This is a genomic window from Streptomyces sp. NPDC020192, assembly GCF_044388685.1.
In the GTDB taxonomy this organism is placed as follows: domain Bacteria; phylum Actinomycetota; class Actinomycetes; order Streptomycetales; family Streptomycetaceae; genus Streptomyces.
The window spans coordinates 284,212-325,605 of sequence record NZ_JBIRXG010000009.1 but is presented as its reverse complement, the minus strand read 5'-3'; the positions used below and the strand labels follow the sequence as shown (position 1 = coordinate 325,605).

Here is a 41,394-nt window from a genome sequence, read left to right as displayed (position 1 = left end):
GGGGTATCAACATATCTGGCGTTGATTTTTGGCACGCTGTTGAGTTCTCAAGGAACGGTCGCTTCCTTTGTACTCACCCTCTCGGGCTTTCCTCCAGGCTTCCCTTCGGTGTTTCCGACTCTATCAGATCCTTTCGGCGTCTGACTCCCAGTCAGGGGGCTTGTCTTCCGGGCTGTTCGGCCCTTCCGACGAGTGAGACTTTAGCGGATTCCTTGCTCCCGAGCTAATCGGGGGCGGCGTCCTTTCGAGCGCGGATTCCTCATTTCGCAAATACACACGCCGAAGCACACGACGACGGATCGCCGATTGCTGGCTGGGACTTGCGGAATGGCTGTCCGGGGACCGACCGGAGTCGGCGCTCACGTCGGACAACTCGGAGAACACTACGTATCGAGGTGAGGTGTGTCAACTCGCCTCCCTGAGGTTCAGTCCTTGTTGCCGGAGGCGAGTTCACGGCTGCGGTCGCGGGCGGCCTCGAGGGCGGCGATGAGGGCGGCGCGGACGCCGTGCTTCTCCAGTTCGCGGATGGCGTTGATCGTCGTACCGGCCGGGGAGGTGACGTTCTCGCGGAGCTTGACGGGGTGTTCGCCGCTGTCGCGGAGCATCACGGCGGCGCCGATCGCGGACTGGACGATGAGGTCGTGGGCCTTGTCGCGGGGCAGCCCGAGCAGGATGCCGGCGTCGGTCATGGCCTCGACCAGGTAGAAGAAGTACGCCGGGCCGGAGCCGGACAGGGCGGTGCAGGCGTCCTGCTGGGACTCGGGGACGCGGAGGGTCTTGCCCACGGCGCCGAAGATCTCCTCGGCGTGCGCGACATGCGCCTCGGTGGCGTGGCTGCCGGCGGAGATGACCGACATGGCCTCGTCGACGAGGGCGGGGGTGTTGGTCATGACGCGGACCACCGGGGTGCCCGCGGGCAGGCGCGCCTCGAAGAACGAGGTGGGGATGCCGGCGGCGCCGCTGATGATCAGGCGGTCGGCGGGGACGTGGGGGGCCAGCTCGTCGAGGAGGGTGCCCATGTCCTGCGGCTTGACCGTGAGGATCAGGGTGTCGGCGGTCTTGGCGGCCTCGGTGTTGGTGACCGGGCTGACTCCGTAGCGGGTGCGGAGTTCTTCGGCGCGTTCGGGGCGGCGGGCCGTGACCAGGAGGTCGGCGGGGGCCCAGCCGGCGCGGATCATTCCGCTGAGCAGGGCTTCGCCGATCTTGCCGGTGCCGAGGACTGCGACTTTCTGGCTCATGAAGGTCAGTTTGGCACCGGGGCTGAGATGTGCGGGTTGTTTGTCCGGTGGTCGGACTCACCCTGCCCTCGGGCTCATACCGTCCGGCGTCGTAGCGTCGCCGCGCCCAGGGCCAGCACCAACACCGCGCAGCCCGCCACGATCAGGACGTCCCTCACGAAGGTTGCCGTCATGTCGGTGTGGTGGAGGACCTGGTTCATGCCGTCGACGGCGTACGACATCGGGAGGACGTCGGAGAGGGCCGTCAGGGCGGGGTACATGTCGGAGCGGGGGGTGAACAGGCCGCAGAGGAGGAGCTGGGGGAAGATCACCGCCGGCATGAACTGGACCGCCTGGAATTCCGAGGCCGCGAAGGCCGAGACGAAGAGGCCGAGGGCTGTGCCGAGCAGGGCGTCGAGGAGGGCCACCAGGAGGAGCAGCCAGGGGGAGCCGGTGACGTCCAGGCCGAGGAGCCAGAGGGCCAGGCCGGTGGCCAGGGCCGACTGGATGATCGCGAGGGCGCCGAAGGCGAGGGCGTAGCCGGCGATGAGGTCGGCCTTGCCGAGGGGCATGGCGAGGAGGCGTTCGAGGGTGCCCGAGGTGCGTTCGCGCAGGGTGGCGATGGACGTGACCAGGAACATCGTGATCAGCGGAAAGATGCCGAGCAGGGACGCGCCGATGTTGTCGAAGGTGCGCGGGCTCGCGTCGAAGACGTAGCGCAGCAGGATCAGCATCAGGCAGGGGACGAGGATCATCAGCGCGATCGTGCGCGGGTCGTGGCGGAGCTGGCGCAGGACCCGGGCCGCGGTGGCGGTGGTGCGGGAGGCGTTGAGCGCGCCGGTGGGGGCGGTGGGGGTCGTCGTAGTCATCGGGTCGGCTCCTGGGTGCGGTGTGCGGCGGCTTCGTCCACCAGGCGGAGGAAGGCGGCTTCGACGGTGTCCGTGCCGGTGCGGGTGCGCAGGGCGTCGGGGGTGTCGTCGGCAAGGATCTCGCCCTCGCGCATGAGGAGGAGGCGGTCGCAGCGCTCGGCCTCGTCCATGACGTGGGAGGAGACGAGGAGGGTGGTGCCGCGGCCGGCGGCGAGGTCGTGGAAGAGGTTCCAGAGGTCGCGGCGCAGGACGGGGTCGAGGCCGACGGTGGGTTCGTCCAGGACGAGGAGTTCGGGGGTGCCGAGCAGGGCGACGGCGAGGGAGACCCGGCCGCGCTGGCCGCCGGAGAGGGCGCCTGCCAGGGCGTCGGCGTGGCTGGTGAGGTCGACGTCGGCGATGGCCCGGGTGACGTGGTCGTGGCGGCGTTCGGCGGCGGCCCGTCCCGGTTCGAGGATCGCGGCGAAGTACTCCAGGTTCTGTCGGACGGTCAGGTCGTCGTAGACGGAGGGGGCCTGGGTGACGTAGCCGACGCGGCTGCGCAGGGTGGGGTGGCCGGCGGGGTGGCCGAGGACGTCCAGGGTGCCGGTGACCTTGGCCTGGGTGCCTACGACGGCCCGCATGAGGGTCGACTTGCCGCAGCCGGAGGGGCCGAGGAGGCCGGTGATCTGGCCGCGCGGGACGGTGAAGCCGAGGTGGTGCAGGACTGTTCGCCGGCCGCGGACGACGGTGAGGTCTTCGGCCCGGACCGCATAATTCATCATGCGATGAATAATCTGGCTCGGGAGCCGTGCCGTCAAGGGGTGGGAGTGTCCGGGCATGAAGAACGGCAGCCCGGGGTGCCGGACTGCCGTGGGGATGGGGCTGAAGATGTCAGGGTTTGCGGGCGACCAGGAGGAGCACGTCGTACGTCTCCTCGACCATCCCGTCCGGGAAGACCTTCAGCAGATGGCCGCGCTCCTCCTCCAGGAAGGCGGTCCTGCGCTCCTCCGGCATCACGAGGAAGTCCGAGTGGCTGCCGATGTTGGCGACGTGGGTGTCGATCGGGACGCGGCGGCTCCAGCGGACCTCTCCGCGGACGAAGTCGAGGCGCCCGCTGGGGTCGGCCAGGTCGGTGCTCCCCTGGGCGCGGCGTTTCTTGGCGGCGTAGTCCACGCCCAGCAGGCGGCCGGTGCGGTCGGCGGCCTCGGCGATCCAGTCGACGTCGAGTGCGTTGGTGTTCCACCACAGTGCCAGCGCGCCGCCCGGCCGCAGCACGCGCAGGGCCTCCGGCACCGAACGGCCGGTGTCGGTCCAGTGCCAGGCCTGGGCGTAGGTGACGAAGTCGGCGTGGGCGTCGGCGACGGGGAGGGCGTTGCCGTCGCCGCGGACGATGGGGAGGTGCGGCAGCCCACGGCGGAACTCGGCGGTCATGCCCTCGCCGGGCTCGACGGCGAGGACGTCGGCGCCGCGGGCGTGCAGGAGAGAGGTGGAGATACCGGTACCGGCGCCGACGTCCACGACCTTGGCGCCGGTGAGCGAACGGCCGGCCAGTTCCTCGATGGTGTCGAAGAGGGCGGGCGGGTAGGAGGGGCGGTTCGCGGCGTACTGGGTGGCGGCGGCGTTGAAGGAGTGGGCGTTGGCGGTGGGTGAAGGGGTGGACGGTGGCGGGGGCGTCGTGGTCATACGGCCATGGTGGTCGACGGGGGAGAGGCGCCACAGGGGGTTTTGGGGCGCGTAGTCGCGCCGGCCGCCGGTGGCCTTACGTGCGCCGCTTCTTCTTCGACGGATTGCCCGTACGGCGGGAGGTGCGGCGTTCGTATGCCTCGCGGGCGGCGTCGTACTCCTCGCGGTGCAGCTTCTCGCCCGGGGCCTCGGTGAGGGAGCGGAAGAAGTAGGCGAGGAGGGAGCCGACGAAGCCGATGGCGAGCAGGCCGCGCAGGGAGGTCTGGCGCTGCGGGTCCTGGCGGCGGCCGAAGCCTTCCCAGGTGTTGCGGAAGGCGAGCGCGCTGCAGATCGCGAACATGGCGATGACCAGCACGGTCACGAAGGAGCCGGTGTCGGCGATCTGGATGCCCTCGTAGGCGAAGCGGAGGATCAGGCAGGCGGCGACGGCCGCGGCGAGGGAGCCGACGGCGACGCCGGCGCGGCGGGCCGCGTAGCCGTTGTCGTGGTTCACCCAGGAGGTGCCGAAGAAGCGCAGGGGCTCGGGTCGGGGGCCGCCGCCCTGGGCCGCGCCGCCCGGGGAGCCCGCCGGGGTGTCCGGGGTGCCGTTTTCGTCGCTCACGGAAACGATTATGGCGCCGGGCGGGGGCGGGCTCCGGGTGGGGTCAGCCGCAGCGGGAGGCGATGGAGCCGTCGCTGCCGGTCTGGACGTAGGCGTCGGAGACGTACTCGCCGTTGGCGATGTTGTCCCAGGGGGAGCAGGTCAGCCGCAGCGCGGGGCGATGTAGCCGTCGCTGCCGGTCTGGACGTAGGCGTCGGAGACGTACTCGCCGTTGTTGATGTTGTCCCAGATGTTCGTCGTGCCGTACGGGCCCGAGACCGTCGTGCCCGGGGCCTGGCAGAAGATCGGGACCTGTGCGCCCTCGGGCAGGACGCGGACCAGGTTGTAGCCGGTGCCGGGGCCGCTGCGGACGTTCAGACGGACGCCCGGAGCGACCGAGTAGTAGTGCAGTGACTGCGTGGCGGCCTCTTCGGCGCGGTCAACGGACATGAAAGCCCCCCGTGTTCACCCCATGACAGTCATGGGGTGTGTCGATTCCCATGGAACGAGCCGCGGAACGTCTGTGCGCGACTCGCGCGCGCAGGCTAGCAAGCCGCCTCCGTCTCGCACGAGTCATCGACTAGGCTCCGTGCGTCGCGCGCGCGGACGAACAGCACGGGGGTGGTCCCATGGCGCCACGGAGGAACACGGGGGCGGGCGCGGAAGCGGAACTTCCCGAGTACGCCGGTCACTATCGCCTGGAGTCCTCTCTGGGGTCCGGTGGCATGGGTGTCGTCCATCTGGCGCGCAGTACTTCCGGGATGAAGCTCGCGGTGAAGGTCGTACACGCCGAGTTCGCGAGGGATCCCGAGTTCAGGGGCCGCTTCCGGCAGGAGGTGGCCGCCGCCCGGCGGGTGAGCGGTGCCTTCACCGCGCCCGTCGTGGACGCCGATCCGGAGGCCGAACGGCCCTGGATGGCCACGCTGTACATTCCCGGGCCCACTCTCTCCGAGCACGTCAAGCGGAACGGGCCGATGCCGGCGGCGCAGTTGCGGCGGCTCATGGCGGGTCTCGCCGAGGCGTTGCGCGACATCCACCGGGTCGGGGTCGTGCACCGGGATCTCAAGCCGAGCAATGTGCTGCTGGCGGAGGACGGGCCGAAGGTCATCGACTTCGGTATCTCCCGGCCGAAGGACAGTGAACTGCGCACCGAGACCGGGAAGTTGATCGGTACGCCGCCCTTCATGGCGCCCGAGCAGTTCCGGCGGCCGAGGGAGGTCGGGCCCGCCGCCGACATCTTCGCGCTCGGATCGGTGATGGTGCACGCGGCGACCGGGCGCGGGCCGTTCGACTCCGACAGTCCGTACGTCGTCGCCTATCAGGTGGTGCACGACGAGCCCGATCTGACCGGGGTGCCGGAGAACCTGGCGCCGCTGGTGCTGCGCTGTCTGGCGAAGGAGCCCGAGGACCGGCCGACGCCCGACGAGTTGATGCGGGAACTGCGGTCGGTGGCGGCGTCGTACGACACGCAGGCGTTCATACCGGCGCAGCGTTCGGGTGACGACGGGCCGACGGCTCCGCGGTCCCCCGCCGAGAAGCGGCCCGAGCCGGCGGGCAGAAGGCGCGTCGGCAGGACGGTGGCCGTGGGTGCCGGGGTGCTCGGGCTCGTCGTGGCTGCCGCGTTGGCCTCGGTCCAGCTGATCGGGGGCGGTGGCCCTACGCCGGCCGGTACGAGTCCGCACACCAAGGCGGCCGCGTTCAGCTCGTGGCGGACCAAGCTGACGCCCAGGGCCTCGGGGATGCCGCAATGTTCATACGGAGCGGGGAAGTTGCTGTGTGCACAGCCCGGGGTGGTCTTCGCCCTCTCCCCTGCCAACGGCAGGCTGCTGTGGCGCCATTCGATCGCCGCCGCGTACTCGGGTGGGCCGCCGGTCGTCTCGGGTGGACTGGTCCAGCCCTACACGGAGGGCGGCTCGCGGCTCACGGCGCTCGACCCGGGGTCGGGTAAGGAGGTGTGGCAGCGGCGGTCGGCCCAGGATGCGACAGTCCGGTACACGGCCGCCGCGGCCCTGCTCACCGACGCCGACGGAAAGGTGACCGGCGTCGACAGTGCGTCGGGCGAGATCCGGTGGAGCCGCAGGATCGCCGGGCCGAGCAGCCCGGCGTTCGTCTCGTTTCCCGGTGAGTCACTGACGTACGCGACGAGCACGTCCCGCGACGGATCGAGCACCCAGGTGTCCGCCGTGGACCCGCGCAGCGGTGACGTGCGGTGGGAGGCCCGGCTGAACGGGGCGCTGGTGCCTGTCGGGGCCGGGGACGGCTCCGCGTTCTTCCTCTCCGTCGACAGCGTCCACGGGGAGACGAAGGCCGTCGTCCGCTACACCCCCGGGACCCGGTCGGCGCGCCGCGTGGCACTGCCGCTGGCGAGCCAGGCCGCCCAGGCCACCGTGCACGGGGACGTCGTGTACCTCCTCAGTGCCAGTGGCTCCCTCGAAGCCGTGGACATGGCTGCGCGGAAGCATCTGTGGCGCGTGGAGACCTCTGTGAGCCGTGGTTCGGCGCCGGTCGCGGACGGTCGCTCCGTGTACTTCTCGGCGGGCGACGGACGACTCCTCGCCGTCGACGCCCGCCGCGGGACTCTCGTCGGACAGACGCCCGCGCGCCTCGGCGCGGACTCGGCGACGGTCTTGGGAGCGCCCGCCGCCCCCGTGCTCGAGGGCGGCCACGTCTACGCCACCGCCCCCGACGGCACCGTCTTCGGCGTGCCCGCAGGGAATCCGGCCGACTGGTGACACGCGAAGGGGCCGCCCCCACCGGGAGCGGCCCCTCACCTGCGCGCGCGGGCTCAGCCCAGCTTCGTCACATCACGCACCGCGCCCTTGTCCGCGCTGGTCGCCATCGCCGCATAGGCGCGGAGGGCGGCCGAGACCTTGCGGTCGCGGTTCTTGGGGGCGTACACGCCGCCCAGTGCCTGCTCGCGGCGGGCGAGTTCCGCGTCGTCGACGAGCAGCTCGATCGTGCGGTTCGGGATGTCGATGCGGATGCGGTCGCCGTCCTGGACCAGGGCGATCGTGCCGCCGGAGGCCGCCTCGGGGGAGGCGTGGCCGATGGACAGGCCGGAGGTGCCGCCGGAGAAGCGGCCGTCGGTGATCAGGGCGCAGGTCTTGCCGAGGCCGCGGCCCTTCAGGTACGAGGTCGGGTAGAGCATCTCCTGCATGCCGGGGCCGCCCTTGGGGCCCTCGTAGCGGATGACGACGACGTCGCCGTCCTTGACCTCGTGGGTGAGGATCCGCTGGACGGCCTCCTCCTGGGACTCGCAGACGACCGCCGGGCCCTCGAAGGTCCAGATCGACTCGTCCACGCCGGCCGTCTTCACCACGCAGCCGTCGACCGCCAGGTTGCCCCTGAGGACCGCGAGGCCGCCGTCCTTGGAGTAGGCGTGCTCGGCGGAGCGGATGCAGCCGCCCTCGGCGTCGTCGTCCAGGGACTCCCAGCGCTCGGACTGGGAGAAGGCCTCGGCGGACCGCCGGCACCCCGGGGCCGCGTGCCACAGCTCCACCGCCTCCGGGGAGGGCGAGCCGGCGCGGACGTCCCAGGTCTTCAGCCAGTCGGCGAGGGAGGGGCTGTGGACCGCGTGCACGTCCTCGTTCAGCAGGCCCGCGCGGTGCAGTTCGCCGAGGAGGGCGGGGATGCCGCCGGCACGGTGCACGTCCTCCATGTAGTACGTGCGGTTCTTCGCGACGTTCGGCGCGACCTTGGCCAGGCAGGGCACGCGGCGCGAGACGGCGTCGATCTGCTCCAGGCCGAAGGGGACGCCCGCCTCCTGGGCGGCGGCCAGCAGGTGCAGGATCGTGTTGGTGGAGCCGCCCATCGCGATGTCCAGGGCCATGGCGTTCTCGAAGGCCGCGAACGTCGCGATGTTGAGCGGGAGGACGGACTCGTCGTCCTGCTCGTAGTAGCGGCGGGTGAGGTCCATGACCGTGCGGGCCGCGTCCTCGTAGAGCCGGCGGCGGGCCGTGTGGGTGGCGAGCACCGAGCCGTTGCCGGGCAGGGACAGGCCGATCGCCTCGGTCAGGCAGTTCATCGAGTTGGCGGTGAACATGCCGGAACAGCTGCCGCAGGTCGGGCAGGCGTTCTCCTCGATCCGGAGGATGTCCGCGTCGGAGATCTTGTCGTTGACGGCGTCGGAGATCGCGTCGACCAGGTCGAGCGTGCGGACCGTGCCGTCGACCAGCGTGGCCCGGCCGGACTCCATCGGGCCGCCGGAGACGAAGACGGTCGGGATGTTGAGGCGCAGGGCCGCCATCAGCATGCCCGGGGTGATCTTGTCGCAGTTGGAGATGCAGACCAGGGCGTCGGCGCAGTGGGCCTCCACCATGTACTCGACCGAGTCCGCGATCAGGTCGCGGGAGGGGAGGGAGTACAGCATGCCGCCGTGGCCCATCGCGATGCCGTCGTCGACCGCGATGGTGTTGAACTCGCGCGGGATGCCTCCGGCCTCCTTGATCGCCTCGCTGACGATCCGGCCGACCGGCTGGAGATGGGTGTGGCCCGGCACGAACTCGGTGAAGGAGTTCGCGACCGCGATGATCGGCTTCCGGCCGATGTCCGCACCGGGTACACCGGAGGCGCGCATCAGGGCGCGGGCGCCCGCCATGTTGCGGCCGTGGGTGACTGTGCGGGACCTCAGCTCGGGCATCGTCGCTCGCTCCTTCGAAGACCTACGAAGACCTAGTCAGAGTTCTGACTGTACGGTCGAGCGTACGCCGGTGCTCCACGTGGTGGACACGGTTGTCCGGAATGCGGGACGCGTGTTTCATCCGGCCGTCGGGTCTCACCTGTCCGTGAGGTGGTGCTGTACGACCGGGGCCACGCGCGCGATGATCTGCTCCAGGTCCGCCGACGCCAGTGGCTGCAGCTTGATCACGTAGCGCATCATCGCCGTACCCACGATCTGCGCGGCCGCCAGCTCGGCGCGCAGTTCCGGGTCCGGCAGGTCCACCTGGGCGGCGACCCGGCGCAGCAGCTGGGAGACGATCAGCCGGCGGAAGACGGCGGCCGCGGTGTCGTTGTTGACCGCCGAGCGGAGGATGGCCAGCAGCGGGGTGCGGGTCGTGGGGTTCTCCCAGATGCCGAAGATGAAGCGGGTCAGCCGCTCCCCCACCCCGTCCAGGGGGCCGGCGGCCAGCGCCTCGGGGACGTCCAGCGCGGGCGCGAAGGCGACGGCGACGGCCGCCTCGAAGACCTGTTCCTTGGTGCCGAAGTAGTGGTGCACGAGCGCCGAGTCGACACCGGCCGCCTTGGCGATGCCGCGGACGGAGGCCTTCTCGTAGCCGCGCTCGGAGAACTCCTCGCGGGCCGCGGTGAGGATGCGGTCGCGGGTGTCCGCGGATTCCGTGCGCGGGGGTCTACCCCTTCTGCGGGCGGCCTTCTCGGCGGGCGGCGGGGTCTGACTCATCGGTCCTCGCTCATGGCCGTGGCACCCGTACCGCCGACTCCAGGTGTTTACGGGTGAAGGCCAGGGCCTCGGCGAGGTCGGCCTCGCGCTCGGCGCCGGACATCGCCCGCCGGGTGTTGACCTCGATCACGACATGGCCGTCGAACCCGGTGACCACGAGGTGCTCCAGCAGCTCGGCGCAGGGCTGGGTACCGCGGCCGGGCACCAGGTGCTCGTCCTTGGCGGAACCCCGGCCGTCGGCGAGGTGGACGTGGCCGAGCCGGTCGCCCATGCGCCCGATCATCTCCAGGGCCTCGGTGCGGGCCGTCGCCGTGTGGCTGAGGTCGATCGTGAAGTGCCGGTAGTCGTGCTGGGTGACGTCCCAGTCGGGGGCGTACGCCAGCATCTCGCGGTCGCGGTAGCGCCACGGGTACATGTTCTCGACGGCGAACCGTACGTCCGTCTCGTCCGCCATCCGCCAGATCCCGTCGACGAAGTCGCGCGCGTACTGCCGCTGCCAGCGGAAGGGCGGGTGTACGACGACGGTGGAGGCCCCCAGTTTCTCGGCGGCCGCCCGGGCCCGCTGGAGCTTGACCCAGGGGTCGGTCGACCAGACCCGCTGGGTGATCAGCAGACACGGGGCGTGCACGGCCAGGACCGGGATGCCGTGGTAGTCCGACAGGCGGCGCAGCGCCTCGATGTCCTGGCTGACCGGGTCGGTCCACACCATGACCTCGACACCGTCGTACCCGAGGCGCGCGGCGATCTCGAAGGCCGTCGCCGTGGACTCCGGGTAGACGGAGGCTGTCGACAGCGCGACGGGGACGTCCCTTGGTTCAGCCACGTCCGTCACCTTACGGGGTGGGGTGGCTCGGGTGTTGGGTGCCTGTTCGCCGTTGTGAGGTTTGCCATTCGGGCGGGTGCGGGTTGTGTGTGGCTGGTCGCGCCCACGCGGCGGAGCCGCACATCGATACGGCCCCGCGCCCCTTCAGGGCGTCATGCTGAACCCATGTGATCAAGGCGCCGCAGGATCACGCCTTCGCGCAATGCCCACGGGCAGACCTCCAGGCTCTCCACACCGAAAAGATCCATCGCGCCCTCGGCGACCAGGGCACCCGCCAGCAGCTGCCCCGCCCGGCCCTCCGAGACCCCCGGAAGCTCGCCGCGCTGCTCGGCCGTCATGCCGGCCAGGCGCGGGACCCAGGCCTCCAGGGACTCGCGCTTGAGTTCGCGCTGGACGTAGAGGCCCTCGGCGCTGCGGGCGGCGCCGGCGATGCGGGCGAGCTGCTTGAAGGTCTTGGAGGTGGCGACGACGTGGTCCGGGGTGCCGCGGCGGCTGAACTCGCCGACCGTGCGGGCGATCTCCGTGCGCACATGGCGGCGCAGGGCGCGGATGTCCTCGGAGGCGGGCGGGTCGCCGGGCAGCCAGCCCGCGGTGAGCCGGCCGGCGCCGAGCGGCAGGGAGACGGCGGCGTCCGGCTCCTCGTCTATGCCGTAGGCGATCTCCAGGGAGCCGCCGCCGATGTCCAGGACCAGCAGCTTTCCGGCGGACCAGCCGAACCAGCGGCGGACGGCGAGGAAGGTGAGACGGGCCTCCTCCGGGCCGGTGAGGACCTGGAGCCGTACGCCGGTCTCGTCGGCCACGCGCGCGAGGACGTCGTCGGCGTTGCTGGCTTCCCGGACAGCGGAGGTCGCGAACGGCAGCAGGTCCTCGACGCCCTTGTCCTCGGCGGCCTGGAGCGCGTCCTGCACGACGGCGATCAGCTTGTGGATGCCGTCGTCGCCGATGGCGCCGCTGTCGTCGAGCAGTTGGGCGAGCCGCAGGTCGGCCTTGTGCGAATGCGCGGGCAGCGGGCGCGCGCCGGGGTGGGCGTCCACCACCAGCAGATGCACCGTGTTCGATCCCACGTCCAGGACACCGAGTCTCATATACGGCACGCTACTGCCAGATCGCCCGTCCACGGTCCCCGAAGCGGTCCCGGGCCACTTACCCTGGTGCTGTGCCAAAGACGAAAAAGGCGAAGGACCCCAAATCCTCCAAGGGATCGAAGGATTCTGCGCAGGCGAAGGCGGCCATGTCCAAGAAGTCGTCCAAGAAGTCCGAGCAGGCCCCGAAGGTGAGCGACGAGAAGGGGCTCGACTTCGCGCGCGCCTGGGTGGAGTTTCCTGATCCCGCGGACGACGAGCAGGTCTTCCGCTGTGATCTGACATGGCTGACCTCTCGTTGGAACTGCATCTTCGGCAGCGGCTGCCAGGGCATCCAGGCGGGCCGCGCGGACGACGGGTGCTGCTCGCTGGGGGCGCACTTCTCGGACGAGGACGACGAGAAGCGGGTCGCCGAGCACGTGGCGCGGCTCACGCCGGAGATCTGGCAGCACCACGCCGAGGGCACGCGGAACGGCTGGGTGTCGGAGGACGAGGAGGGCTCCCGGCAGACCCGCCCGTTCCAGGGCTCGTGCATCTTCCAGAACCGGCCCGGTTTCGCGGGTGGCGCGGGCTGCTCGCTGCACATCCTCGCCCTGCGGGAGGGCCGGGAGCCGCTGGAGACCAAGCCGGACGTGTGCTGGCAGCTGCCGATCCGGCGGACGTACGACTGGATCGACCGCCCCGACGACACACGCGTCCTGCAGGTCTCGATCGGCGAGTACGACCGCCGGGGCTGGGGCCCGGGCGGCCACGACCTGCACTGGTGGTGTACGTCGGCGACGTCGGCGCACGGCGCGGGCGAGCCGGTGTACGTGTCGTACCGGCCCGAGCTGACCGAGCTGATGGGCAAGGCGGGGTACGACCGCCTGGTCGAGCTCTGCGAAGCCCGCCTGGCATCGCAGCTCCCCCTGCTCGCCCCGCACCCGGCCGACCCGACCCCGTAACCACCGCCTTTCCCACCCACCCGTCTCGGCCGGCTGCAAGAGGCACCCACGGCTCCGCCCGTGACCCCGACCTCCATGCCTCCAGCCACCGGGACTCCGGGCCGCAGTGTCCTGGGCCGCCGTACCGGGCCAGTGCCTGGGCCGCGATGCCTCCGGCGGTCGCGGCCCCAGCCGCCGTGGCCCCGACCGCCGGGGCCACAGGCCGTCCGTGCCGCCGACTGCCACGCCCCTGGCCGCACAGCCTCCGATCGCCATGCCTGGCCACCACGCCTCCGGCCGCGGTGCCTCCCGGTTCGCCGGGGCTCCGGCTTCCGGCCGCCATTGTTCTCGGGCGCCGCGGCCCCTCCCAGCGGCCGTACCGGGTGATGGGCAGGTTTGTTCCACCCTCCCGCCCTCGCGTTCCAAGGACAGCCCGCCCAGGCCCCGAAACGGATCTGCAGATCCCCGTCCGCGCGCTGCAAGCCATCCCCTCCCAAAAACCCACCCCTAACTGCTCGAAGGGCTCGGGGTGTCGCTGGTGGACGGGGTCGGGGTCGGGGTTGGTGAAGGTGGTGGGGTGGGGGATGTGGGAGTGGGGGTTGGGGTGGTCGGGGGTGGCGGGGTTGGGGGGGTGCTGGGGGGTGTGGGGGGCGGGGTTGGGGGGGTGGACGGTGGTGGTGTCGGGGCCGTGCCGTAGCCGTTGATCGTGACCACCGTGCCCGCCGGGGAGATCGCCAGCTGGGCGTGCCAGTGGCCGGAGGGCTCGCGGAGGTGGTCGACGTAGACCTTGATCGTCAACGTTTCGCCGGAGTTGAGGGTTCCCGAGGACTGGCTCAGGTAGAGCCAGGTCGCCGTCGTGGAGGCCGACCAGCGGACCGGGGCGGGGCCCGAGGCGGTGAGGGTGATCAGTGTGGTGTCGCCGTCGTTCGCGGCGGTCACGTCCAGTTGTCCGGCGTCCTTTTTTCCCGCCCCGGCGACGCTGACCACCTCCACGGAGACGTCCGCCTTGCCGTTTCTGCCGATGTGGGCGCCGGGCTTCACGCGCGCGTTGCCCGCGTTCTCGTAGCCGCCGGCCTGGTCGTCGGCCAGCGCGTCGGGGCCCTTCGCCTCGCGCGCGGTGGGCGAGCGGCCGTCCCCCTCCGCCGTGGGGGCGCCCCGGTAGGCGGCCCACAGGGCCAGGACGGGGGCGGCCACCACCGTGGCGACGACCGTCGTCGTCACCGCACGCGCGCGGAGACGGTCGCGGCGGGCCGCGCGGTCCTTGGGGTCCATCGGGAAGCCGCGCCGGTCGAAGCGGGGTACGGCGGCGCCTCGCGCGCGTGGATGGTGGGCCAGGGCCATGTGCAGGGCCGCGCGCGGGGCCTCGAGGACGGGCAGCTCCGCCGGGGTGACCGTGGCACCGGGCCAGCGGCCGGGAACGGCGCGCTCGGCGATGCGCCGACAGCGCGGGCAGTCGTCGACGTGCCGGACCAGTTCCCGGCGCAGCGCAGTGCTCAGGACCAGCCTGCTGTCGCCCGTGAGGTGGGCCACGCTCGGACAGCCGCCGGTCTCGACCACGGCGAGGGCCGCACGCGTGCGCTCGACCTCGCAGGCGGCGGAGGCGAGCAGTTCGCGCGCGGCGGCGGGCGCCATGCCGAGGACGGCGGCGACCTCGTGGGCGGCGAGGTGGTGGCGGACGGCGAGTTCCAGCGCCTCGCGCTGCTCCGGGGTCGTACCGGCCGCCTCCGGCCAGGCCAGCAGGGCGAGTTCGCGGCGCCGCTGCTCCTGGACCTCGGGGGCGGCCTCCGTCCCGGCCGTCCTCGCATCGCCCCTCCCGACCACCGCCCCGTCGGCTGCGCCCGCGGCCGTCCGGGCCGCCCTCGCCGGTGCCGGGCGGCCGGCCGCATGCGTGGCCTGACGTTTCTGCTTGGCCTCGGCCAGCCCGCGCAGGCACGCCCAGCGGGCCAGGGCGTACAGCCAGGCCCTGCGGTCGGCGGCGGCCTCCGGGACGCGGTGCGCGCGTCGCTCGGCCAGGGCGAGGACGTCGCCGAGGGCGGCGGTGGCCGCGTCGTGGTCGCACAGCACCGACAGGCAGTAGGTGAACAGTCCGTCCAGATACGGCTCGTAGCGCGCCGGTGGCCGGTGGGCGAGGGTGCGCGAGGCGGCGCGGTCACGCCCCTCGCACTGCTCGCGCCCCTCCCGCGTCGCCTCGCGCGCCTCGCGTGCTTCGCGCGCCGGGCGGTGCGCCCGGTGCGCGCCGGTGGTGCGGGTCGTGGTCTGCGGACTGCTGCTCATCACCCGTGCGACCGTAGGCGGCGCCGGAGTGCCCGTTCTGGCACCTTGAGCACTTTTAATCCGTACGGGTGAAACGATCCCTCATAAGGGGACAGGAATCCTTTGTTCCGCGGCCGGATTCCGACGGGTGATGGCCGATACCGGATCACCCACACGCGGGCGCCCGTCCGGTTGTCAGTGCCGCGGGCTACGGTTTCCGCATGGCTGCCCGTACCAAGACCACCAAGGACCGCCCGTCCTACCGCTGCACCGAGTGCGGCTGGCAGACGGCCAAGTGGCTCGGCCGCTGCCCCGAGTGCCAGGCCTGGGGCACGGTCGAGGAGTACGGCGCGCCCGCGGTCCGTACGACGACACCCGGCCGGGTCACCACCTCCGCGCTGCCCATCGGCCAGGTCGACGGCCGCCGGGCCACCGCCCGCACGACCGGCGTGCCGGAGCTGGACCGGGTGCTCGGCGGCGGTCTCGTACCCGGCGCGGTCGTGCTGCTCGCGGGCGAGCCCGGCGTCGGCAAGTCCACCCTGCTGCTGGACGTGGCCGCCAAGTCCGCGAGCGCCGAGCACCGCACGCTCTACGTCACCGGCGAGGAGTCGGCGAGCCAGGTGCGGCTGCGCGCGGACCGCATCGGCGCCCTCCACGACGAGCTGTATCTGGCCGCCGAGACCGACCTGTCCGCCGTCCTCGGCCACCTGGACGAGGTCAAGCCGTCGCTGCTGATCCTGGACTCGGTGCAGACGGTCGCCTCCCCGGAGATCGACGGCGCCCCCGGCGGCATGGCCCAGGTGCGGGAGGTCGCCGGGGCCCTCATCCGCGCCTCCAAGGAGCGCGGCATGTCCACCCTCCTCGTGGGCCACGTCACCAAGGACGGCGCGATCGCGGGCCCCCGCCTCCTCGAACACCTCGTGGACGTCGTCCTGCACTTCGAGGGCGACCGGCACGCGCGCCTGCGCCTGGTGCGCGGCGTGAAGAACCGCTACGGCGCCACGGACGAGGTCGGCTGCTTCGAGCTGCACGACGAGGGCATCACGGGCCTCGCCGACCCCAGCGGCCTCTTCCTGACGCGGCGGGACGAGCCGGTGCCGGGCACGTGCCTGACCGTCACCCTGGAGGGCCGCCGCCCGCTGGTGGCCGAGGTGCAGGCGCTGACCGTCGACTCCCAGATCCCCTCCCCGCGCCGGACGACCTCGGGTCTGGAGACGTCCCGGGTGTCGATGATGCTGGCGGTGCTGGAGCAGCGCGGCCGGATCAGTGCGCTCGGCAAGCGGGACATCTACTCGGCGACGGTCGGCGGCGTGAAGCTGTCCGAGCCGGCCGCCGACCTGGCGATCGCCCTCGCCCTCGCCTCGGCCGCCAGCGACACCCCGCTGCCGAAGAATCTCGTGGCCATCGGCGAAGTGGGCCTCGCGGGCGAGGTCAGACGGGTCACGGGCGTGCAGCGCAGGCTCACCGAGGCGCACCGGCTGGGCTTCACCCACGCGCTCGTGCCGACCGATCCGGGCAAGGTGCCGCCCGGTATGAAGGTCCTGGAAGTCGCGGACATGGGGGACGCGCTGCGGGTCCTGCCGCGCTCCCGTCGCCGAGAGGCCCCACGGGAGGCGGAGGAGCGCCGGTAGACTTTGCCCAGGTCTCGCCCGTCCGTACGAACCGCGTGCGGGAGCGGGGGCGCGTCAGAACCTGCGACCGGAGGAGTGCAGTGGCAGCCAACGACCGGGCAGCGGCTCCCGGAAAGATCGGTGGGAGTGCCGGTTCCGATGGCCTGATGCGCGCCTCGCTGAGCGCCGTGGCTCCTGGTACGGCTCTGCGTGACGGCCTCGAGCGCGTGCTGCGCGGCAACACCGGCGGGCTGATCGTCCTCGGCTCGGACAAGTCCGTCGAGTCGATGTGCACGGGCGGTTTCGTCCTGGATGTCGAGTTCACGGCGACGCGGCTGCGAGAGCTGTGCAAACTCGACGGCGGCATCGTGCTGTCGTCCGATCTGTCGAAGATCCTGCGAGCTGGTGTGCAGTTCGTGCCGGACGCGACGATCCCGACGGAGGAGACAGGCACACGGCACCGTACGGCGGACCGGATCTCCAAGCAGGTCGGCTTCCCCGTGGTCTCCGTCTCGCAGTCGATGCGGCTGATCGCCCTCTACGTCGACGGTCAGCGCCGCGTGCTGGAGGACTCGGCCGCGATCCTGTCCCGCGCGAACCAGGCGCTGGCCACGCTGGAGCGGTACAAGCTCCGGCTGGACGAGGTGGCGGGCACGCTGTCGGCGCTGGAGATCGAGGACCTGGTGACGGTCCGGGACGTGTCCGCCGTCGCCCAGCGGTTGGAGATGGTCCGCCGCATTGCCACCGAAATCGCCGAATACGTGGTCGAACTGGGCACGGACGGTCGTCTTCTCGCGCTCCAGCTGGAGGAGTTGATCGCGGGCGTCGAGCCGGACCGTGAGCTGGTCGTACGGGACTACGTCCCCGAGCCGACGGCCAAGCGCTCCCGCACGGTCGAGGAGGCCCTGTCCGAGCTGGACGCGCTGACACATGCGGAGCTCCTCGAACTCGGCACGGTGGCCCGGGCGCTGGGCTACACCGGGTCCCCCGAGACGCTGGACTCCGCGGTGTCCCCGCGGGGCTTCCGGCTCCTGGCCAAGGTCCCGCGGCTGCCGGGCGCGATCATCGACCGGCTGGTGGAGCACTTCGGGGGCCTGCAGAAGCTGCTCGCCGCCAGCGTGGATGACCTGCAGACCGTGGACGGCGTGGGCGAGGCCCGGGCGCGGAGCGTGCGGGAGGGTCTGTCCCGGCTGGCCGAGTCCTCGATTCTCGAGCGGTACGTGTAGCGCCCCCGAGCAGCTGCCAGGCGCTCCTAGTCCGCCGACAGCACGAACGAAGCCTGCACCTTCCCGAACCCCGGCGTCCGCGCCTCCAGCAGATACGTGTCCGCCTTCGCCGAACCCCCGGAGGGCGTCGCGCACTGCGGAGCGCTCGGCTTGCGGTCCCACTTCACCGTGTACGTGATGCTCTGGCCCGCCGGCACCCGGAAGACAAGGTTCGCCGTGCCCTGGGGGCAGTCGGACGACGTCCAGTAGGCGCCATGACCGGCCGTCGGCGTGATGGTCAACACCGCGTTCTTCGGGCCGAGATCGATCTTGCAGTCGGCGGACGAGCTGTTCTTCGCGGTGAGTTCGAAGGTCGGCGTCTGGTCCGGCGAGTACGTGTTGTACAGGCTCTTCAGGTTCAACTCCACGGCGGAGGACGTGCAGTTGGGCAGCGGGGAGGAGGCCGGGAGCGCGTCACCCGCCACGACCGTACCGGCGCCCGCCGCACCCGAGGACGAGCCGTCACCGGACCCCGGGGAGCCGGAGGAACCCGAGTCACCGGAGGAGCCGGCGGAATCCGAGGATCCGGAGCCACTGCCTCCGGATCCCCCGCCGCTCGACTCGTCGCGCCCGCCCGGGTGTTGGCTGATCGCGGGTCCGGACGAGGACGGCCCCGGTGTGATGGTGTGTGCGGGATTCTTGCCGTTGGACGCGTCGGTGTTCTTCTTGCCGCTCCCACCGCCGGCGGTGACGATCCAGATGATCAGCAGCGCCAACACGCCGACCACGGACAGCAGTACGGCCCTCCTTCGCCAGTAGATGGAGGAGGGAAGCGGCCCGACCGGATTGCGCAGAGATCCCACGGCCCAAACTGTACGAGAGATCGGCGCGCTGTCTTGCGTCACCCGCCGCGCGAGCGCCAACTTTTCCGGATCATCATTCCGGTAACTGCCGCGACCCCCACGGTTCTTCACCCTTCGCCACGCTCGGTGACCGCGCCGTCACCCGCCCCGCCCGGCCAGGCGTGGCAGGATCGGAAGGCCATGACTGAGAAGCTGCACACCCCCGTGATCGCCTGGTTCGACGCCCATGCCCGCGACCTCCCCTGGCGCCGCCCGGAGGCGGGCCCCTGGGGTGTGATGGTCAGCGAGTTCATGCTCCAGCAGACCCCGGTCAACCGGGTGCTGCCGGTCTACGAGGAGTGGCTGGCCCGCTGGCCCCGTCCGGCCGACCTCGCGAAGGAGGCGCCCGGAGAGGCGGTGCGCGCCTGGGGGCGGCTCGGTTATCCGCGCCGGGCGCTCCGGCTGCACGGTGCCGCGGCCGCCATAACGGAACGGCACGGGGGGGACGTACCGACGGAGCACGCGCAGCTGCTGGCGTTGCCCGGGATCGGCGAGTACACGGCCGCGGCCGTCGCCTCCTTCGCGTACGGGCAGCGGCACGCGGTGCTGGACACGAATGTGCGGCGGGTCTTCGCGCGGGCGGTGGCGGGGGTGCAGTACCCGCCGAACGCGACGACGGCCGCCGAGCGCAGGCTCGCCCGTGAGCTGCTGCCGGAGGACGAGAAGACCGCGGCGCGCTGGGCGGCCGCCTCGATGGAGCTGGGCGCGCTGGTGTGCACGGCGAAGAACGAGGCGTGCGGGCGGTGTCCGATCGCCGCGCAGTGCGCCTGGCGGCTGGCCGGCAAGCCGGAGCACGAGGGGCCGCCGCGGCGCGGGCAGACGTACGCCGGCACCGACCGTCAGGTCCGCGGCAAGCTGCTCGCCGTCCTGCGCGAGGCGCACGCGCCGGTGCCGCAGGCGGTGCTGGACCGGGTGTGGCACGAGCCGGTGCAGCGGGCCCGCGCGCTCGACGGGCTCGTCACGGACGGTCTGGTGGAGCCACTGGCGGGCGGCCTGTATCGGCTGCCGCTGAGCTGACGCACAGCCAAGTCACAGCGGCGGGGGCTTCGTTACGAAGCATCTCGGCCGACATAGCACCCCATAAAGGGGCATAACGGTCAACCCCCTTACCCCGAACCCCCTTCCGTTACACAACCGACGGATAGCCGATTGCTAGCCGAAGGCTGGCCCGCACAGCGCCGTGACAACCACTGCCTAACTTCGTACCTGTGCCCGGCGGACCACCGGACACGACGAAGCAGAAGCGACGCAGGACTTCAGGCACGGGGCCTGGGTGAACGGGGAACGGAGGCGGTTGATCATGGCGCAGGGCGAGGTGCTCGAATTCGAGGAGTACGTCCGCTCCCGGCAGGACGCGCTGCTGCGCAGCGCTCGCCGGCTGGTACCGGACCCGGTCGACGCCCAGGACCTGCTGCAGACGGCGCTCGTGCGGACGTACGGCCGCTGGGAGGGCATCGCCGACAAGCGGCTCGCCGACGCCTACCTCCGCCGTGTCATGATCAACACTCGGACCGAGTGGTGGCGGGCCCGCAAGCTGGAGGAGGTCCCGACCGAGCAGCTGCCGGACGCCTCCGTGGACGACTCCACCGAGCAGCACGCCGACCGGGCGCTGCTGATGGACATCATGAAGGTACTCGCGCCGAAACAGCGCAGTGTTGTAGTACTGCGACACTGGGAGCAGATGTCCACGGAGGAGACGGCCGCCGCCCTCGGCATGTCGGCCGGTACGGTCAAGAGCACGCTGCACCGGGCGCTCGCCCGGCTCCGCGAGGAGCTGGAGGCGCGCGATCTGGACGCACGCGCGCTGGAGCGTGAGGAGCGGGAGCGTTGCGCGGCCTGACAGAGGCCGGGTCCGACGGGGCCCCAGGCGGTACACAGGCGGTGATCACGGCGTCAGCCGTGCTCGCCGCCCTCGCCCTTTTGGTCGCCGCCTGCGGCACGGGGGGCACGGGCGCCCGGGACGAGGGCCCGGCTCATGCCTCGGCGGTCGCGGGAGCCGTCACCTCCCCCTCGCCGAGCCCGTCCGGCGGCTACCGGCGGGTGGACGCGGTCGCGCTGATCAGGAACGACCCGGCGGTGTCACCGACGGTGAAGCGCGAGCTGAAGCCGTGCAGCGGCGACGAGTACCAGGTCGACGTCTCCTACGGCCATCTGACCGGCGGATCCGTCAACGACGTCGTCGTCAACGTGCTGACCTGCGGCGACCTGGTGGGCGTCGGCTCGTACGTGTACCGGGATGTCGGCGGCACGTACCAGAATGTCTTCAAGGCGGAGGAGTCGCCGGTCTACGCGGAGATCGACGGCTCCGACCTGACCGTGACCAAGCAGGTGTACGACACGGACGACCCGGTGTCGAACCCGTCCCGGGAGACCGTGATCACGTACAGGTGGAAGGCGGGCCGGTTCGTCCAGACGAACAGCCACGAGACCGACTACAGCAAGGCCGACGGCAACACGACACCCGCGCCCGACAACTGACCGACCGCCGCGCACCACCGACCACCACCGCCGACCGACCCCTGACCGACCACGAGGACTGAAAGCACCGGGATGGCAGACCAGACCCACGTCCTGTTCGTCGAGGACGACGACGTCATCCGCGAGGCCACCCAGCTCGCCCTGGAGCGGGACGGCTTCGCGGTCACCGCCATGCCCGACGGACTCTCCGGCCTGGAGGCGTTCCGGGCGAACCGCCCCGACATCGCGCTGCTGGACGTCATGGTCCCGGGCCTGGACGGGGTCAGTCTGTGCCGCCGCATCCGGGACGAGTCGACCGTGCCGGTGATCATGCTGTCCGCGCGCGCCGACTCCATCGACGTCGTCCTCGGCCTGGAGGCGGGCGCCGACGACTATGTGACCAAGCCGTTCGACGGGGCCGTGCTGGTCGCCCGGATCCGGGCGGTGCTGCGCCGCTTCGGGCACGCCGGCGGCGGCGCGCACGCCGAGCAGGCCTCGGACGAGGTGACCGGCGGCCTGCTCACCTTCGGCGACCTGGAGATCGACACCGAGGGCATGGAGGTGCGCCGGTCCGGACAGCCGGTGGCACTGACGCCCACCGAGATGCGGCTGCTGCTGGAGTTCTCCTCCGCGCCGGGCACCGTGCTCTCCCGCGACAAGCTGCTGGAGCGCGTGTGGGACTACGGCTGGGGCGGGGACACCCGGGTCGTCGACGTGCATGTGCAGCGGCTGCGCCAGAAGATCGGCCAGGACCGGATCGAGACGGTCCGCGGCTTCGGCTACAAGCTGAAGGCCTGAGCGGGGCGCGGATGAGGCGGTTCCTTCGGCGGCCGATGCTGCTCATGGAGCAGGCGAACCTGCGCACCGGGCTCAGATGGAAGCTGAGCGCGGCGATCGCGCTGGTGGCCGGGCTCGTGGCGATCGTGCTGAGCCTGGTCGTGCACAGCGCGGCCCGGGTCTCGATGCTGGACAACGCGCGCGAACTGGCCAACGACCGCGTCCAGATCGCCGAGCGCAACTACGAGCTGAGCCGGCGCCCGAACTTTCCCAACGTCAAGGTCGACGACCCGGAACTCCCGCGGGCGCTGCGCGAGAAGGTCGAGGACGGCCGCATGGCCAGCGACGTCTCCGAGCGCGGCGGGATGGCGGACATCTGGGCGGCCCTGCCGGCCAAGGACGGGCATGTGCTGTCGTACCACAGTCATCTGCCGGACCGTTCGGTCGACATGATGAAGGACCTCGACCAGGCGCTGATCATCGGCTCGGTCGCGGTCGTGCTCGGCGGCAGCGCGCTCGGCGTGCTCATCGGCGGTCAGCTGTCCCGGCGGCTGCGCAAGGCGGCCGCGGCCGCGAACCAGGTCGCCAAGGGCGAGACCGACGTCCGGGTGCGCGAGGCCATCGGCGGGGTCGTGCGGGACGAGACCGACGATCTCGCGCGCGCGGTGGACGCCATGGCGGACGCGCTGCGGCAGCGCCTGGAGGCCGAGCGCCGGGTCACCGCCGACATCGCCCACGAACTGCGCACCCCGGTGACGGGCCTGCTCACGGCCGCCGAACTGCTCCCGCCGGGCCGGCTGACGGAACTGGTCCTGGACCGGGCGAAGGCGATGCGCACGCTGGTCGAGGACGTCCTGGAGGTGGCCCGTCTCGACGGCGCCTCGGAGCGGGCGGAACTGCAGGACATCATGCTCGGCGAGTTCGTCGCCCGGCGCGTGGCGGCCAAGGACCCGGACATCGCCGTACGGGTGGTGCACGAGTCTGAGGTCACCACCGACCCGCGCCGCCTGGAGCGGGTCCTGTTCAACCTGCTGGCGAACGCCGCCCGGCACGGCCGCCCGCCGATCGAGGTGACCGTCGAGGGCCGGGTCATCCGGATAAGGGACCACGGCCCCGGCTTCCCCGAGGAACTCCTCGAGGAGGGCCCGAGCCGCTTCCGCACCGGCAGCAAGGACCGCGCCGGCCAGGGCCACGGTCTGGGCCTCACCATCGCGGCCGGCCAGGCCCGCGTCCTCGGCGCCCGCCTGACCTTCCGCAACGTCCGCCCGCCCGGCACCCCCGCCCACATCCCGGCGGAGGGCGCGGTGGCGGTGCTGTGGCTGCCTGAGCATGCGCCGACGGCGACGGGGAGTTATCCGACGCTGCCGCTCGGCACGGCCTGACTTCGCTCAGCGAAGCAGGTCGTCGGCGAACCGCACCGCGGTGACCGCGTCCAACGGCGCATGCCCCAGCAGGAACCGGTACCAGAAGAACCCGTAGAACTGGTCCACCAGCAGATCGACATCCCGGTCGGCGTCCAACTCCCCCCGCTCACGGCCCCGTTCGAGCACCGCTCGTACCTCATCCCGCCGCGCCCGCGTGTACGTCCGCATCAGCTCGGCCAGATGTGCGTCCCGTGCCGTCTCCCGGACGAGGGTCCGCAGGGCCGAGCCCGTCGGCCGGCGCTGGGCCGCCTCGTACGTGGCCGCGGCCAGCGCGCGCAAGTCCTCGCGCAGGCTCCCGGTGTCCGGCGTCGGCATGTCCTGGGCCGCGCGGTCGGTGAGCGCGTCCAGCAGGACGGCACCTTTCGACGGCCACCAGCGATAGAGAGTCTGTTTTCCCACTCCGGCCGCGCGCGCGATGGTCTCCACGCTCACCGGGGCGCCGTCGGCGTCGGCGAGCAGTTCCAGCGCGGCATCGAGGATCGCCCGCCGCGCGGCCTCGTTACGGCGCCGTCCGGTGTGCGGGCGGGGTTCGTTGCTGTCGTGCACGGGCTCATCCTCTCCGACTCCGTACTCAGCAGGCTTGACGAGACTATCGGTCTCGGTAAAACTTTAACGAGACCGACGTTCTTGGCAAAGGGCCGGAACCCGGTGAACCTCGGGAGAGAGCCACTCATGAGCACTCCGAACAGCAGCCCCGCCCACCGCCTCGCCGGACAGCGCGTCGTCGTCATGGGCGGCAGCTCCGGCATCGGCGAGGCGGCTGCCGCGGCCTTCGCGGCGGACGGCGCGGAGGTGGTCATCACCGGCCGCACCCAGGACCGCCTCGACGCCGCGGCGGACCGCATCGGCGGCAAGGTCACGGCGTACCAGCTGGACGCGACGGACCGCGCCGCGCTGGACGCCTTCTTCGCCGGCCACGGCCCCGTCGACCACCTGGTCCTCGCGCTCAGCGGCAGCAAGGGCGGCGGCCCGTTCGCCGAGCTGGACCTGACCGAGCTGGCGGCCGGCTTCGACGGCAAGTTCTGGCCGCATGTCCAGGCACTGCAGGCCGCGCTGCCCGCCCTGCGCCGGGACGGCTCGGTGACCCTGGTGACCGCCGCCTCCGCCCGCGCCGCCCTGCCCGGCACCGCGGGCCTCGCCGCGATCAACGGGGCCCTGGAGTCCCTGGTCCCGCCGCTCGCCGTGGAGCTGGCCCCGCTCAGGATCAACGCGGTCTCGCCGGGCGTCGTCGACACGCCCTGGTGGGACGCCGTACCGGCCGAGCAGCGCCGGTCCCTCTTCGACGGCTTCGCCGCGATCACCCCCGTGGGCCGTGTCGGTCGCCCCGAGGACATCGCCCACACCATCCACCTGCTCGCCACCAACGGCTTCGTGACCGGCGTGGTCCTGGAGGCGACGGGCGGGGCGACGCTGGCGGCGGGCCGCTGAGCCCTGCGGGGCCTAGGCCCAGTCCCGCTCCAGGTCCAGCCCGCCCTCGCGCCGCTGGGTGAAGGAGAACCAGTTGCCGGAGTCGTCCCGGAACAGCGCCTCGGTGCCGTAGGGACGCTCCTGCGGTTCCTGGAGGAACTGCACCCCGCGGTCCTTGAGCTTCTTGTAGTCCCCGTGGATGTCGTCGGTGGCCAGGACGCCCGCGCCGAGGGCTCCCTTCGCGATGAGCTTGCGCATCATCTCGGCGGACTCGGGGTCCATGGCGGGCGGTCCGGGCACCATGAGCGTCAACTCGACGTCCGGCTGGTCCGGGGCGCCCACGGTGATCCAGCGCATGCCGCCCTCCCCCATGGTCATGTCCGTACGGACCTCCAGGCCCAGCTTCTCGGTGTAGAACTCCCGGGCCCGGTCCTGGTCGAGGACCCAGATGGTGGTGATGGCGAGTCCCTTGATCATCTTTCTGCTCTCCTGTCGGCGGATCACCCGGCGGATCGTTCGCCGGATTCCGTTTCGCCACCGTAGGCAGAGCCGGGCTCGACCCGCTTCTCCGATCTTGCGGCATGGAAACCGCCGGCCCAGAACATGGCGTAGCAGCCGGGTATCAGGGAGGCCCCGCGGCCCACGTGCCGGGCGCGGTACTCGCTCGGGGTGAGTCCCGTACGGGCCTTGAAGCGGGCGGAGAACGTGCCGAGGCTGCTGAAGCCGACGAGGGTGCAGATCTCGGTCACCGTGAGGTCGGCACAGCGCAGCATCTCCTCGGCCCGCTCGATCCGCCGGTGGGTCAGATACTGGCCCGGCGTCTCGCCGTAGGCGTCCTTGAAGGCGCGCAGGAAGTGATACCGCGAGTACCCGGCACACGCGGCCACCGCATCCAGATCGAGCCCGGGGTCGGCCCAGTCCCGGTCCATGGCGTCCTTGGCGAGACGCATGCGGTGCAGTTTGTCCATGTCGTCGATGGTGACACGGGGCGCTGACAGTCGACTTTTGACCCACGACGGCCGCAACCATCAATTGAGGAACCACGACGGCGATCAACCACGTCCGCGAGAGCGGTGCCGGTTCAGGCGCAAAAAGGCGAAGACCCCCCGGGGCGGACACCAACCGGGGGATCTTCAGTACAGGTGAGGCTCAGACGGCCTCGACCATCGGCACCGGAGCGGCATCCTCACTCTTCGGCGAAGGCCCGGCGCCGGCGCCCCGCAGCGGAACCTCCTTCACGAACACCGCCGCGACCAGCACGAGCACCGCGATCCCCGCCCCCAGCAGGAACGCCGAGTGCGTACCGGCGGACACCGCGTGCTGGTAGGCCTCCCGGATCACCGGCGGCAGCTTCTTCAGGCTCTTCGCGTCCAGCGCCGCGCTCTTCTCGGTCATGTGCTTGCCGGCCGCCCCGGCCCGCTCGGCCATGACGTGCTTGACGCGGTCGTTGAACAGCGCGCCCATGATGGCGACGCCGAAGGAGGAGCCGAGCGTACGGAACAGGGTGGCGGACGAGGACGCGACGCCCATGTCCTTCATCTCCACGCTGTTCTGCGCGACCAGCATGGTGATCTGCATCAGGCAGCCCATGCCCAGGCCGAGGACGGCCATGTAGATGCCGGAGGTCAGCCGGGTCGTACCGGTGTCCATGGTGGACAGCAGGTACATGCCGACGATCAGCAGGGCGCCGCCGATGACCGGGAAGACCTTGTAGCGGCCGCTGTTGGTGGTGACGCGGCCCGCGACCATCGAGGTCACCAGCATCGCGCTGAGCATCGGCAGGAGCAGCAGACCGGAGTTGGTCGCGGAGGCGCCCTGCACCGACTGCTGGTACAGCGGCAGGTAAAGGGTCGCGCCGAACATCACGAAGCCGGTGATGAAGCCGATGCAGGCCATCAGGGTGAAGTTGCGGCTCCGGAAGATGTGCAGCGGCAGGACCGGCTCGGCGGCCTTGGTCTGCCAGAACACGAACCCGACCAGCGAGGCCACGCCGATACCGATCAGCTCCATGATCCGCGCGGAGGTCCAGGCGTACTCGCTGCCGCCCCAGGTGGTGACCAGCACGATCGAGGTGATGCCGACGGTCAGCAGGACGACGCCGAGGTAGTCGATGCCGGCCTTGGCCCGCTTCTTCGGCAGGTGCAGCACGGCGCTGACCAGCGCGAGGGCGACGACGCCGAGCGGCAGGTTGATGTAGAAGGCCCAGCGCCAGCCCCAGTTGTCGGTGATGGTGCCGCCGACCAGCGGACCGCCGATCATCGCCAGCGCCATGACGCCGGCCATCATGCCCTGGTACTTGCCCCGCTCCCGCGGCGGGACCAGGTCGCCGATGATCGCCATGACGCCGACCATCAGACCGCCGGCGCCGAGCCCCTGAACGGCCCGGAAACCGATCAGCTGGCCCATGTTCTGGGCCATGCCGCTGAGGGCGGAGCCGATCAGGAAGATCACGATCGAGGTGAGGAAGGAGCCCTTGCGGCCGTACATGTCACCGATCTTGCCCCAGACCGGGGTGGAGGCCGCGGTGGCCAGGGTGTAGCCGGTGACCACCCAGGACAAATGCTCCAGGCCGCCCAGTTCGCCCACGATCGTCGGCATCGCCGTACCCACGATCATGTTGTCGAGCATCGCGAGCATCATCGCGATCATCAGCGCGAGCACGACGACCCGCACGCTTTTTGACTGTTTGCCCTCGGTTTCGGGCTGTATGCCCGTGGTGGCGCTTTCTACGGTGTCCGCCATCTTTCTTTCCATTCCCCCTGCGGCTCCTACTTACTTGCCGCCCGGCTAGTTGTCTACACTGGGAAGGTAGACCTGTTACTAGCCGGGCGTCAAGTAAGTTTCCGTGGGCGCAGGAGGAGTACGAGGATGGGCGTCACCATGGACGGCACCAAGCAGCAGCGCCGCGGCAACACCCGCCAGCGCATCCAGGACGTGGCCCTCGAACTCTTCGCGGAGCAGGGCTACGAGAAGACCTCACTGCGCGAGATCGCCGAGCGTCTCGACGTCACGAAGGCGGCCCTGTACTACCACTTCAAGACGAAGGAAGAGATCATCGTCAGCCTCTTCGAGGGCCTGACGAAGCCGCTCGAGGACCTGATCGAGTGGGGGCGGCGGCAGCCGCACACGCTCGAGACGAAGCAGGAGATCGTACGGCGCTACAGCGCGGCCCTCGCCGGCGCGGAGCCGCTGTTCCGCTTCATGCAGGAGAACCAGGCGACGGTACGGGAACTGCGCATCGGAGACACCTTCAAGGACCGGATGCGGGGCCTTCGGGACATCCTCATCGACCCGGAATCCGACCTGGTCGACCAGGTGCGCTCGGTCAGCGCGATGTTCACGATGCACGCCGGGATGTTCGTGATGCAGGATCTGGAGGACGACCCCGAGAAGCGGCGCGAGGCCGCACTCGAGGTCGCCCTGGACCTGATCACGCAGGCGCACGAGCGCGCCCGACGGAAGAGCTAGCTCAGAGGGTGACGCCCTTGCCGCGCAGGAAGGTGACCGGGTCGACGGCGGAGCCGTGGTGCGGGGTCGTGCGGATCTCGAAGTGCAGGTGCGGCCCGGTGAAGTTGCCGGTGGAGCCGGACAGGGCGATGCGCTGGCCGGTCGCGACGATCTGGCCGGCCTTGACGTCGATCCGGGACAGGTGTGCGTACTGCGAGTAGGTGCCGTTGCCGTGCTTGATCACGACGGCGTTGCCGTACGCGTGGCCGTCGCCGGCGCCGTTCGGGCCGGCCTTGACGACGGTGCCGCCGTGCGCGGCGACGACCTCGGTGCCGGTCGGCACGGCGAAGTCCTGCCCACTGTGCTTGGCCTGCCACAGGGCGCCGGACTGCATGAAGGTGGCCGACAGGCTGTACTTCTTCACCGGGTCGACCCAGGCGGCCGCGGACGGCGCGGCGGCGCTCGCGACCCCGGTCCCCACGACGGCCGTAGCCCCGACCGCGGCGGCCAGGACGGCCATGCGGGTGCGGAGGGAGGACGTACGGGAAGAACGGGACGTGGCGCGCTGGAACATCGAAACCTCGTGGGGTCGGGGACAGAACCGCCACCCGGCGAACAGGCGTCCCGGAAATCCCGGGCGTCCCGCCGAGCGGCCATCCCTTGGTACCCCAGCACCCCATCCGCCCCAAAACGCCCTGTCTACGCCGACTGATAGTAGATGAGCCCATTTAATCGCCTTTGGACTCTCTTTTGCCCTGCTTTACCTGGCAAGCGGATCCCACTATTCGGGCCAGTAGGGGACATATCGCCTGTGCGGCATATCATCGGCGATCCAAATCGGCGATCACGGAAATGTGACGCACACCTCTGGCCACCTACCGTTCGGTAACCCTACGGTTCCCCTCGCGCCACCCTCACCACAGATCATGCACCTGCCATCTCCGGCACGCGTACGGACGTGAGAGGACCCCCACCGATGACCAGACGCCCCTGGGCGCTCCGTATATCCGCCACCGCCGTCTCCGTGGCCGCCCTGGCCGCCATGGCCGCCCCGGCCCAGGCCGCCGACGACACGGCGACCACGAGCACCTCCGCCACGAAGGTGGACTACGCGACCTGGCAGAAGGACTGCCAGGCGGTGATGGACCAGGCCCTGCCGTACCTGAAGCAGCGCATCGCCGACGCCGAGCCGGGCGAGAAGCAGGCGATCGTCTTCGACATCGACAACACCACGCTGGAGACCGACTTCGGCTTCAGCTACCCCCAGCCGGCCAACAAGCCCGTCCTGAACGTCGCGCAGTACGCCCAGGAGCACGGCGTCTCGCTCTTCTTCGTCACGGCCCGCCCCGGCATCCTCTACCTGCCCACCGAGTACAACCTCGAGCACGACGGCTACGACGTCTCCGGCCTCTACGCCCGCGGCCTGTTCGACCTCTTCAAGGACGTCGCCGCCTACAAGACGGCCCAGCGGATCGACATCGAGAACAAGGGCTACGACATCATCGCGAACATCGGCAACAGCGCCACCGACCTGTCCGGCGGCCACGCCGACAAGACGTTCAAACTGCCGGACTACAACGGACAGTTGTCGTAACCGTACGCAGGCATGACGAAGGGGCCGGTGCTCGAAAGCACCGGCCCCTTCTGGCGTCGCCGTGAGGCTTACGCCTCCTTGCTCAGGTTGGGACCGGCCCCACCCGCGGCCTGCTCGATCGGCGGGACGTCCGGCAGAGCCGACTTCTCCTCACCGCGGAAGGTGAAGGTCTGGGACTCGCCCTCGCCCTCGGTGTCCACGACCACGATGTGACCGGGGCGCAGCTCGCCGAAGAGGATCTTCTCCGACAGCGAGTCCTCGATCTCGCGCTGGATCGTGCGACGCAGCGGACGCGCGCCCAGCACCGGGTCGTAACCCTTCTTGGACAGCAGCTCCTTGGCGGACTGGGAGAGCTCGATGCCCATGTCCCGGTCCTTCAGGCGCTCGTCCACCTTGCCGATCATCAGGTCGACGATCCGCAGGATGTCCTCCTGCGTCAGCTGCGGGAAGACGACCACGTCGTCGACGCGGTTGAGGAACTCGGGGCGGAAGTGCTGCTTGAGCTCGTCCGAGACCTTGTTCTTCATGCGCTCGTAGTTCGACTTCGTGTCACCCGTGGCCGCGAAGCCCAGGTTGAAGCCCTTGGAGATGTCCCGGGTGCCGAGGTTGGTCGTCATGATGATGACCGTGTTCTTGAAGTCCACGACCCGGCCCTGAGAGTCGGTCAGACGACCGTCCTCCAGGATCTGCAGCAGCGAGTTGAAGATGTCCGGGTGGGCCTTCTCGACCTCGTCGAAGAGGACGACGGAGAACGGCTTGCGGCGGACCTTCTCGGTCAGCTGGCCGCCCTCTTCGTAACCCACGTATCCGGGCGGGGAACCGAAGAGACGCGACACCGTGTGCTTCTCGCTGAACTCCGACATGTCGAGGGAGATCAGCGCGTCCTCGTCACCGAAGAGGAACTCGGCGAGCGCCTTGGACAGCTCGGTCTTACCGACACCGGACGGGCCGGCGAAGATGAACGAACCACCCGGACGCTTCGGGTCCTTCAGGCCCGCACGCGTACGACGGATCGCCTTCGACAGCGCCTTGACGGCGTCGTTCTGGCCGATGACCCGCTTGTGCAGCTCCTCCTCCATGCGGAGCAGGCGGCTGGACTCCTCCTCGGTCAGCTTGAAGACCGGGATGCCGGTGGCCGTGGCGAGGACCTCGGCGATCAGCTCGCCGTCGACCTCGGCGACGACGTCCATGTCGCCGGCCTTCCACTCCTTCTCCCGCTTGGCCTTGGCGGCCAGCAGCTGCTTCTCCTTGTCACGGAGAGAGGCGGCCTTCTCGAAGTCCTGCGAGTCGATCGCGGACTCCTTGTCCCGGCGGACGGCGGCGATCTTCTCGTCGAACTCGCGCAGGTCCGGCGGAGCGGTCATCCGGCGGATGCGCATCCGGGAACCGGCCTCGTCGATCAGGTCGATCGCCTTGTCCGGCAGGAAGCGGTCCGAGATGTAGCGGTCGGCCAGGGTGGCCGCCTGGACCAGGGCCTCGTCCGTGATGGAGACGCGGTGGTGGGCCTCGTAACGGTCGCGCAGACCCTTGAGGATCTCGATCGTGTGCGGCAGGGACGGCTCGGCGACCTGGATGGGCTGGAAGCGGCGCTCCAGGGCCGCGTCCTTCTCCAGGTGCTTGCGGTACTCGTCCAGCGTGGTCGCACCGATGGTCTGCAGCTCACCGCGGGCCAGCATCGGCTTCAGGATGGAAGCGGCGTCGATGGCGCCCTCGGCGGCACCCGCACCGACCAGCGTGTGCAGCTCGTCGATGAACAGGATGATGTCGCCGCGGGTGCGGATCTCCTTGAGCACCTTCTTCAGGCGCTCCTCGAAGTCACCGCGGTAGCGGGAGCCGGCGACCAGGGCGCCGAGGTCCAGCGTGTAGAGGTGCTTGTCCTTGAGCGTCTCGGGCACCTCGCCCTTGACGATGGCCTGGGCGAGGCCCTCGACGACGGCGGTCTTGCCGACGCCGGGCTCACCGATCAGGACCGGGTTGTTCTTCGTACGGCGGGACAGCACCTGCATGACCCGCTCGATCTCCTTCTCGCGCCCGATGACCGGGTCGAGCTTGGACTCACGAGCGGCCTGGGTGAGGTTCCGGCCGAACTGGTCGAGGACCAGGGACGTCGAGGGGGTGCCCTCGGCAGGCCCGCCGGCGGCGGCGGTCTCCTTGCCCTGGTAACCGGAGAGCAGCTGGATGACCTGCTGCCGCACCCGGTTGAGGTCTGCGCCCAGCTTGACCAGGACCTGGGCGGCGACGCCCTCGCCCTCACGGATCAGGCCGAGCAGGATGTGCTCCGTGCCGATGTAGTTGTGGCCCAGCTGAAGAGCCTCACGGAGCGACAGCTCCAGGACCTTCTTGGCACGGGGGGTGAAGGGGATGTGACCGGACGGAGCCTGCTGGCCCTGACCGATGATCTCCTCCACCTGCTGGCGGACCGCCTCAAGCGAAATGCCGAGGCTCTCCAGGGCCTTAGCGGCGACACCTTCGCCCTCGTGGATGAGACCCAGGAGGATGTGCTCGGTGCCGATGTAGTTGTGGTTGAGCATCCGGGCTTCTTCCTGAGCCAGGACGACAACCCGCCGCGCGCGGTCGGTGAACCTCTCGAACATCGTTAATCGCTCCTCAGAGCGGTCAGGCAGTGGGGGGAACTTCCCCTCCCTGTCCTTCCGCAGCTTAGTCCCGCAAGCGGGGACCGCTCATTCCAACTGCCGACACCGTCCTTGGCCTCCTGACCCCGAACGCCGACATCTGCTCCAACCTGATGGTGCGAGACGATGTTCCCGCAGGCCAGGCAGTTACCCCACTCGCCAGTACGCCGATGGCGAACGTGAGACGGCCCGTCCTGCGTGTCGGGCCCTCCCACTAGGCATGTCTTACCCGCGGGCACTGACACTCCATGCCGCGCGGCCCCGTTCCCTCCGCTATGGGCGAACAACCTCGCGCCTCCCCGGACCCCACACGCCCCCATTTCCGGCACGATGCGCATTCGATTGAACGCTCAGCGTAACTTCAGGGCTGCTTGACCGGTTGCACCTGGCATGGCTGGACCGGCCCCCGAGAACCACACGACTCACACGAGTCCGAACAAGCCCGTGAAGCCCACGGCGCTCAAGGAGCCCTCGGGCCCCACGACGCATGCCCCCGCCGTGGCGGACGCTTCCGTCGCCGATGCGGTCCCTGCCGTCCATACGGTCCCCCTTCCTCGTCGGCCCCTCGACCCGTGGGCACCGGAGCCCTGTGCTCCGGCGGCCGGCCCGGATGAGCGGGCCCGCCACTGGTACGAGAACGATCTGGGGTGGACGATCGTGCCCGGACGGCCGCTGCGGCTGCTCACCGGAGTGCGGTTCGACGTCCTGGACATGCCGGCCGAGGCGGGCGCGGGGGCGCTCCGGCATCTCGCGCCGGGCTCTCCGGTGGCCCTGCGGGGCGACCGGATGGAGCTGCTGGTGGCCGCGGGCAGCGCGGAGGAGCTGCCGGGGCTGCTGGACTGGCTGGAGTGGAGTGCCGTACCCCTCGATCTGCGCGCCCTGGGCGCGGGCGACGCGCTGGAGGCGCCGCTGCCACCCCTACCGGGGGCTCGGGAGGCCGGTTCCGTACGGGGGGCCGCCGTGTGGCTGCGGCCCCCCTGGCCGGGACGCGAGGTCGAGGCCTCGCTGCCGGCGCTGTCGGCCCTGGGGCGCGAGGGGAGCGCCCCCGATCTCGTGCGAGTGGTGGACACGGTGGCCATGCAGTGTCACCGCGTCCGGCTGCGGCGCGCGTGCGCCGGGCCGCATCCCGCCGTACGGCGGGATCAGCCGTTGGCCTTCTCGTAGGCCTCGCGAATGGTCGCGGGAACACGGCCGCGGTCGTTGACCTCGTAACCGTTCTCCTTGGCCCACGCGCGGATCGCCGCGGTGTCCTGGCTGCCACCGGCAGCGGCACGCGCCTTTCCACGTCCACCGGAGGCACGGCCCCCGGTACGACGACCGCCCTTCACATAGGGCTCGAGAAGACCACGCAGCTTGTCCGCATTGAGGGTCGTGAGATCGATCTCGTACGTCTTGCCGTCCAGCGCGAACGTCACGGTCTCGTCCGCCTCGCCGCCGTCGAGGTCGTCGACAAGAAGGACCTGAACCTTCTGTGCCACCGGATTTCCTTTCATCGATAACGTTGAGGACCAGGGGTCTGCGGCGTCCGCCGTTTCGCCGCCCCTGTTATATGCAGTACTGCAGTACGTCGGAAAGCAAACCGCTTTTGCCGGAAAAACACAAACCCCTGGGAGAGGGGCGGTAGAGCACCGGCGGACCGTCTACGCCCGGAAACATGCGCGTTTCGGACATAGGGCACCCGGGCAATGGCGATCACAGATGCAGAAGCATCCGGCTGTTGCCCAAGGTGTTCGGTTTCACTCGTTCGAGACCGAGGAACTCGGCGACGCCCTCGTCATAGGAACGCAACAGCTCCGCGTAGACATCGGTGTCGACGGGCGTCTCCCCGATCTCCACGAAGCCGTGCTTCCCGAAGAAGTCGACTTCGAAGGTCAGGCAGAAAACCCGGCGAACGCCGAGCCAGCGTGCGGTCTGGAGCAACTTCTCCAGCAACTGATGACCGACGCCGGCGCCCTTGAGGCCGGGCTTCACCGCGAGAGTGCGGACTTCCGCGAGGTCCTCCCACATGACGTGCAGCGCACCGCAGCCGACCACCTCGGCGTTGTCGTCGCGTTCCGCGACCCAGAACTCCTGGATGTCCTCGTAAAGCGTGACCGTGGCTTTGTCGAGCAGGATGCGGCCACGCACGTAGGCGTCGAGGAGGTGGCGTACGGCCGGGACATCGCTGGTCCGCGCCCGGCGGACCGTGATGGCTTTTGCGGAGACTTCGACGTGCTCTGCTGACATGAGCGGACGCTATCGCCCGACGGCGTCCTCCGCCGAGCCGGGGTTCTCCTCTTGCCGGGGTTCGGCGGCTTCGGGGGCTTCCCGGGTTTCCGGTCCCTGGACGATGCGCACGGCGTCCCGGAGGGCCTGGCGCTGTTCCTCGCTCATCATCCCGAAGAAGGCGACGAGAGCGGCGGCCGGGTTGTCACTCTGCGACCACGCGTCGTTCATCAGCGCGGCGGCGTACGCGGCGCGCGTCGAGACGGCCTCATATCGATAGGCCCGCCCTTCCGCCTCGCGGCGCACCCAGCCCTTCTGATGGAGATTGTCCAAAACGGTCATCACGGTGGTGTACGCGATCGAGCGTTCCTGCTGGAGGTCTTCCAGGACTTCTCGAACGGTCACCGGGCGGTTCCACTTCCACACCCGCGTCATGACCGCGTCTTCGAGTTCTCCCAATGGGCGAGGCACAGCTCAGAACAATAGTGGGAGATCCCGACAATGGCGTGCCGGACGTGCACTAACCCTGCGAACAGGAACAAAAAGGGCGTACGACTCGGAGCCGCATCGGGATGCGAGAGTCGTACGCCGCGGGGCGAGGGCGCGCCCGAAGCTCCTGGCGACCAGGGCGGGGATCAGCCGGGATCACCCGGAGGCCGGCTCAGGAGGTCGGCTCAGACGTCGCCGCCGGAGGCCTGCCGCGCACCCTCCGCGCGCGCGAGGGCGGCGTCGACGGCCGCGTCCTCCTTGGCCTTGGCGGCCCCGCCCTGGGTCTTCACGATCACCCTGACCACACCGATGAAGAACACGGCCATCACGACCGGGGGCACGAGCGCGGAGACATAGTCCATGACTCCAGGGTAGCCAGCCCGTACCGGGCGAAAGGGGCGGGGTACACGAACCCCCCGCCCACCTTCCCGACCTGCACGGACACATCGTGTGACGGGTGGGCGACTGGGTTGCCGGAGCAGTGCGGAGGATGGGGGGCCGGGGGGCTGGCGGCTTGTCCGAAACCCGGGGCTTGGGGCTTGGCCCCGTGGCTCGGAGCTCGGGGCTCGGGGCTTGGCCCCAGGGCTTGGGGCTTGAGGCTTGGGCTTGGGGCTTGAGGCTTGGGCTTGGGGCTTGGGGTCGGCGGCGGCCGGGCGGGCACAGGGTCGGCGTCGAAGCACCTGTCGCCCCGCGAGCAGCCGACACCGGCTCCGCTCCACCGGAGTCCCCCGCCCTCGACCCACCAGCCTCCGAGCCACCGACGCCGGTTCAGCCCCGCCGGGGCCCTCGCGCGCGGCCCGCAGCCCGCGGGCCGCAGGCCGCCGACGGCGATGGCGTCCCGCGAGGGCCACGCGCACCCGGCGACGAAAGCACCACGGGTGGGCGGGACGGGGTCAGCCGGCGGCAAGCTGGCGGGATTCCGTGCCCTCCGCCGGAGGCGCCGGCTTGCGGCGCGGAAAGACCTCGCCCGGCGTCGGGATGGGCCGCTTCGGAGGTGAAGGTTCCGGCGCCGGGCGCTCCGAGGGGCCCGGCCCAGGCTTCTGTGCGGGCTTCTGCGGCGGTTTCGACGGTTCCTCGGACTCTCCGGCCCTGGACTCCCCCGCACCCCCGGGAAGGGCCAGCAGGCGGGTCCGCGAGGGCGGTACGGCGGGCGCGGGCACGATCCGGGCACCCTGCGCGAACCGGGCCCGTACATCCTGCTCGGCCAGCTCCTGGCAACGGTCGAGCAACGCGGCCGCCCCGGGATTGCCGCGCAGCGCCCGCAGTGCGGCGAGGTCGTCCGGGGTCGGCCGGTGCCCGGCGCCCAGCGCCTCCTCCAGGAGGGCGAGATAGCCGGCGGCGGTACCCGGCAGCGCGGCCCGGTACCGGCCGAGGTCGGCCACCAGGAACGCGCGCAGTCTCGCCCCCTCGCGCATCGCCTCGTCGAGCGACTCGGCGAGCCGGAAACAGTCCTGGACGTCCCCGGCGGAGGCGGGACCGGGGTGGAGGGCGAGGGCGAGGGCACGGCGGAGCACACGCAGCTCCTCCACGCCGAACGCCATGCCGCCGCGGGATCCGTATGGCGTGGGCATGCGGCGACGCTACCGCTAATCGGACAAAAGTGACGGATCGGGATGTTATTTCGCCGCGTGTCGCTCCCGGTTTCCCTCGACCGGGGCCACGAACGCCACCCGCCCGGCGCCCCTCACGCGGGGCGCCGGGCACCTCACAGCCTCGACACGTTCCGCTCGTACACCAGACGCAGCCCGACCAGCGTCAGCCACGGCTGGTGCTCGTCGATCACCGAGGACTCCCCCAGCACCATCGGCGCGAGCCCGCCCGTGGCGATCACCGTGACGTCGTCCGGGTCGTCGGCCAGCTCCCGGGCCATCCGGCTGACCACCCCGTCCACCTGCCCGGCGAAGCCGTACACGATGCCCGCCTGCATGGCCTCGACCGTGTTCTTGCCGATCACGCTGCGCGGCCGGGCCACCTCGATCTTCCGCAGCTGCGCGCCCTTGACGCCGAGCGCCTCCACGGAGATCTCGATGCCGGGCGCGATGACCCCGCCGACGTACTCCCCGCGCGCGGAGACCGCGTCGAACGTGGTCGCCGTACCGAAGTCGACGACGATCGCCGGACCGCCGTACAGCTCGACGGCCGCGACCGCGTTGATGATCCGGTCCGCGCCGACCTCCTTGGGGTTGTCGGTGAGGATCGGCACGCCGGTCTTCACGCCGGGCTCCACGAGGACGGCCGGGACGTCGCCGTAGTAGCGCCGGGTGACCTCGCGCAGCTCGTGCAGCACCGACGGGACGGTCGCGCAGATCGCGATGCCGTCGATGCCGTCGCCCAGCTCCTCGCCGAGCAGCGGGTGCATGCCCATCAGACCCTGGAGCAGCACCGCCAGCTCGTCCGCCGTACGGCGCGCGTCCGTGGAGATGCGCCAGTGCTCGACGATGTCCTCGCCGTCGAACAGGCCGAGGACGGTGTGCGTGTTGCCGACGTCGATCGTGAGCAGCATGGCCGTTACTCCGCCTCGCGCAGGTCGAGGCCGATGTCCAGGATCGGCGAGGAGTGGGTGAGCGCGCCGACGGCCAGGAAGTCCACGCCGGTGTCGGCGTAGATGCGCGCGGTGTCGAGCGTGAGCCGGCCGGAGGCCTCCAGCAGGGCCCGGCCGCGGACGATGCCGACGGCCTCCGCGCACTCGTCGGGCGTGAAGTTGTCCAGCAGGATCAGGTCGGCGCCCGCCTCGACGACCTCGCGCAGCTGGTGCAGGGTGTCGACCTCGACCTCGATCGGCACCTCCGGGAAGGCCTCCCGTACGGCCTTGAAGGCCTGCGCGACGCCGCCGGCGGCGACCACGTGGTTGTCCTTCACCAGGGCCGCGTCGGACAGCGACATGCGGTGGTTGACGCCCCCGCCGCAGCGGACGGCGAACTTCTCCAGCGAGCGCAGGCCCGGCGTGGTCTTGCGGGTGTCGCGCACACGCGTCTTGGTGCCCTCCAGCACGTCCGTCCACGCGCGCGTGGCGGTCGCGATGCCCGACAGGCGGCACAGGATGTTCAGCGCGCTGCGCTCGGCGGTGAGCAGGTCACGCGTGCGCGTGGTGACCGACAGCAGCTTCTGCCCGGCCTCGATCCGGTCGCCGTCCTCGACGTGCCGCTCGACCTCGAACTCGTCCGTGCAGACCACGGAGAGGACGGCCTCGGCGACCCTGAGGCCCGCCACGACGCCGGCCTCGCGCGCGGTGAAGTCGGCGGTGGCCACCGCCTCCTCGGGGATGGTGGAGACGGTCGTCACGTCCACGCCGCCGTCCAGGTCCTCCTGGATGGCCACGTTGGCGATGTCCTCGACCTCGATCGGGTCGAGCCCGGCGGCGGCCAGCAGCTCGGCGAGCGCGGGGTCGAGCCCGCACTCCAGGAATTCCTCGTCGCCCTCGGCGCCGCCGCAGGCACAGTCGTCGCCGCAGCCGCCGGCGGAGGCGAGGGGAAGGTCGTCGGTGCTCACGTCTGTCACTGCTCCTGAGGCGCTGGGTGTTACCGGGTAGGGGGGAAGTCTGCGGTGTCGGTGGTGTGCACGGCCAGCGACCGGTCGGGGTTGAGCCGTACGACGATGTGGCGCCGCCAGTGGGTGTCGTCGCGCTCGGCGCGGTCCTCACGCCAGTGGCAGCCGCGGGTCTCCTCGCGCAGCCGGGCGGCGGCGACCAGGACACGGGCGACGCACAGGAGGTTGGTGGCCTCCCAGGTGTCGACGCCGGGCTCGGCGGTCTTGCCGTGCTCCTCGAGGGCGTCGCGGGCCTCCGTGTGCAGCCGCTGGAGCTGCTCTGCGGCCCGGGCGAGGGACTCCTCCGAACGCAGCACGCCGGCGCCCTCGGTCATGATCCGCTGGATGGTGAAGCGGGTCTCGGGGGCGAGCAGCGGGTGCGCGGGGGTCTCCGGGTGCGGGACCGGTGCGGGCACGCGCGCGTGGAGGCCGTCGTCCGCGTGGGCAGCGGCGATGGCGTCGGCGATGCGCTCGGCGTAGACGAGACCTTCGAGCAGGGAGTTGGAGGCGAGCCGGTTCGCGCCGTGCACGCCGGTGCAGGCGACCTCACCACACGCGTACAGGCCGGGCACCGTCGTACGCCCCTGCGCGTCCGTACGCACGCCCCCGGAGGCGTAGTGGGCGGCCGGGGCGATCGGGATGGGCTCGGTGACCGGGTCGATGCCGTTGGCGCGGCAGGCGGCCAGGATGGTCGGGAAGCGGTGCCCCCACATGTCGGCCCCGAAGTGCCGGGCGTCGAGGTACATGTGCTCGGCGCCCTGCTCCTGCATGCGCCGCGTGATGCCCTTGGCGACGACGTCCCGGGGCGCCAGCTCGGCCAGTTCGTGCTGGCCCACCATGAAGCGCACGCCGTCGGCGTCGACCAGGTGGGCGCCCTCGCCGCGCACCGCCTCGGAGACCAGCGGCATCTGTCCCTCGGCGTCCGCGCCGATGAACAGCACGGTCGGGTGGAACTGCACGAACTCCAGGTCGCTGACCTCGGCACCCGCGCGCAGCGCCAGCGCCACGCCGTCGCCGGTGGACACCGACGGGTTGGTGGTCGAGGAGAACACCTGGCCCATGCCGCCGGTCGCGAGGACCACCGCGGGGGCGTGCACGGCGCCCACGCCGTCGTGCTGGCCCTCGCCCATCACGTGCAGCGTGACCCCGGCCGTACGGCCGTCGGCGTCGGTCAGCAGGTCCAGCACGAGCGCGTTCTCGATCGTGCGCAGCCCACGCGCGCGTACCGCGTCCACCAGGGCCCTGGAGACCTCCGCGCCGGTCGCGTCGCCGCCCGCGTGCGCGATACGGCGCCGGTGGTGGCCGCCCTCGCGGGTGAGGTCCAGCTCTCCTTCGGCGGACTCGTCGAAGTGCGCGCCGGTGTCGATGAGCCGCCGTACCGCGTCGGGGCCCTCGGTGACGAGGATCCGTACGGCCTCCTCGTCGCACAGGCCCACACCTGCCACCAGGGTGTCCCCGAGGTGCTGTTCGGGGGTGTCGCCCTCGCCGAGGGCGGCGGCGATGCCGCCCTGCGCCCAGCGCGTGGAGCCGTCGTCCAGGCGGGCCTTGGTGACGACGACCGTGGTGAGCCCGGCGGCCTCGCAGCGCAGGGCCGCCGTGAGGCCGGCCACGCCGGACCCGACGACGACCACGTCCGCGGAGATGGCCCAGCCGGGGGCGGGCGCGTGCAGTCGTATGCCTGTGCTGGTCACGAGGCGGCTCCGAAGGTCAGAGGAAGGTTGTCGATCAGCCGGGTCGTGCCGACCCGGGCGGCGACGGCGAGGACGGCCTCGCCGGTGAAGTCGTCGCCGATCTCGGTGAAGTCGGCGGGGTCGACCAGGGCGAGGTAGTCCAGCCGGAGCGGCGGGACGAAGCGGGCGGCCTCGTCCAGCACCTGGCGGGCCGCCGCGCGGACCGCGGCCGGACCGCCGGGCGCGGCGGTGGCGACGGCGTGCGCGTCGGCCGCCGCGCGGGACTCCCCTATCGCGCTCAGCGCCTCGGCACGCGCGTGCGTGGAGGGCACTTCGCGGGCACGCGCGCGCAGTGCCTCCTGCGCGGCATGCCGGTCGCGGCCCGCGAACAGCGCGCGGGACAGCGCGAGCGCCGTGCCGCGCTCCTCGGGCGAGAGGTAGCGGTTGCGGCTGGACAGGGCCAGTCCGTCCGCCTCGCGCACGGTCGGTACGGCGACGATCTCGACGCCGAAGTTCAGGTCCCGCACCATGCGCCGGATCAGGGCCAGCTGCTGGGCGTCCTTCTGCCCGAACAGGGCCGCGTCGGGGCGGGTGAGGTGCAGCAGCTTGGCGACGACGGTGAGCATGCCGTCGAAGTGGCCGGGCCGTGAGGCGCCCTCCAGGCGTTCGCCCATGGGGCCGGCGGTGATCCGCACCTGGGGTTGGCCGCCCGGGTAGACCTCGTCCACGGAGGGCGCGAAGACGGCGTCGGCGCCGGACTGCTCGGCGAGCTTCAGGTCGGCCTCGAGGGTGCGCGGGTAGCGGTCGAGGTCCTCGCCCGCGCCGAACTGCAGCGGGTTGACGAAGACGGTGACGACGACCTCGCCGTCCGGGCCGGCGATCTCGCGCGCGGTGCGGATCAGGGTGGCGTGGCCCTCGTGCAGGGCGCCCATGGTCATCACGACGGCGCGGCGGCCGCGGCGCACGCGTGCGTGCAGCTCTTCGGCGGTGCTCAGCAGGGCAGTGGTCATCGGGCGCTCCCCTCGGTGCCGTTGGTGCCGGTGGATCCGTCGGCCAGCACGCCGAGCAGGTCCTCGGCGAGTTCCGGCTTCAGCAGGCCGTGGGCGAGGGCCCGGTCGGCGGTGGCGCGGGCCATCGCGAGATAGCCGGCGACGGTCTGCGGGGCGTGCTTGCGCAGCTCGGTGACGTGCGCGGCGACCGTGCCGGCGTCCCCGCGCGCGACGGGCCCGGTGAGGGCCAGGT

The 41,394-nt window shown here is 71.0% G+C and carries 41 protein-coding genes (1 of these 41 only partly in view); 13 read left to right on the top strand and 28 right to left on the bottom strand.

Features of this window, described 5'->3' with window-relative positions:
• Positions 1 to 425: 425 nt before the first annotated feature.
• The 6 genes from proC to ACH47Z_RS20115 all read right to left on the bottom strand — a co-directional run bounded on the left by proC (position 426) and on the right by ACH47Z_RS20115 (position 4,778).
• Positions 426 to 1,238, bottom strand: coding sequence for a pyrroline-5-carboxylate reductase (gene proC, locus ACH47Z_RS20140; protein ID WP_399075361.1), 813 nt, complete (start codon positions 1,236 to 1,238; stop codon positions 426 to 428).
• A gap of 74 nt (positions 1,239 to 1,312) precedes the next feature.
• A complete protein-coding gene (locus tag ACH47Z_RS20135) occupies positions 1,313 to 2,086 on the bottom strand; it encodes an ABC transporter permease (protein WP_399075359.1) in 774 nt (257 codons plus the stop codon).
• A complete protein-coding gene (locus ACH47Z_RS20130) occupies positions 2,083 to 2,847 on the bottom strand; it encodes an ABC transporter ATP-binding protein (protein WP_399075357.1) in 765 nt (254 codons plus the stop codon). Before ACH47Z_RS20130 ends, ACH47Z_RS20135 begins: the two co-directional genes overlap by 4 nt.
• 109 nt (positions 2,848 to 2,956) lie before the next feature.
• Entirely contained in the window at positions 2,957 to 3,748 is a 792-nt protein-coding gene (locus ACH47Z_RS20125) for a class I SAM-dependent methyltransferase (RefSeq protein WP_399075355.1), read from the bottom strand.
• Positions 3,749 to 3,824: 76 nt separating this feature from the next.
• Positions 3,825 to 4,349, bottom strand: coding sequence for an EamA/RhaT family transporter (locus tag ACH47Z_RS20120; RefSeq protein ID WP_399075354.1), 525 nt, complete (start codon positions 4,347 to 4,349; stop codon positions 3,825 to 3,827).
• Positions 4,350 to 4,490: 141 nt separating this feature from the next.
• Positions 4,491 to 4,778, bottom strand: coding sequence for a peptidase (locus ACH47Z_RS20115; RefSeq protein ID WP_399075352.1), 288 nt, complete (start codon positions 4,776 to 4,778; stop codon positions 4,491 to 4,493).
• 179 nt (positions 4,779 to 4,957) lie between these two features.
• On the opposite strand from ACH47Z_RS20115, the gene ACH47Z_RS20110 reads away from it, so the two are divergent.
• The gene (locus tag ACH47Z_RS20110; protein WP_399075350.1) at positions 4,958 to 7,060 is read left to right on the top strand and encodes a serine/threonine-protein kinase; all 2,103 of its coding nucleotides are present in this window, start codon (positions 4,958 to 4,960) and stop codon (positions 7,058 to 7,060) included.
• 53 nt (positions 7,061 to 7,113) lie between these two features.
• Here the strand turns inward: ACH47Z_RS20110 and ilvD are convergent, their stop codons facing one another.
• The 4 genes from ilvD to ACH47Z_RS20090 all read right to left on the bottom strand — a co-directional run bounded on the left by ilvD (position 7,114) and on the right by ACH47Z_RS20090 (position 11,634).
• Complete coding sequence (gene ilvD / locus ACH47Z_RS20105; protein ID WP_399075349.1) at positions 7,114 to 8,967, bottom strand: dihydroxy-acid dehydratase; 1,854 nt, start codon at positions 8,965 to 8,967, stop codon at positions 7,114 to 7,116.
• A 135-nt stretch (positions 8,968 to 9,102) separates the two neighbouring features.
• Entirely contained in the window at positions 9,103 to 9,726 is a 624-nt protein-coding gene (locus ACH47Z_RS20100; RefSeq protein WP_399075347.1) for a TetR family transcriptional regulator, read from the bottom strand.
• Positions 9,727 to 9,736: 10 nt separating this feature from the next.
• Complete coding sequence (locus ACH47Z_RS20095) at positions 9,737 to 10,549, bottom strand: sugar phosphate isomerase/epimerase family protein (protein WP_399075345.1); 813 nt, start codon at positions 10,547 to 10,549, stop codon at positions 9,737 to 9,739.
• Positions 10,550 to 10,701: 152 nt separating this feature from the next.
• Positions 10,702 to 11,634: a Ppx/GppA family phosphatase gene (locus ACH47Z_RS20090; protein WP_399075343.1), complete on the bottom strand. Its 933-nt coding sequence runs from the start codon at positions 11,632 to 11,634 to the stop codon at positions 10,702 to 10,704.
• Between the two features lie 146 nt (positions 11,635 to 11,780).
• Here ACH47Z_RS20090 and ACH47Z_RS20085 point away from each other — a divergent pair, with 146 nt between their 5' ends.
• Positions 11,781 to 12,575, top strand: coding sequence for a hypothetical protein (locus ACH47Z_RS20085; protein ID WP_399075391.1), 795 nt, complete (start codon positions 11,781 to 11,783; stop codon positions 12,573 to 12,575).
• Between the two features lie 486 nt (positions 12,576 to 13,061).
• Here the strand turns inward: ACH47Z_RS20085 and ACH47Z_RS20080 are convergent, their stop codons facing one another.
• On the bottom strand, positions 13,062 to 14,831 hold the full coding sequence (locus ACH47Z_RS20080; protein WP_399075341.1) for a hypothetical protein: 1,770 nt from the start codon (positions 14,829 to 14,831) through the stop codon (positions 13,062 to 13,064).
• A 197-nt stretch (positions 14,832 to 15,028) separates the two neighbouring features.
• Here ACH47Z_RS20080 and radA point away from each other — a divergent pair, with 197 nt between their 5' ends.
• The gene (gene radA / locus ACH47Z_RS20075; RefSeq protein WP_399075339.1) at positions 15,029 to 16,438 is read left to right on the top strand and encodes a DNA repair protein RadA; all 1,410 of its coding nucleotides are present in this window, start codon (positions 15,029 to 15,031) and stop codon (positions 16,436 to 16,438) included.
• Positions 16,439 to 16,518: 80 nt separating this feature from the next.
• Positions 16,519 to 17,643: a DNA integrity scanning diadenylate cyclase DisA gene (gene disA / locus ACH47Z_RS20070; protein WP_399075337.1), complete on the top strand. Its 1,125-nt coding sequence runs from the start codon at positions 16,519 to 16,521 to the stop codon at positions 17,641 to 17,643.
• 26 nt (positions 17,644 to 17,669) lie between these two features.
• On the opposite strand, the gene ACH47Z_RS20065 is transcribed toward disA, so the two are convergent.
• Positions 17,670 to 18,485: a hypothetical protein gene (locus tag ACH47Z_RS20065; RefSeq protein ID WP_399075335.1), complete on the bottom strand. Its 816-nt coding sequence runs from the start codon at positions 18,483 to 18,485 to the stop codon at positions 17,670 to 17,672.
• Between the two features lie 180 nt (positions 18,486 to 18,665).
• On the opposite strand from ACH47Z_RS20065, the gene ACH47Z_RS20060 reads away from it, so the two are divergent.
• From ACH47Z_RS20060 to cseC, 5 genes are all read left to right on the top strand, one after another.
• On the top strand, positions 18,666 to 19,541 hold the full coding sequence (locus tag ACH47Z_RS20060) for an A/G-specific adenine glycosylase (protein WP_399075333.1): 876 nt from the start codon (positions 18,666 to 18,668) through the stop codon (positions 19,539 to 19,541).
• A 283-nt stretch (positions 19,542 to 19,824) separates the two neighbouring features.
• A complete protein-coding gene (locus ACH47Z_RS20055) occupies positions 19,825 to 20,364 on the top strand; it encodes a SigE family RNA polymerase sigma factor (protein WP_067052719.1) in 540 nt (179 codons plus the stop codon).
• A 41-nt stretch (positions 20,365 to 20,405) separates the two neighbouring features.
• Entirely contained in the window at positions 20,406 to 21,002 is a 597-nt protein-coding gene (locus ACH47Z_RS20050; RefSeq protein ID WP_399075331.1) for a hypothetical protein, read from the top strand.
• Positions 21,003 to 21,074: 72 nt separating this feature from the next.
• Entirely contained in the window at positions 21,075 to 21,779 is a 705-nt protein-coding gene (gene cseB, locus ACH47Z_RS20045; RefSeq protein WP_399075329.1) for a two-component system response regulator CseB, read from the top strand.
• 11 nt (positions 21,780 to 21,790) lie between these two features.
• Positions 21,791 to 23,140, top strand: a complete 1,350-nt coding sequence (gene cseC / locus ACH47Z_RS20040; protein WP_399075327.1) for a two-component system sensor histidine kinase CseC — start codon at positions 21,791 to 21,793, stop codon at positions 23,138 to 23,140.
• Between the two features lie 6 nt (positions 23,141 to 23,146).
• Here cseC and ACH47Z_RS20035 read toward each other — a convergent pair whose 3' ends face one another.
• Positions 23,147 to 23,728 carry a TetR/AcrR family transcriptional regulator gene (locus tag ACH47Z_RS20035; RefSeq protein ID WP_399075325.1) on the bottom strand — a complete coding sequence of 194 codons (582 nt, stop codon included), beginning with the start codon at positions 23,726 to 23,728 and terminating at the stop codon, positions 23,147 to 23,149.
• Between the two features lie 126 nt (positions 23,729 to 23,854).
• On the opposite strand from ACH47Z_RS20035, the gene ACH47Z_RS20030 reads away from it, so the two are divergent.
• Positions 23,855 to 24,610 carry an SDR family oxidoreductase gene (locus ACH47Z_RS20030; protein WP_399075323.1) on the top strand — a complete coding sequence of 252 codons (756 nt, stop codon included), beginning with the start codon at positions 23,855 to 23,857 and terminating at the stop codon, positions 24,608 to 24,610.
• A gap of 12 nt (positions 24,611 to 24,622) precedes the next feature.
• On the opposite strand, the gene ACH47Z_RS20025 is transcribed toward ACH47Z_RS20030, so the two are convergent.
• The 3 genes from ACH47Z_RS20025 to ACH47Z_RS20015 form a co-directional block, all read right to left on the bottom strand.
• Positions 24,623 to 25,066 (bottom strand): VOC family protein, encoded by a 444-nt coding sequence (locus ACH47Z_RS20025; protein WP_399075321.1) that lies wholly within the window; start codon positions 25,064 to 25,066, stop codon positions 24,623 to 24,625.
• Between the two features lie 23 nt (positions 25,067 to 25,089).
• Positions 25,090 to 25,557, bottom strand: coding sequence for a helix-turn-helix transcriptional regulator (locus ACH47Z_RS20020; protein ID WP_399075319.1), 468 nt, complete (start codon positions 25,555 to 25,557; stop codon positions 25,090 to 25,092).
• Between the two features lie 181 nt (positions 25,558 to 25,738).
• Positions 25,739 to 27,331 (bottom strand): MDR family MFS transporter, encoded by a 1,593-nt coding sequence (locus ACH47Z_RS20015; RefSeq protein ID WP_399075317.1) that lies wholly within the window; start codon positions 27,329 to 27,331, stop codon positions 25,739 to 25,741.
• 126 nt (positions 27,332 to 27,457) lie between these two features.
• Between ACH47Z_RS20015 and ACH47Z_RS20010 the strand changes: the two genes are divergently transcribed.
• Entirely contained in the window at positions 27,458 to 28,057 is a 600-nt protein-coding gene (locus ACH47Z_RS20010; RefSeq protein ID WP_399075315.1) for a TetR/AcrR family transcriptional regulator, read from the top strand.
• 1 nt (position 28,058) lies between these two features.
• Here the strand turns inward: ACH47Z_RS20010 and ACH47Z_RS20005 are convergent, their stop codons facing one another.
• On the bottom strand, positions 28,059 to 28,610 hold the full coding sequence (locus ACH47Z_RS20005; RefSeq protein WP_399075313.1) for a M23 family metallopeptidase: 552 nt from the start codon (positions 28,608 to 28,610) through the stop codon (positions 28,059 to 28,061).
• Between the two features lie 402 nt (positions 28,611 to 29,012).
• Between ACH47Z_RS20005 and ACH47Z_RS20000 the strand changes: the two genes are divergently transcribed.
• Positions 29,013 to 29,630, top strand: a complete 618-nt coding sequence (locus ACH47Z_RS20000) for an HAD family acid phosphatase (RefSeq protein WP_399075311.1) — start codon at positions 29,013 to 29,015, stop codon at positions 29,628 to 29,630.
• A 68-nt stretch (positions 29,631 to 29,698) separates the two neighbouring features.
• Here ACH47Z_RS20000 and ACH47Z_RS19995 read toward each other — a convergent pair whose 3' ends face one another.
• Positions 29,699 to 32,224, bottom strand: a complete 2,526-nt coding sequence (locus ACH47Z_RS19995) for an ATP-dependent Clp protease ATP-binding subunit (protein ID WP_225097193.1) — start codon at positions 32,222 to 32,224, stop codon at positions 29,699 to 29,701.
• A gap of 537 nt (positions 32,225 to 32,761) precedes the next feature.
• On the opposite strand from ACH47Z_RS19995, the gene ACH47Z_RS19990 reads away from it, so the two are divergent.
• Positions 32,762 to 33,427, top strand: coding sequence for an SCO3374 family protein (locus tag ACH47Z_RS19990; RefSeq protein WP_399075389.1), 666 nt, complete (start codon positions 32,762 to 32,764; stop codon positions 33,425 to 33,427).
• Here ACH47Z_RS19990 and ACH47Z_RS19985 read toward each other — a convergent pair.
• From ACH47Z_RS19985 to ACH47Z_RS19940, 10 genes are all read right to left on the bottom strand, one after another.
• Positions 33,406 to 33,741 carry an Lsr2 family protein gene (locus ACH47Z_RS19985; RefSeq protein ID WP_399075308.1) on the bottom strand — a complete coding sequence of 112 codons (336 nt, stop codon included), beginning with the start codon at positions 33,739 to 33,741 and terminating at the stop codon, positions 33,406 to 33,408. The two genes, ACH47Z_RS19990 and ACH47Z_RS19985, sit on opposite strands and share 22 nt — an antisense overlap.
• A 214-nt stretch (positions 33,742 to 33,955) precedes the next feature.
• Positions 33,956 to 34,489, bottom strand: coding sequence for an amino-acid N-acetyltransferase (locus ACH47Z_RS19980; RefSeq protein WP_399075306.1), 534 nt, complete (start codon positions 34,487 to 34,489; stop codon positions 33,956 to 33,958).
• 9 nt (positions 34,490 to 34,498) lie between these two features.
• Positions 34,499 to 34,903, bottom strand: coding sequence for a BlaI/MecI/CopY family transcriptional regulator (locus tag ACH47Z_RS19975; RefSeq protein ID WP_399075304.1), 405 nt, complete (start codon positions 34,901 to 34,903; stop codon positions 34,499 to 34,501).
• Between the two features lie 239 nt (positions 34,904 to 35,142).
• On the bottom strand, positions 35,143 to 35,319 hold the full coding sequence (locus ACH47Z_RS19970) for a hypothetical protein (protein ID WP_399075302.1): 177 nt from the start codon (positions 35,317 to 35,319) through the stop codon (positions 35,143 to 35,145).
• Between the two features lie 531 nt (positions 35,320 to 35,850).
• Positions 35,851 to 36,498: a hypothetical protein gene (locus ACH47Z_RS19965; protein ID WP_399075387.1), complete on the bottom strand. Its 648-nt coding sequence runs from the start codon at positions 36,496 to 36,498 to the stop codon at positions 35,851 to 35,853.
• A 164-nt stretch (positions 36,499 to 36,662) separates the two neighbouring features.
• Entirely contained in the window at positions 36,663 to 37,460 is a 798-nt protein-coding gene (locus tag ACH47Z_RS19960) for a type III pantothenate kinase (protein ID WP_399075300.1), read from the bottom strand.
• A 5-nt stretch (positions 37,461 to 37,465) separates the two neighbouring features.
• Positions 37,466 to 38,446 (bottom strand): carboxylating nicotinate-nucleotide diphosphorylase, encoded by a 981-nt coding sequence (gene nadC, locus ACH47Z_RS19955; protein ID WP_399075298.1) that lies wholly within the window; start codon positions 38,444 to 38,446, stop codon positions 37,466 to 37,468.
• Between the two features lie 29 nt (positions 38,447 to 38,475).
• On the bottom strand, positions 38,476 to 40,173 hold the full coding sequence (locus tag ACH47Z_RS19950; RefSeq protein WP_399075296.1) for an L-aspartate oxidase: 1,698 nt from the start codon (positions 40,171 to 40,173) through the stop codon (positions 38,476 to 38,478).
• The gene (gene panC / locus ACH47Z_RS19945; protein WP_399075294.1) at positions 40,170 to 41,162 is read right to left on the bottom strand and encodes a pantoate--beta-alanine ligase; all 993 of its coding nucleotides are present in this window, start codon (positions 41,160 to 41,162) and stop codon (positions 40,170 to 40,172) included. Before panC ends, ACH47Z_RS19950 begins: the two co-directional genes overlap by 4 nt.
• Positions 41,159 to 41,394: the end of a Rossmann-like and DUF2520 domain-containing protein gene (locus ACH47Z_RS19940; RefSeq protein WP_399075292.1), read on the bottom strand. 703 nt of this gene lie beyond the right edge of the window; only the last 236 of its 939 coding nucleotides appear in the window; the start codon falls outside the window, past its right edge; it ends in the stop codon at positions 41,159 to 41,161. The genes panC and ACH47Z_RS19940 overlap by 4 nt, the downstream gene beginning before the upstream one ends.

Bases quoted from the DNA above. Each gene is read 5' to 3' on its own strand.
- ACH47Z_RS20130 (WP_399075357.1), bottom strand. From the start codon at position 2,847: ATGATGAATTATGCGGTCCGGGCCGAAGACCTCACCGTCGTCCGCGGC.
- ACH47Z_RS20055 (WP_067052719.1), top strand. From the start codon at position 19,825: ATGGCGCAGGGCGAGGTGCTCGAATTCGAGGAGTACGTCCGCTCCCGG.
- ACH47Z_RS19975 (WP_399075304.1), bottom strand. From the start codon at position 34,903: ATGACGCGGGTGTGGAAGTGGAACCGCCCGGTGACCGTTCGAGAAGTC.
- ACH47Z_RS20135 (WP_399075359.1), bottom strand. From the start codon at position 2,086: ATGACTACGACGACCCCCACCGCCCCCACCGGCGCGCTCAACGCCTCC.
- ACH47Z_RS20020 (WP_399075319.1), bottom strand. From the start codon at position 25,557: ATGGACAAACTGCACCGCATGCGTCTCGCCAAGGACGCCATGGACCGG.
- ACH47Z_RS19995 (WP_225097193.1), bottom strand. From the start codon at position 32,224: ATGTTCGAGAGGTTCACCGACCGCGCGCGGCGGGTTGTCGTCCTGGCT.
- proC (WP_399075361.1), bottom strand. From the start codon at position 1,238: ATGAGCCAGAAAGTCGCAGTCCTCGGCACCGGCAAGATCGGCGAAGCC.
- cseB (WP_399075329.1), top strand. From the start codon at position 21,075: ATGGCAGACCAGACCCACGTCCTGTTCGTCGAGGACGACGACGTCATC.
- ACH47Z_RS20010 (WP_399075315.1), top strand. From the start codon at position 27,458: ATGGGCGTCACCATGGACGGCACCAAGCAGCAGCGCCGCGGCAACACC.
- radA (WP_399075339.1), top strand. From the start codon at position 15,029: ATGGCTGCCCGTACCAAGACCACCAAGGACCGCCCGTCCTACCGCTGC.
- ACH47Z_RS20060 (WP_399075333.1), top strand. From the start codon at position 18,666: ATGACTGAGAAGCTGCACACCCCCGTGATCGCCTGGTTCGACGCCCAT.
- ACH47Z_RS20085 (WP_399075391.1), top strand. From the start codon at position 11,781: ATGTCCAAGAAGTCGTCCAAGAAGTCCGAGCAGGCCCCGAAGGTGAGC.
- cseC (WP_399075327.1), top strand. From the start codon at position 21,791: ATGAGGCGGTTCCTTCGGCGGCCGATGCTGCTCATGGAGCAGGCGAAC.
- ACH47Z_RS20100 (WP_399075347.1), bottom strand. From the start codon at position 9,726: ATGAGTCAGACCCCGCCGCCCGCCGAGAAGGCCGCCCGCAGAAGGGGT.
- ACH47Z_RS20090 (WP_399075343.1), bottom strand. From the start codon at position 11,634: ATGAGACTCGGTGTCCTGGACGTGGGATCGAACACGGTGCATCTGCTG.
- ACH47Z_RS20115 (WP_399075352.1), bottom strand. From the start codon at position 4,778: ATGTCCGTTGACCGCGCCGAAGAGGCCGCCACGCAGTCACTGCACTAC.
- ACH47Z_RS20025 (WP_399075321.1), bottom strand. From the start codon at position 25,066: ATGATCAAGGGACTCGCCATCACCACCATCTGGGTCCTCGACCAGGAC.
- ACH47Z_RS19965 (WP_399075387.1), bottom strand. From the start codon at position 36,498: ATGGCGTTCGGCGTGGAGGAGCTGCGTGTGCTCCGCCGTGCCCTCGCC.
- panC (WP_399075294.1), bottom strand. From the start codon at position 41,162: ATGACCACTGCCCTGCTGAGCACCGCCGAAGAGCTGCACGCACGCGTG.
- ACH47Z_RS19970 (WP_399075302.1), bottom strand. From the start codon at position 35,319: ATGGACTATGTCTCCGCGCTCGTGCCCCCGGTCGTGATGGCCGTGTTC.
- ACH47Z_RS20005 (WP_399075313.1), bottom strand. From the start codon at position 28,610: ATGTTCCAGCGCGCCACGTCCCGTTCTTCCCGTACGTCCTCCCTCCGC.
- ACH47Z_RS19980 (WP_399075306.1), bottom strand. From the start codon at position 34,489: ATGTCAGCAGAGCACGTCGAAGTCTCCGCAAAAGCCATCACGGTCCGC.
- ACH47Z_RS20015 (WP_399075317.1), bottom strand. From the start codon at position 27,331: ATGGCGGACACCGTAGAAAGCGCCACCACGGGCATACAGCCCGAAACC.
- ACH47Z_RS20125 (WP_399075355.1), bottom strand. From the start codon at position 3,748: ATGACCACGACGCCCCCGCCACCGTCCACCCCTTCACCCACCGCCAAC.
- ACH47Z_RS19960 (WP_399075300.1), bottom strand. From the start codon at position 37,460: ATGCTGCTCACGATCGACGTCGGCAACACGCACACCGTCCTCGGCCTG.
- ACH47Z_RS20110 (WP_399075350.1), top strand. From the start codon at position 4,958: ATGGCGCCACGGAGGAACACGGGGGCGGGCGCGGAAGCGGAACTTCCC.
- ACH47Z_RS20000 (WP_399075311.1), top strand. From the start codon at position 29,013: ATGACCAGACGCCCCTGGGCGCTCCGTATATCCGCCACCGCCGTCTCC.
- ACH47Z_RS20030 (WP_399075323.1), top strand. From the start codon at position 23,855: ATGAGCACTCCGAACAGCAGCCCCGCCCACCGCCTCGCCGGACAGCGC.
- ilvD (WP_399075349.1), bottom strand. From the start codon at position 8,967: ATGCCCGAGCTGAGGTCCCGCACAGTCACCCACGGCCGCAACATGGCG.